Source organism: Pseudomonas sp. YA1 (assembly GCF_058680555.1).
This window is the reverse complement of record NZ_JBZWBG010000022.1, coordinates 1-57671: the sequence shown is the minus strand read 5'-3', so window position 1 is coordinate 57671 and position 57671 is coordinate 1. Positions and strand designations below refer to the sequence as shown.

Annotated in this window: 50 protein-coding genes (1 of these 50 running past the window's edge); 35 read left to right on the top strand and 15 right to left on the bottom strand. The window is 67.7% G+C overall.

Going from position 1 to position 57671, the window contains the following annotated elements; genetic code table 11:
* A protein-coding gene (locus AC4OR5_RS26105) for a helix-turn-helix transcriptional regulator (RefSeq protein WP_223218622.1) crosses the window boundary here: on the bottom strand, positions 1-516 show its 5' portion. The gene continues 276 nt to the left of window position 1, outside the view; only the first 516 of its 792 coding nucleotides appear in the window; the start codon lies at positions 514-516; its stop codon lies beyond the left edge, outside the window.
* 173 nt (positions 517-689) lie between these two features.
* Between AC4OR5_RS26105 and AC4OR5_RS26100 the strand changes: the two genes are divergently transcribed.
* Both AC4OR5_RS26100 and AC4OR5_RS26095 read left to right on the top strand, forming a co-directional pair.
* Positions 690-1655 carry a PDR/VanB family oxidoreductase gene (locus tag AC4OR5_RS26100; protein WP_003132330.1) on the top strand — a complete coding sequence of 322 codons (966 nt, stop codon included), beginning with the start codon at positions 690-692 and terminating at the stop codon, positions 1653-1655.
* A 28-nt stretch (positions 1656-1683) separates the two neighbouring features.
* Positions 1684-2796: a Rieske 2Fe-2S domain-containing protein gene (locus AC4OR5_RS26095; protein WP_003111028.1), complete on the top strand. Its 1113-nt coding sequence runs from the start codon at positions 1684-1686 to the stop codon at positions 2794-2796.
* A gap of 9 nt (positions 2797-2805) precedes the next feature.
* On the opposite strand, the gene AC4OR5_RS26090 is transcribed toward AC4OR5_RS26095, so the two are convergent.
* Positions 2806-3222: a PaaI family thioesterase gene (locus AC4OR5_RS26090; RefSeq protein WP_003104529.1), complete on the bottom strand. Its 417-nt coding sequence runs from the start codon at positions 3220-3222 to the stop codon at positions 2806-2808.
* 47 nt (positions 3223-3269) lie between these two features.
* Positions 3270-4229 (bottom strand): helix-turn-helix domain-containing protein, encoded by a 960-nt coding sequence (locus tag AC4OR5_RS26085; protein ID WP_003093398.1) that lies wholly within the window; start codon positions 4227-4229, stop codon positions 3270-3272.
* A gap of 318 nt (positions 4230-4547) precedes the next feature.
* Between AC4OR5_RS26085 and AC4OR5_RS26080 the strand changes: the two genes are divergently transcribed.
* The 6 genes from AC4OR5_RS26080 to AC4OR5_RS26055 all read left to right on the top strand — a co-directional run bounded on the left by AC4OR5_RS26080 (position 4548) and on the right by AC4OR5_RS26055 (position 11429).
* Complete coding sequence (locus AC4OR5_RS26080; protein WP_003093399.1) at positions 4548-5081, top strand: 2,4'-dihydroxyacetophenone dioxygenase family protein; 534 nt, start codon at positions 4548-4550, stop codon at positions 5079-5081.
* Between the two features lie 70 nt (positions 5082-5151).
* Positions 5152-6411, top strand: a complete 1260-nt coding sequence (locus AC4OR5_RS26075) for an MFS transporter (protein ID WP_019484724.1) — start codon at positions 5152-5154, stop codon at positions 6409-6411.
* The gene (locus AC4OR5_RS26070; RefSeq protein ID WP_058160162.1) at positions 6408-7466 is read left to right on the top strand and encodes a 2,3-butanediol dehydrogenase; all 1059 of its coding nucleotides are present in this window, start codon (positions 6408-6410) and stop codon (positions 7464-7466) included. Before AC4OR5_RS26075 ends, AC4OR5_RS26070 begins: the two co-directional genes overlap by 4 nt.
* A 14-nt stretch (positions 7467-7480) precedes the next feature.
* Complete coding sequence (locus tag AC4OR5_RS26065; protein ID WP_003093405.1) at positions 7481-8206, top strand: SDR family NAD(P)-dependent oxidoreductase; 726 nt, start codon at positions 7481-7483, stop codon at positions 8204-8206.
* An 84-nt stretch (positions 8207-8290) separates the two neighbouring features.
* On the top strand, positions 8291-9595 hold the full coding sequence (locus AC4OR5_RS26060; protein ID WP_058160163.1) for a carbohydrate porin: 1305 nt from the start codon (positions 8291-8293) through the stop codon (positions 9593-9595).
* Positions 9596-9749: 154 nt separating this feature from the next.
* On the top strand, positions 9750-11429 hold the full coding sequence (locus AC4OR5_RS26055; protein WP_003110144.1) for a GMC family oxidoreductase: 1680 nt from the start codon (positions 9750-9752) through the stop codon (positions 11427-11429).
* A gap of 16 nt (positions 11430-11445) precedes the next feature.
* On the opposite strand, the gene AC4OR5_RS26050 is transcribed toward AC4OR5_RS26055, so the two are convergent.
* Positions 11446-12198, bottom strand: a complete 753-nt coding sequence (locus AC4OR5_RS26050; protein ID WP_003093411.1) for an SDR family NAD(P)-dependent oxidoreductase — start codon at positions 12196-12198, stop codon at positions 11446-11448.
* A 158-nt stretch (positions 12199-12356) separates the two neighbouring features.
* Here AC4OR5_RS26050 and AC4OR5_RS26045 point away from each other — a divergent pair, with 158 nt between their 5' ends.
* The 3 genes from AC4OR5_RS26045 to AC4OR5_RS26035 all read left to right on the top strand — a co-directional run bounded on the left by AC4OR5_RS26045 (position 12357) and on the right by AC4OR5_RS26035 (position 15301).
* A complete protein-coding gene (locus AC4OR5_RS26045) occupies positions 12357-13232 on the top strand; it encodes a LysR family transcriptional regulator (protein WP_116271254.1) in 876 nt (291 codons plus the stop codon).
* Between the two features lie 282 nt (positions 13233-13514).
* Positions 13515-14759, top strand: coding sequence for a cyclic di-GMP phosphodiesterase (locus tag AC4OR5_RS26040; RefSeq protein WP_058160164.1), 1245 nt, complete (start codon positions 13515-13517; stop codon positions 14757-14759).
* 320 nt (positions 14760-15079) lie between these two features.
* Positions 15080-15301 carry a hypothetical protein gene (locus AC4OR5_RS26035; protein ID WP_003093418.1) on the top strand — a complete coding sequence of 74 codons (222 nt, stop codon included), beginning with the start codon at positions 15080-15082 and terminating at the stop codon, positions 15299-15301.
* A gap of 16 nt (positions 15302-15317) precedes the next feature.
* On the opposite strand, the gene ampR is transcribed toward AC4OR5_RS26035, so the two are convergent.
* Entirely contained in the window at positions 15318-16208 is an 891-nt protein-coding gene (gene ampR / locus AC4OR5_RS26030) for a LysR family transcriptional regulator AmpR (protein ID WP_058160165.1), read from the bottom strand.
* A gap of 148 nt (positions 16209-16356) precedes the next feature.
* Here ampR and AC4OR5_RS26025 point away from each other — a divergent pair, with 148 nt between their 5' ends.
* Both AC4OR5_RS26025 and AC4OR5_RS26020 read left to right on the top strand, forming a co-directional pair.
* On the top strand, positions 16357-17550 hold the full coding sequence (locus AC4OR5_RS26025; RefSeq protein ID WP_043083525.1) for a class C beta-lactamase PDC-46: 1194 nt from the start codon (positions 16357-16359) through the stop codon (positions 17548-17550).
* A 64-nt stretch (positions 17551-17614) separates the two neighbouring features.
* Entirely contained in the window at positions 17615-18013 is a 399-nt protein-coding gene (locus AC4OR5_RS26020) for a hypothetical protein (RefSeq protein WP_003093424.1), read from the top strand.
* A gap of 163 nt (positions 18014-18176) precedes the next feature.
* Here the strand turns inward: AC4OR5_RS26020 and dspS are convergent, their stop codons facing one another.
* The 3 genes from dspS to AC4OR5_RS26005 form a co-directional block, all read right to left on the bottom strand.
* Entirely contained in the window at positions 18177-22430 is a 4254-nt protein-coding gene (gene dspS, locus AC4OR5_RS26015; protein WP_031685361.1) for a two-component system sensor/response regulator DspS, read from the bottom strand.
* A 127-nt stretch (positions 22431-22557) separates the two neighbouring features.
* The gene (locus tag AC4OR5_RS26010; RefSeq protein ID WP_003093428.1) at positions 22558-23748 is read right to left on the bottom strand and encodes a sugar transporter; all 1191 of its coding nucleotides are present in this window, start codon (positions 23746-23748) and stop codon (positions 22558-22560) included.
* A gap of 153 nt (positions 23749-23901) precedes the next feature.
* Positions 23902-24411 (bottom strand): GNAT family N-acetyltransferase, encoded by a 510-nt coding sequence (locus AC4OR5_RS26005; RefSeq protein WP_058160166.1) that lies wholly within the window; start codon positions 24409-24411, stop codon positions 23902-23904.
* Positions 24412-24830: 419 nt separating this feature from the next.
* Between AC4OR5_RS26005 and ppnN the strand changes: the two genes are divergently transcribed.
* The 4 genes from ppnN (at position 24831) to AC4OR5_RS25985 (ending at position 29782) form a co-directional block, all read left to right on the top strand.
* Complete coding sequence (ppnN, locus tag AC4OR5_RS26000; protein ID WP_003093432.1) at positions 24831-26216, top strand: nucleotide 5'-monophosphate nucleosidase PpnN; 1386 nt, start codon at positions 24831-24833, stop codon at positions 26214-26216.
* A gap of 117 nt (positions 26217-26333) precedes the next feature.
* Positions 26334-26921: a biliverdin-producing heme oxygenase gene (locus AC4OR5_RS25995; protein ID WP_043104611.1), complete on the top strand. Its 588-nt coding sequence runs from the start codon at positions 26334-26336 to the stop codon at positions 26919-26921.
* 27 nt (positions 26922-26948) lie between these two features.
* Complete coding sequence (gene bphP / locus AC4OR5_RS25990) at positions 26949-29135, top strand: bacteriophytochrome BphP (protein WP_003093437.1); 2187 nt, start codon at positions 26949-26951, stop codon at positions 29133-29135.
* Positions 29136-29212: 77 nt separating this feature from the next.
* On the top strand, positions 29213-29782 hold the full coding sequence (locus AC4OR5_RS25985) for a COG3904 family protein (protein ID WP_003093439.1): 570 nt from the start codon (positions 29213-29215) through the stop codon (positions 29780-29782).
* A gap of 123 nt (positions 29783-29905) precedes the next feature.
* Here the strand turns inward: AC4OR5_RS25985 and AC4OR5_RS25980 are convergent, their stop codons facing one another.
* The gene (locus AC4OR5_RS25980) at positions 29906-30712 is read right to left on the bottom strand and encodes an APH(3')-II family aminoglycoside O-phosphotransferase (protein ID WP_023108306.1); all 807 of its coding nucleotides are present in this window, start codon (positions 30710-30712) and stop codon (positions 29906-29908) included.
* A gap of 51 nt (positions 30713-30763) precedes the next feature.
* Positions 30764-31675 carry a 4-hydroxyphenylacetate catabolism regulatory protein HpaA gene (hpaA, locus tag AC4OR5_RS25975; protein WP_023108305.1) on the bottom strand — a complete coding sequence of 304 codons (912 nt, stop codon included), beginning with the start codon at positions 31673-31675 and terminating at the stop codon, positions 30764-30766.
* A 219-nt stretch (positions 31676-31894) separates the two neighbouring features.
* On the opposite strand from hpaA, the gene AC4OR5_RS25970 reads away from it, so the two are divergent.
* The 8 genes from AC4OR5_RS25970 (at position 31895) to hpaI (ending at position 39296) form a co-directional block, all read left to right on the top strand.
* Complete coding sequence (locus tag AC4OR5_RS25970; RefSeq protein WP_003110133.1) at positions 31895-32554, top strand: fumarylacetoacetate hydrolase family protein; 660 nt, start codon at positions 31895-31897, stop codon at positions 32552-32554.
* Between the two features lie 10 nt (positions 32555-32564).
* Positions 32565-33344 (top strand): fumarylacetoacetate hydrolase family protein, encoded by a 780-nt coding sequence (locus AC4OR5_RS25965; RefSeq protein ID WP_003110132.1) that lies wholly within the window; start codon positions 32565-32567, stop codon positions 33342-33344.
* On the top strand, positions 33341-34801 hold the full coding sequence (gene hpaE, locus AC4OR5_RS25960; protein ID WP_058160167.1) for a 5-carboxymethyl-2-hydroxymuconate semialdehyde dehydrogenase: 1461 nt from the start codon (positions 33341-33343) through the stop codon (positions 34799-34801). The genes AC4OR5_RS25965 and hpaE overlap by 4 nt, the downstream gene beginning before the upstream one ends.
* 131 nt (positions 34802-34932) lie before the next feature.
* On the top strand, positions 34933-35856 hold the full coding sequence (hpaD, locus tag AC4OR5_RS25955; protein WP_003093449.1) for a 3,4-dihydroxyphenylacetate 2,3-dioxygenase: 924 nt from the start codon (positions 34933-34935) through the stop codon (positions 35854-35856).
* 10 nt (positions 35857-35866) lie between these two features.
* Entirely contained in the window at positions 35867-36259 is a 393-nt protein-coding gene (locus AC4OR5_RS25950) for a 5-carboxymethyl-2-hydroxymuconate Delta-isomerase (RefSeq protein WP_023434510.1), read from the top strand.
* Between the two features lie 92 nt (positions 36260-36351).
* The gene (locus tag AC4OR5_RS25945; protein ID WP_023108302.1) at positions 36352-37656 is read left to right on the top strand and encodes an MFS transporter; all 1305 of its coding nucleotides are present in this window, start codon (positions 36352-36354) and stop codon (positions 37654-37656) included.
* A gap of 17 nt (positions 37657-37673) precedes the next feature.
* Positions 37674-38477, top strand: a complete 804-nt coding sequence (gene hpaH / locus AC4OR5_RS25940; protein ID WP_003101261.1) for a 2-oxo-hept-4-ene-1,7-dioate hydratase — start codon at positions 37674-37676, stop codon at positions 38475-38477.
* A 12-nt stretch (positions 38478-38489) separates the two neighbouring features.
* Positions 38490-39296, top strand: a complete 807-nt coding sequence (hpaI, locus tag AC4OR5_RS25935; RefSeq protein ID WP_003093455.1) for a 4-hydroxy-2-oxoheptanedioate aldolase — start codon at positions 38490-38492, stop codon at positions 39294-39296.
* 81 nt (positions 39297-39377) lie between these two features.
* Here hpaI and AC4OR5_RS25930 read toward each other — a convergent pair whose 3' ends face one another.
* Together AC4OR5_RS25930 and AC4OR5_RS25925 are read right to left on the bottom strand one after the other, a co-directional pair.
* Positions 39378-39866, bottom strand: coding sequence for a DUF934 domain-containing protein (locus AC4OR5_RS25930; protein WP_003093457.1), 489 nt, complete (start codon positions 39864-39866; stop codon positions 39378-39380).
* A complete protein-coding gene (locus AC4OR5_RS25925; protein WP_031685355.1) occupies positions 39863-41536 on the bottom strand; it encodes a nitrite/sulfite reductase in 1674 nt (557 codons plus the stop codon). Before AC4OR5_RS25925 ends, AC4OR5_RS25930 begins: the two co-directional genes overlap by 4 nt.
* A gap of 105 nt (positions 41537-41641) precedes the next feature.
* On the opposite strand from AC4OR5_RS25925, the gene ccoG reads away from it, so the two are divergent.
* The 4 genes from ccoG to AC4OR5_RS25905 all read left to right on the top strand — a co-directional run bounded on the left by ccoG (position 41642) and on the right by AC4OR5_RS25905 (position 46893).
* Complete coding sequence (ccoG, locus tag AC4OR5_RS25920) at positions 41642-43363, top strand: cytochrome c oxidase accessory protein CcoG (protein WP_079992411.1); 1722 nt, start codon at positions 41642-41644, stop codon at positions 43361-43363.
* Between the two features lie 97 nt (positions 43364-43460).
* On the top strand, positions 43461-44876 hold the full coding sequence (gene mapR, locus AC4OR5_RS25915; protein ID WP_116271255.1) for a GntR family transcriptional regulator MpaR: 1416 nt from the start codon (positions 43461-43463) through the stop codon (positions 44874-44876).
* A 263-nt stretch (positions 44877-45139) separates the two neighbouring features.
* Positions 45140-46567, top strand: coding sequence for a cytochrome-c oxidase, cbb3-type subunit I (gene ccoN / locus AC4OR5_RS25910; RefSeq protein WP_003093467.1), 1428 nt, complete (start codon positions 45140-45142; stop codon positions 46565-46567).
* Between the two features lie 83 nt (positions 46568-46650).
* Entirely contained in the window at positions 46651-46893 is a 243-nt protein-coding gene (locus AC4OR5_RS25905; protein WP_003093468.1) for a hypothetical protein, read from the top strand.
* A gap of 15 nt (positions 46894-46908) precedes the next feature.
* Here AC4OR5_RS25905 and hpaR read toward each other — a convergent pair whose 3' ends face one another.
* Together hpaR and AC4OR5_RS25895 are read right to left on the bottom strand one after the other, a co-directional pair.
* Entirely contained in the window at positions 46909-47331 is a 423-nt protein-coding gene (hpaR, locus tag AC4OR5_RS25900; protein WP_003093470.1) for a homoprotocatechuate degradation operon regulator HpaR, read from the bottom strand.
* A gap of 85 nt (positions 47332-47416) precedes the next feature.
* Entirely contained in the window at positions 47417-48625 is a 1209-nt protein-coding gene (locus AC4OR5_RS25895) for a Bcr/CflA family multidrug efflux MFS transporter (RefSeq protein ID WP_034027874.1), read from the bottom strand.
* Positions 48626-48990: 365 nt separating this feature from the next.
* Between AC4OR5_RS25895 and AC4OR5_RS25890 the strand changes: the two genes are divergently transcribed.
* Positions 48991-50247, top strand: coding sequence for an OprD family porin (locus AC4OR5_RS25890; protein ID WP_058154671.1), 1257 nt, complete (start codon positions 48991-48993; stop codon positions 50245-50247).
* Between the two features lie 28 nt (positions 50248-50275).
* On the opposite strand, the gene tyrS is transcribed toward AC4OR5_RS25890, so the two are convergent.
* On the bottom strand, positions 50276-51514 hold the full coding sequence (gene tyrS / locus AC4OR5_RS25885) for a tyrosine--tRNA ligase (protein WP_009877078.1): 1239 nt from the start codon (positions 51512-51514) through the stop codon (positions 50276-50278).
* A 758-nt stretch (positions 51515-52272) separates the two neighbouring features.
* Between tyrS and AC4OR5_RS25880 the strand changes: the two genes are divergently transcribed.
* The 5 genes from AC4OR5_RS25880 to AC4OR5_RS25860 form a co-directional block, all read left to right on the top strand.
* Positions 52273-52572 carry a hypothetical protein gene (locus AC4OR5_RS25880; protein ID WP_003093477.1) on the top strand — a complete coding sequence of 100 codons (300 nt, stop codon included), beginning with the start codon at positions 52273-52275 and terminating at the stop codon, positions 52570-52572.
* Positions 52573-52703: 131 nt separating this feature from the next.
* Entirely contained in the window at positions 52704-54497 is a 1794-nt protein-coding gene (locus tag AC4OR5_RS25875; protein WP_003113002.1) for a cholesterol oxidase substrate-binding domain-containing protein, read from the top strand.
* 308 nt (positions 54498-54805) lie between these two features.
* The gene (gene tesG, locus AC4OR5_RS25870) at positions 54806-55105 is read left to right on the top strand and encodes a type I secretion effector TesG (RefSeq protein ID WP_003093484.1); all 300 of its coding nucleotides are present in this window, start codon (positions 54806-54808) and stop codon (positions 55103-55105) included.
* Positions 55106-55201: 96 nt separating this feature from the next.
* Positions 55202-56458, top strand: a complete 1257-nt coding sequence (locus AC4OR5_RS25865; protein WP_058160168.1) for an HlyD family secretion protein — start codon at positions 55202-55204, stop codon at positions 56456-56458.
* Positions 56459-56467: 9 nt separating this feature from the next.
* Positions 56468-57671, top strand: a 1204-nt coding sequence (locus AC4OR5_RS25860; protein ID WP_491952852.1) for a peptidase domain-containing ABC transporter, incomplete at its 3' end; no start/stop codon positions are given.

Sequence of the window (57671 nt, the reverse complement as noted above, 5' to 3'; positions counted from 1 at the left end):
CCACTGCTCGAAGGCGGCGATCTCGCGCTCGCTGAAATAGCCGTCCTCGCGGTGCCGGTAGAGATTGAACAGCAGCGGCCGGCCTTCCTCGTCCCAATGCAGGCTCGACAGCCGCTCGCTCAGGCCATTGTCCCGATAGATCGCCTCGCGGTAAGCATCGAACTCGATGTCCTCGGCCAGCAGGTGGCCCAGCAGCGGCACCGGGCCGCGGCGCTGGCGCTGCATGCGCAGGAACAGCGGGTCATGGCTGTGGTAGTACCGCGAATAGGCCTGCCAGCAGCGCCACACTAGTTGCGCGTCGCGATGGCGAGTGCCGGCCAGGAGCAGTTCGGGGCGCGGTGCACCGATGCGCAGCACGTTGAAATGACGGGCGGCAACCCAATGGCCAAGGGTTTCCAGCAGAGCGGCGGGGAAGCCTTCGCCACCCAAGGCGCAGGCCAGCTCGACGAAGGGGCGCAGGTCCGCCGACGGCGACCCCGGCGGGGCATTCCAGAAGCTGATCATGGTGGCGGGCACGCATCGTTGTTCTTGTTGTAATGGGTGAGGAAGGGCAGGTCCTGTCCAGGCCTCGACCGACACGTTAGCAACCGCGACGGACGCCGGTAAACCCGCTGTCCACCTCTGGGGGGACAGGCCGGCACTGGAGGAGCGCTAGCCTCGCTGCATGTCTGCCGAAGGAACCCCCGACAATGAGCGCATCGCCTTCCTCCCGCCTGCACCTGCAAGTCACCGATTTCCGCGCTGTTGCGCGCGACGTGGTGCTGGTCGAGCTGGCCGCCGTGGACGACACCGAGCTGCCGGCCTTCACCCCCGGCGCGCATCTGGAGCTTCACCTGGGCAACGGCCTGATCCGCCACTACTCCCTGCTCAACGACTGCCGCGAACGCCAGCGCTACCAACTGGCGATAGGCCTTGGCGACGACAGCCGTGGCGGCGCCCGCTTCATCCACCGCCAACTGCGCACGGGCGACCGCCTGCACGCGGCGGCACCGCGCAACCACTTCATGCTGCGCGAAGACGCCGCGCGCTACTGTTTCGTCGCTGGCGGCATCGGCATCACCCCGATTCTCTCGATGGTTCGCTGGTGCCAGGCGCAGGGCAAGGACTGGCGCCTACTGTATGCGGTCCGCGAACGCCAGCGCGCAGCCTTCCTCGCCGAACTGATGACGCTCGGTGGCGAACGGACGCGGCTGCATTGCAGCGACGAAGGCGACCCACTCGACAGTACCGCGCTGATCGCCGGCCTAGGTGCCGACGAAGAACTTTATTGCTGCGGACCCGACGGGTTGATGCAGGCCATCCGCGACGCCGGGAGCGGCTGCGCGGAACGCCTGCACTTCGAACGCTTCGACGCTCCAGTAGCGCCGGCGTCCTCGTCCGGCGGCACCGACGCCTTCCGCCTGGAGTTGCGCCGCAGCGCCCTGAGCCTGCGCGTCGAAAGCCACCAGAGCATCCTCGAAGTCCTCGAGGAACAGGGCCTGGAGCCTCCCTACGCCTGCCGCGCCGGGATATGCAGGACCTGCGAGACACGCGTCTGCGCCGGCGAGCCGGAGCACTTCGACCATGTGCTTTCCGACACCGAGCGGGCCAGCGGGGAAACCTTGCTGATCTGCGTATCACGCTGCCGCGGCAACTACCTGGAACTCGATCTCTGACCCCGAAGAACAACCACGGAGACGCCTCATGAGCCTGCCCAACGCCAATCTCATCGCCAGTTCACGCAAGGCCGCCGCGCAGATGGCCACGCGCGACACGTCGTTCATCTTCAACGAGTGGTACGTCGCCGCCTTCGCCGAGGATGTCGGCCGCGAACTGCTCGCGCGCACTCTGCTCGGCAAGCGCGTGGTGCTCTATCGCACCCTCGCCGGCCAGGCGGTAGCCCTGGAAGACCGCTGCGCGCATCGCTCCTTCCCGCTATCGCGCAGTCGCCTGGAGGGGGACGGGATCGTCTGCGGCTATCACGGTTTCCGCTACGACAGCCAGGGCGAGTTGATCGAGACACCGTCGCAGAAAGCCTGTCCGCGCGGCGTCGGCATCCGTCACTACCCGCTTCTGGAGCGCGGCCCGCTGGTCTGGATTTGGCTCGGCGACCCGCGACTGGCCGACCCGAAGCGACTGCCGCAGCGGCCCTGGCTGGAGGATCCGGGCTGGGCCTGCTCCAAGGGCTACTTCCTACACCCGGGCAACTACGTGAGCATGCACGAGAACCTGATGGACCTGACCCATCTCACCTACCTCCACGCCAATACCATCGGCACCCCGGATTACGCCGGGGCGCCCTATGAGCTGGACCTGAAGGAAGGCCACTACCGGCTGGTACGGCACGTGCTGCCGACCACCCTGTCGCCGGTCTGGGGCCGCACCACCGGCCTCGACGGCTGTCCCACGGCGGCGCGCATCACCACCTCGGAGTTTCTCTCGCCAGGCCTGCACCAGGTCAGCGCGACCTTCTACGACACAGCCCTGCCCGCCGAGCGGCGACCGGAATTCCACATCCGCACGGCGCACATCCTCACCCCGGAGACCCACGGCAGCATGCACTACTTCATCGTCCACGGACGCGATTTCGCCCAGGACGACGAGACCGTCGGCGCTTTCATGCACGAGCAACTGTTCGCCGCCTTCGTCGAGGACGTGGAAGGCCTCGGCGCGCTGGAAAAGGTACTCGCGGAGGCCGATGAGGATAGCTACGAGATCTCCGTCGCCAGCGACGCGCCGGCGGTGGCCACCCGCACCTACCTCAAGCGCCGCGCCGATGAGGAAGCGCGCCAGCGCGCGGCGCACCGGGTGGCCTGAGCGCCGCCCTCAGCGGCGGTGCGCCGGTGGGATCGAGTAGGTGCCAACCACATGGGCGACCGGTTCCGCGTCGCCTTCGGAGAACAGCGAGACCTCGCCCATCGCCAGGGTCTTGCCGACCTTCATCAGGCGGCACTCGGCGACCACCCGGCGGTCCGCCGCCGGACGCCGCAGGAAGTTGATGGTCAGGCTGGTGGTCACCGCCAGCGGGACGATGCCGATCTCGCCCAGTACCGCCACGTACAGCGCGACATCGGCGATGGCCATCAGGGTCGGCCCGGAGACCGTGCCGCCGGGGCGCAGATCGCTGGCGTCGACCGCCTGCCAGACCGTGGCGCTACGCTCGCCGACGGCTTCGACCACGACCCGGGTCTGGGGAAATTCGCGCTGGATGAAACGGGCGATCTGCTCTTTCTTGTCGGTCACGGAACGGGTCCTTGGCAGTAGGAGGAGGAAAGGTACGGTAGTCGGGTCTAGCGGCCACGCGCCTCGCTCGGCGTCATCCCGTAGCGCGCCTTGAAGGCCCGGGCGAAATGCGCCTGGCTGGAGAAGCCGTGGCGATAGGCGACCTCGGCTACATCCAGGCGCCGGCCCTGGGGCGAAGCGAGCAACTGGCGGGCCCGCTCCAGGCGCCGCTCCTGCAGGTAGCGCCCGGGCGAGCTGCCTTCCTGGGCGAACAGCCGCGCCAGGTGCCGGCTGGAGACGCCAGTGGCGGCGGCCACCCGCTCGCAGCTCAGGGCGGGCTCGTCGAGGTGCTGCTGGATGTACTGCTTGGCCGCCAGCAGGTAGGACGCGCCCAGGGCGCTGGCGCGGTGCTCGCCGGCATGGTCGCTGATGATGCTCGCCAGCAGGTCGTAGGCTTCCTCCTGGTAGCGCTCGGCATCCTCGCCATGGGGGCTGTCGAGGAAATCCCGGGTACGCTCGCCGAGGGTCCGCACCAGCAGGCGCTGCACCGGGCTTTCCGCGCCGATCTTCAGCGGTCCCTTGAAGTCGCGCAGGCAGCGCTCGGCGAAATCGTCCTGGGGAATGTCGAAGATGAACTGCCGCATCGGTCCGGAAAAACCGAACAGGTAGGGCTTGTCGGTCCGGTAGATAACCAGCTCGCCCGGTTGCAGGAGGTTGCAGCCGTTGTCCTGGTAGAAGAACGACTGGCTGCCCTGCACCAGGGAGACGAAGATCGACTCCTTGGGCACCGCGCGGATCATCGAGCGGTCGCGCTCCACCACGTGCTCGTTGCCGCCGATGCGGGCCAGCCGCAGGCGTTCGAGGCAGAGGTTGTCCTGGGTCGCGGCGAAGCCGGCCTGGGAATACGACGAACATTTCAGGCCAACCAGGATGGAAGCGTTGTAGTCCTCCCAGAACGCCAGCCGCTGCTCCAGGGGAATGTCCTGGGTGCTGGCCCGCCGGGTTTCGAGCAAGGCATGTGCGGGCATTTTTATTCTTCTCGTCGAACGCTGCGTGGACCTCCCGGACCTCAGGCAAGGCCTCCGGGGCCAGGCGCCGGGCCGCTCCGCCAACCTGTCGCGGTCGGTCGGCGAGGCGCCTGGCACCCCGTCATTAACATCTGAATCCTTTCCTCCGTCAATCGCCCCCCAGCCGGCTCCGACGCTGGGCAGGCCAGCTTGGCGGCGCGCCGCGGGTCACGCCAGGCCATGTCCGAAAAGCGCAAGTTTCCTGGCCGCCAGGGTCAAACCCGGAGGCCCGCCCATGGCTAGAGTCGGCCCGACGATAACAACGACAGAGGCCGCCCCATGCCCGAACTCGCCACCCGTGAATTCTGGAAAGACCTGCAACCGATTCCCGACTGCTTCAAGCCGGACGCCAAGCCCGAGGTCTACCTGCGCAACGCGCCGACCGAGGACGAGCGCCTCTACGTGCCCTTCACCGAGACCGTGAAGTCGCGTCCGCTGTGGATCTCGCCAAGCGAAAACCGCTGGTGCGACATCCTGATGGCGACGAGCGCCGGCCTGGTCAACCGCCACTACCACCCGCACGAGGTGTTCGCCTACACCATCAGCGGCAAGTGGGGCTACCTGGAGCACGACTGGACCGCCACCGCCGGCGACTTCGTCTACGAGACGCCCGGCGAGGGCCACACCCTGGTGGCCTACGAGCACGAGCAGCCGATGCGTGCGTTCTTCATCGTCAAGGGGCCGCTGGTCTGGCTCGACGAGAAGGGCAACGCGGACGGCATCTTCGACGTCCACGACTACATCGCGATGTGCCGCGCGCACTACGACAAGATCGGCGTCGGCGCCGCCTACATCGACTCCCTGTTCCGCTGACCCCGGGCGCGCGCCGCCCCGGCGGATGCGCGCCTCCCCGCCGGCCGGCCCGCCCGGCCTGGAGACCGACATGGCGCATAACAACAATTCCGCCAGTTACGAAAACGTCCTGCTCTGCGTGCTGTTCCTGACCTTCGGCTTCGTCTTCTTCGACCGCCTGGCGCTGTCCTTCCTGTTTCCCTTCATGGAACAGGAGCTGCAACTGAGCAACAGCCACCTGGGCATGCTCTCCTCGGTGCTGGCCCTGGCCTGGGCGGTATCCGGCGCGCTGGTCGGCGCCTGGTCCGACCGCCGCGGGCAGCGCAAGCCGCTGCTGATCGTGGCGGTGATCCTGTTCTCGCTGTGCTCGGCGCTGTCCGGGCTGGTCGGCGGCTTCCTCAGCCTGCTGCTGTTCCGCGGCATCATGGGCCTGGCCGAGGGGCCGATCCTGCCGCTCTCGCAATCACTGATGGTCGAGGCCTCCTCGCCGCATCGCCGCGGCCTCAACATGGGCCTGCTACAGGGCTCGGCGGCCGGCCTGCTCGGCGCGGTGGTCGGCCCGCCGCTGCTGGTGGCCCTGGCCGAAGCCCTCGGCTGGCGTCACGCCTTCATCGTCTCGTTGCTGCCGGGCCTGCTGATCGCCTGGCTGATCTGGCGCCATGTGCGTCCCGACCCGCCCCGCGCGCAGCGCCCGGCGCCGCGCGCAGAAGAAGCGAAAGGCAAGCGCCTGGCACTGCTGAAGAGCCGCAACATCCTGCTCTGCACCCTGATCAGTTGCGTATTCGTCACCTGGTTCATCGTGCTGATTTCCTTTACCCCGACCTTCCTGGTCAACGCCCGCGGCTTCAGCCCGGCGACCATGGGCAGGCTGATGAGCTGCCTGGGCGTCGCCTGGGTGGTCTGGGGCTTCGCCGTACCGGCGATATCCGATCGCATCGGCCGTCGGCCGACCCTGGTGGCGTTCTCCCTGCTCGCCGCGTGTTGCCCGCTGGCGCTGCTCTATGCGCCGAACGCGACCAGCCTCGGCCTGCTGTTGCTGCTGACCTACACCGGGCTCGGCTGCTTCACCCTGTTCATGGCGACCATCCCGGCGGAGACCGTCTCGCGCAGCGTCATCGCCACCGCCCTCGGCCTGATCATGGGCCTCGGCGAACTGGTCGGCGGTTTCCTCGCGCCGACCGTGGCCGGCTTCGCCGCCGACCGCTTCGGCCTGTCCATCGTCATGTGGATGTCCTGCGGCGGCGCCCTGCTCGCCGCGTTCCTCTCGCTGTTCCTGCGCGAAACCGCGCCCGCCGTGCTGGCGCGCCAGCGCAGCGCGCCTACCTCCGTCCTGCAAGGAAACCAACCATGAAAGCACTGCGCTGGCACGCCGCCCGCGACCTCCGCCTGAGCGAACTGGAACGCCAGGCGCCGCGGCCCGGCGAAGTCGAACTGGAAGTCGCCTACTGCGGCATCTGCGGCAGCGACCTGCACGAATACCAGAGCGGCCCGCACTCGATTCCCCAGGCCGAGGCGCACCCGCTGTCCGGTCGCCGCGCGCCGCTGACCCTCGGCCATGAGTTCTGCGGCGTGGTCGCCGCGCTCGGCCCTGGCGTGGAGGGACTGTGCATCGGCGACCGCGTCGCGGTGGAGCCGGAATACCGCTGCGGCGAATGCCGCTACTGCCGGGAAGGCCGCTACAACCTCTGCGAGTCGATGGGCTTCATCGGCCTGATGGGCGACGGCGGCTTCGCCGAGCGCGCGCGGGTGCCGGCCTACATGCTGCACCGCCTGCCGGACGCGGTGGGCTTCCGCCAGGCCGCCGTGCTCGAACCGGCCGCCGTGGCCCTGCACGCGCTGCGCCGCAGCAGCCTGGCGCCGGGCCAGCGCTGCGCGGTGTTCGGGCTCGGCCCGATCGGCCTGCTGCTGGTGATGCTCGCCCGCCTGCGCGGAATCGAGGACATCGTCGCGATCGACGTCAGTCCCGAGCGCCTCGCCCTGGCCGGCGAATTCGGCGCCAGCCGGGCGCTCGACGCCCGTGACGGCGACACGGCGGCGCGCCTGCGCGAGGGCGGCGCGCTCGACTGCGCCTTCGAGGCCGCCGGCAGCCAGGCCAGCCTCGACGCCGCCCTGGCCAGCCTGCGCAAGGGTGGCGAGCTGGTGCTGGTGAGCCTGATGGGCGAGGTCCGGCTGGACGCCTTCGACCTGGTCAACCGCGAACTGCGCCTGCTCGGCAGCGTCGGCTACCGCGACGCCTACCCGGAGCTGATCGCCCTGCTCGCCGACGGCCGCCTCGACCTGGCCCGCGCGGTGACCCGCAGCGTGCCCCTGGAGCAGGCCGTCGAGCACGGTTTCGAGGCCCTGCTGCGCGACAAGTCGCAGCTCAAGGTGCTGGTCAATCCCAACCCGGCCCTGGCCGACGCCTGAAGGAACGATCGCCGATGGTTTTCCAACACGATATCTACGCCGGCCAGCAGGTGCTGGTCACTGGCGGCAGCTCCGGCATCGGCGCGGCCATCGCCATGCAATTCGCCGAACTCGGCGCCGAAGTCGTCGCCCTCGGCCTGGACGCCGACGGCGTGCACGCACCGCGTCATCCGCGGATTCGCCGGGAAGAACTGGACATCACCGACAGCCAGCGCCTGCAACGGCTGTTCGAAGCGCTGCCGCGCCTGGATGTGCTGGTGAACAACGCCGGCATCAGCCGCGACCGCGAGGAATACGACCTGGCGACCTTCGAACGGGTGCTACGCCTCAACCTGAGCGCCGCCATGCTCGCCAGCCAACTGGCCCGGCCGCTGCTGGCGCAGCGCGGCGGCAGCATCCTCAACATCGCCTCGATGTACAGCACCTTCGGTTCCGCCGACCGCCCGGCCTACAGCGCCAGCAAGGGCGCCATCGTCCAGCTGACCCGTTCCCTGGCCTGCGAGTACGCCGCCGAGCGCATCCGGGTCAACGCCATCGCCCCCGGCTGGATCGACACGCCGCTGGGCGCCGGGCTCAAGGCCGACGTCGAGGCCACCCGCCGGATCATGCAGCGCACGCCGCTGGCGCGCTGGGGCGAGGCGCCCGAGGTGGCCAGCGCCGCGGCCTTCCTCTGCGGTCCCGGCGCCAGCTTCGTCACCGGCGCCGTGCTGGCGGTGGACGGCGGCTACCTCTGCGCCTGAGCCGCCTTCGCTCCGGATGCACCTGTCCGCTTGGGGCGGACAGCGATTCGCACGACAGAACAACAACAAGACGAGTGCCTTGCCATGAAAACCCTCCGCACCTTGCCGGCGCTGCTCTGCGCCGGTTTCCTCGGTCTCTCCGCGCAGGCCGCCGAAGACAGCCGCAGCGGCCCGCTGGCCGGGTTCGGCGAACGACTCCAGCGCCACGGCGTGAAGACCCACGCGCAGTTCTGGAGCCTGTCGCTGAAGAACCTCGACACCGGCCCGCGCCAGCACAGCTTCGGCAACAGCGGCGACCTGTTCCTCGGCGCCGACCTCGACCTCGCCACCCTCGCCGGGCTGGACGGCGCCTCGCTGCACATCGAGGAAACCCTGTTCATCCTCGACCGCGGCACCGGTCAGCCCACCGGGCCGAACTGGCAGGGCGCGGTGGGCAGCTACTTCGGCGGCGCGCCGCTGCACAACGACATCGGCGCCAACCAGCTGAGCCTGCTCACCTGGCAGCAGCAGTGGCTGGGCGGACGCCTCGACAGCCATCTCGGACGGACCAATGCGCGGCGCTATTTCCTGATCTACAACTGCGAGACCGTGGTCACCTGCAACGACCCGATCATCGACGCCTCCACCGGCATCCTGCCGCCGCCCTACGGCGCCTGGGGCGGCTACCTGAAGTACCGGGCGACCCCGACCCTGTACCTGCACGCCGGGGCCTTCGAGTCCAACCCGGTGGATTACCTGAAGAAGCGCCATGGCCTCGATTTCGGCACCGACGACGCCAGCGGCACCAGCCTGCTGCTGGGGATCGGCGACAAGCGCGAGGAAAGCCTCGATCCCTACCGCTCGCACTATGAACTCAACGCCTACCTGAACACCGCCAACCAGGTCGACCCGCTCACCGGCGCCAGCGACCACGGCAGCGCCGGCGGCTTCTTCAAGTTCCAGCAGCTGTTCTGGCGCGCCGACGGCGGCCGCCTCGATTCGCCGAGGGCGCTGGGGCTGTTCGGCTCGCTGTCGGTCTCGGCCGACGACAAGCAGCCGTTCCGTCATTTCGCCGAGCTGGGCCTGACCTACCATGCGCCCTTCGACCGCACGCGGGACAAGCTCAACCTCAAGGCCAGCTACCTGCGCCTGAACGATCACCAGCTGGAGTTCCAGCGCCAGGCGCGGATCGCCGCTGGCGGCGATGCGAAACTCGGCCAGCGCGACGTGTACGCCCTGGAAACCAATGCGCACATCGCACTGACCCCGCACATCGCGCTGGAGCCGTCGGTGCAGTACATCTTCAACCCGGACAACTACTACAACCCCGGCGCTCGCGAACTGAGCGGAGACGGTTTCGTCGTCGGCCTGCAACTGATGGTCGACATGGGCTCGCTGCTGGGGCTGTAGCGCGCCGCCTGGCAGCCTCGGTCAACCCCGCCGGCAGGCTGGGACAAGCGGCCGGGCGCGCTTCCCCGTCCAATGGAGTAGCGTCGCGCCCATGGGCGCGGGGCGAAAAAGAACGCCGGGCGAGGCCCGGCAGCACACCCAGAAAGGTGCCGACATGACTTCCACTGCCCGCCGCTCGTTCGACTACATCGTGGTCGGCGCCGGCTCCGCCGGTTGCGTCCTGGCCAACCGTCTTTCCGCCGATCCCGCCGTCTCGGTCTGCCTGGTCGAGGCCGGCCCCAGCGACCGCACGCCGCTCCCCGCCGCCTACATCCGCACACCGGCCGGGATCATCCGCCTGATCGCCAACCCGAAGTGGAACTGGATGCATCGCTTCGCCGCCCAGCCCGGCACCGCCAACCAGCCGATCGCCTGCCCGCGCGGCAAGGTCTGGGGCGGCTCCAGCGCGATCAACGGGATGATCTACATCCGCGGCGACCGCCACGACTACGACCGCTGGGCATCCCTCGGCAATCGCGGCTGGAGCTACGACGAGCTGCTGCCCTACTTTCGCCGCTCGGAACATTTCGAGCCGGGCGAATCGCCCTGGCACGGGCGCGGCGGCGAATTGAACGTCGCCGCGCAGCGCAGCCCGGGCCCGATCAACCAGGTGTTCTTCCAGGCCGCCGAGGAAATGGGCTGGCCGTACAACGCCGACTTCAACGGCGAGCGCCAGGAAGGCATCGGCCCGTTCCACGTCACCCAGGTCAACGGCGAACGCTGTAGCGCGGCGCGCGCCTTCCTGCACCCGGCCCTGGCGCGGCCCAACCTCACCGTCCTCAGCTCGGCGCTGACCCTGCGCGTGCTGCTGGAAGGTACCCGCGCCACCGGCGTGGAGATCAGCCAGGCTGGCGAGGTCGTGCAATTGCAGGCACGCCGCGAAGTGATCCTCAGCGCCGGCTCGATCAACTCGCCGCAGCTCCTGTTGCTCTCCGGCATCGGCCCGGCGGCGGAACTGGCGCGCCACGGCATCGTCCAGCGCCATGAGTTGCCTGGGGTCGGCGAGAACCTGCAGGACCACCAGGACATCGTGCTGATGTACCGCACCGAGGCCAAGCTCGGCTACGGCCTGGGCTTCTCGCCGAAGGGCTGGCTGCCGCTGCTGCGCTCGCCCTGGCAGTACCTGTTCGGCCGGCGCGGGGCGCTGACCTCGAACACCGTCGAGTCCGGTGGCTTCCTCCGCCTCGACCCGCAGGCAGAGACCCCGGAGCTGGGTCTGATCGTCGCCCCCGCGCTGAAGAACCAGCCGCAGCGCCTGGTCCCCTTCGGCCACGGGGTCAGCCTGCACGTCGCGGTGATGCACCCGCAGAGCCGCGGGCGGGTCCGCCTGAACTCGCCGGACCCGCACGACCGGCCGCTGATCGAAGCCAACTTCCTCAGCCACCCTGCCGACCTCGATACCCTGGTCCAGGGTTTCCAACTGGTCCGCAAACTGGCCGCCAGCCGCAGCTTCGCCCGTCACCTCAAGGGCGAGCTGGTACCGGGCCCGCAGGTTTCCAGCCGCGGCCAGATCGAGGCCTGGATCCGCGCCAACCTGGGCACCGTGTTCCATCCGGTCGGCACCTGCAAGATGGGCCACGACCAGCTCGCGGTGGTCGACGACCAGTTGCGCGTGCACGGCCTGCAAGGCCTGCGGGTGGCCGATGCGTCGATCATGCCGACACTGATCACCGGCAATACCAACGCCCCGGCGATCATGATCGGCGAGAAGGCCGCCGACCTGATCCTCGGCAAGCCGGCGCCCCATGCGCCGACGGAACAGCGGCGGGATGCGCCGGAGCTGGTAGAGGCCTGAGCCTCCGGCACTCTGCTCAGAACTGCACGCCCCGGGTCAACCCGCCGTCCACCAGCAGGTTGGTTCCGGTGGTGAAGCTGGCCGCCGGGCTGGCCAGGAACAGCACCGCCCGCGCCACCTCGTCGGGTCGCGCCATGCGCCCCATGGGATTGGCGGCGAGACAACGGGCGAAGGTTTCCGGGCTATCCCGTTCGATCGCGCCCCATACGCCATCTTCGAAATAGACGTTGCCCGGCGACACCGTATTGACCCGAATGCCGTCCTCCGCATGGCGGCTGGCAAGCGTCTTCCCGTAGTGGACCAGGGCCGCCTTGAGCACGCCATAGGGCTCGGCGAACATGTCCACCTCGCGGCCGGAAACACTGGAGATCAGCACCACCGAGGCAGCCTCGGAGCGTTTCAACCACGGCAGGGCGGCAGCGACCATGCCCACGCTGCCCAGCAGGTCGGTCTCGAAAGCGCGCCGCCAGGTGTCCAGGTCTCCGCCACCGGCCAGCGCGCTGACGTTGGGCACAACGATGTCGATGCCGCCCAAGTGCAGCGCCGAGCGCGTTACCCAACCGCGCACCTGCTGCGGGTCGGTGATGTCCACAGACATGCCAAAGGCACGCTCGCCGAAGCAATCCGCTGCTTCGGCCACGCCCGCCTCACCACGGGCGCAGAAGGCCACCTCGGCCCCTTCGGCGAGAAAATGTTCGACGATGGCGCGGCCGATACCGCGCGAACCGCCACTAACCAGCACCCTGCGCTGTGCGAGTTGCAGATCCATGTAATCTCTCCATGAGCGGACGCGATAGGCCCGCAAGCCGGGAAGGAACGCCGGGATCCGATCACCGGACGTAAGGACGGGCGAACGGTAGCGAACGACAAGGTATTCTGGAAATCGAAAAATATTCAGCCAACGATTCGCAAAGCGAGAATACCCAGGTGCAATTGTCTCAGCTCCGCGCCTTCTGCGCCGTGGCCCACACCGGCTCGATCAACGCCGCGGCGAAGGCGCTGAACCGTGTCCCGTCGAGTCTCTCCGTACGCATCCGCCAGCTTGAGGAAGACCTCGGCTGCCAGCTGTTCCTGCGCGAGCACCAGCGTCTGCGCCTGTCGCCGGACGGTCGGCGTCTGCTGGAGCATGCCCGGCGAATCCTCGATCTCAGCGACAGTACCCGGGCCATGATGCGCAACGAAGAGAGCGGCGGCCGCCTGGTGGTAGGTGCCCTCGACGTGGTTCTGGTCGCCTTCATGCCATGCCTGATCGGGCGGTTCCGCCATCGCCACCGCGCGATCGAACTGGACATCCGCAGCGAAGCCTCGGAAGCCTTGGTGCAGCAGGTCTCGGATGGAGTGCTAGACCTGGCCCTGAGCGATGGTCCCGTGCGCTCTCAGACCCTGGAAAGTAGCCTGGCCTTCGTCGACGAAATGGTGCTGGTTACCGAGCTGGATCATCCACCGATCACCAGTCCGCGCGACCTGCGTTGCGCCGAACTGTATGGGTTCCGTCACGACTGCTCGTTCCGCTTCCGCATGGATCGCTGGCTGGAGGAAGCCGACTGCCTGCAACAACTGCCAGTGCTGGAAATCGAGTCCTACCACACCATGCTCGCCTGCGTCAGCGCAGGCATGGGTGCCGCCTGGGTGCTGCGCTCCGTGCTTGCGACGCTACCTGGCAACCACCAGGTCCGCGCGCATCCGTTGCGCGACTATGGCACCACCGAGATCCATTTCATCTGGCACAGCGGCCATCTCACGCCCAACGCGCAACGCTTGATGGCTGTACACCAGGACGCGCTCGTCGAGCGCCGCGACTGAGATTTGGCCCGTGCTATCGCCGCCGTAGGTTTCCACCGCCGTCTCCGCCAGCGCGAGGACCTGGCTGGCGCCGGTTTGGATAGGGCCACTTCGCCAGGGCGATGTATCGGGGCTGTACCGTCGGCGGAGGGATTTGTATGCCGGGAGTACGCGGATACAGAACGATACGCAGCCAAGCGAAGGTCACGCCGACGAACTGACGGGCATCTCTCACTCCCGCCGGCCCATCTCGGCTACCGTTAGGAGACAGCCACCTGGCCCAGTCTCGAGGTCGAGCCCATCGTGCTGAAACGCATTCCGGTAACCCAGCTTCGCCTCGGTATGTTCGTCCAGAGCCTTTGCGGCTCGTGGCTGGACCACCCGTTCTGGAAAAGAGGCGGCTTCCTGCTCGACAACCAGTCCGACCTGCAGCGCCTGCGCGAAAGCGCCGTGAAGGAGGTCTGGATCGACGCCGGCAAGGGCCTCGACCTCCCGGAGGAAGCGGCGGTCTCGGCCGCTGCGGTCCTGCCGGTCACCATGCCGGCCGGCCCTTCGCCGGCGCGGGTCGCCCTGGAGGAGGAAATCCGCCACGCCGCCCTGCTCTGCAGCCGTGCCAAGGCCGCCGTGGTCAGCATGTTCCACGACGCGCGCATGGGCCAGGCCATCGACACCGCGCATGCATCGGACCTGGTGGACGAAATCTCCGCCTCGGTGCTGCGCCATCCCAACGCGCTGGTCAGCCTGGTACGGCTGAAGACCTCGGATGAATACACCTACATGCATTCGGTGGCGGTCTGCGCGCTGATGATCGCCCTCGCCCGCCAGCTCGAACTGCCCGACCCGCTGGTACACGAGGCGGGGTTGGCGGGACTGCTGCACGACATCGGCAAGATGGCGGTACCCGATCCGATCCTGAACAAGCCCGGCAAGCTCACCGAGCAGGAATTCGACCTGGTCCGCCGGCATCCGCAGAACGGCGCGCGGATGCTGCTCGATTGCCGCCAGGTCAGCGCCCTGGTGGTGGATGTCTGCCTGCACCACCACGAGCGCATCGACGGCACCGGCTACCCCTTCGGCCTGGCGCAGGAGCAGATCAGCCTGCTGGCGCGGATGGGCACGGTGTGCGACGTCTACGACGCGATCACCTCCGACCGTCCCTACAAGAAGGGCTGGAACGCCGCCGAGGCGATCCGGCGCATGGCCGAATGGAACGGGCACTTCGACCCGCAGGTGTTCCGCGCCTTCGTCAAGGCAGTGGGCATCTACCCGGTCGGCGCGCTGGTCAGGCTGGAAAGCGGGCGCCTCGGCGTGGTCCTCGAGCAACACGGCCGCTCGCTGCTGACGCCACGGGTCAAGGTATTCTTCTCGGCCCGCTCGAAGGTGCCGATCCCGCAGCAGGTGATAGACCTGGGTAGGGCCGGACAGACCGACCGGATCGTCGGCTTCGAGCCGGCGGAAGCCTGGAACTTCCGCAATCTCGACGAGATGTGGACGGGACTGCCGAGCAACGGCGGATCGTATTTCGACGCGGGAACCGGAAAGCCGTAGACGCCTTCCGCCGGCGAGCCGAGCACCGCTCCCGTAGGGCGGATAACGCGAAGCGTTATCCGCCGTTTCGCCGCAACCGGCACCTGCTCCCGGTTGCTTTAAGCGCACCATCGTCGATACTGCTGGCAATCCACCGACAGTTTTCAAGAGGCCATATGAGTCCGCTCCTGGAGACAATCGAAGAGCGCAGCAGAAATGGCTGTGCTCCATCCAAAGCGCTGCTTGCCCTGTGGTCCGCAGGCGCCGACCTGAGGGTTTCCCCGAGGATGGCTGGCCGCCTATGCGAACTTGCCGTCGTTGCCGCAGCAGGGAAAGCAGGCATGCTCGAGAGCGAGATCGTTGCGGCACGCCGGGCCTATGCCGCCAGCCTGGGAGTGACGCTTAGCGGAGCGATCAGCAACGCCGACGAGCCGGTCCATATCCACCACGCCGTCAGCAATTCCAATCACAACCCCAACGCCTCAAACCGTATCAACCTTGGGAGAGCCCGAGCGTATAAAGAAAGGCGCGAGGAAGGTGATTACTTCTTCATCGACACTTGAATCGCCTGCATAACCGTTATCTCCCCCGCGCCTCAACGGCAGCCATCTCCAGCAACCACCCCCTGAACGCCAGCATCGCGCTGGTCTCCCCCCGCGACTGCAAGCGCGTCAGCCAGTAGCTGCCGGTACTCACTTCGGTGGCGAACGGACGCCGGATGCTCTCGCTGGCCAGTTGCCGGGCGAACATCGCCGCCGGCGCCAGGGCCACGCCGACACCCTGGCGGGCCGCCTCGAGCATGGCCAGCGAGGTGTCGAAGACGATGCTCCGGGTCAGTGGCGCGTGCGCCGGCAGTCCGGCCGCCTGGAACCACAGCGGCCACTCGTCGGCGCGGTAGGAGCGCAGCAGGGTGTGCTGCAGCAGGTCGGCGGGACTGTGCACCTGGGCGGCGACCTCCGGGCAGCAGAGCACCGTCAGCGGCGCCTCGAACAACGCCAGCGCCTCGGTGCCGTGCCAGGCGCCGCCGCCGAAGCGGATCGCGTAGTCGAGCCCCTCGGCGGCGATGTCGACGCGGTTGTTGTGGGTGGACAGGCGCAGGTCGATGAAGGGATGGCGCGCCTGGAAGTCCGCCAGCCGCGGCAGCAGCCAGCCGACCGTGAAGGTTCCGACCGCGCCGACGGTGAGCACGTCCCGGTAGTGGCCGCCCTCGAAACGTTCCAGCAGGCCGGCGATGCGGTCGAAGGAGTCACACAGCACCGGCAGCAGGCTCTCGCCCTCGTGGGTCAGCATCAGGCCGCGCGGCAGACGCTTGAACAGGGCCACGCCGAGACGCTCCTCGAGGCTCTTCACCTGGTGGCTGACCGCCGCCTGGGTCACGCACAGCTCGATGGCCGCGCGGGTGAAGCTCAGGTGCCGGGCCGAAGCTTCGAAGGCGCGCAGGGCGTTCAGCGGCAAATGGGGTCGAACCAATCTCTGCTCCAAATTTTTCTAATGGCTGCCGCGAGTATTCGTCGTTTGCCGCAAATCCTGCGCAAGCCTAGATTTTCCCCGCCCGCCGATCAAGGAGCGCTCCCGGGGCGGTTTCTCATGCAGCCAACGACAAAGGACGCCAATCCTCATGCGCGATACCAGATTCTCCTGCCTGTGCGGCATCGCCGCTTCCACACTGCTGTTCGCCACCACCCCGGCCATTGCCGATGAGGCCCCGGCGGATCGCCTGAAGGCACTGGTCGACGCCGCCGTACAACCGGTGATGAAGGCCAATGACATTCCGGGCCTGGCCGTGGCCATCAGCCTGAAAGGAGAACCGCATTACTTCAGCTATGGGCTGGCCTCGAAAGAGGACGGCCGCCGGGTGACGCCGGAGACCCTGTTCGAGATCGGCTCGGTGAGCAAGACCTTCACCGCCACCCTCGCCGGCTATGCCCTGGCCCAGGACAAGATGCGCCTCGACGACCGCGCCAGCCAGCACTGGCCGGCGCTGCAGGGCAGCCGCTTCGACGGCATCAGCCTGCTCGACCTCGCGACCTATACCGCCGGCGGCTTGCCGCTGCAGTTCCCCGACTCGGTGCAGAAGGACCAGGCACAGATCCGCGACTACTACCGCCAGTGGCAGCCGACCTACGCGCCGGGCAGTCAGCGCCTCTATTCCAACCCGAGCATCGGCCTGTTCGGCTATCTCGCCGCGCGCAGCCTGGGCCAGCCGTTCGAACGGCTCATGGAGCAGCAACTGTTCCCGGCACTGGGCCTCGAACAGACCCACCTCGACGTGCCCGAGGCGGCGCTGGCGCAGTACGCCCAGGGCTACGGCAAGGACGACCGCCCGCTACGGGTCGGTCCCGGCCCGCTGGATGCCGAAGGCTACGGGGTGAAGACCAGCGCGGCCGACCTGCTGCGCTTCGTCGATGCCAACCTGCATCCGGAGCGCCTGGACAGGCCCTGGGCGCAGGCGCTCGATGCCACCCATCGCGGTTACTACAAGGTCGGCGACATGACCCAAGGCCTGGGCTGGGAAGCCTACGACTGGCCGATCTCCCTGAAGCGCCTGCAGGCCGGCAACTCGACGCCGATGGCGCTGCAACCACACAGGATCGCCAGGCTGCCCGCGCCACAGGCGCTGGAGGGCCAGCGCCTGCTGAACAAGACCGGCTCCACCAACGGCTTCGGCGCCTACGTGGCGTTCGTCCCGGGCCGCGACCTGGGCCTGGTGATCCTGGCCAACCGCAACTATCCCAATGCCGAGCGGGTGAAGATCGCCTACGCCATCCTCAGCGGCCTGGAGCAGCAGGCCAAGGTGCCGCTGAAGCGCTGAAGCGCGCTCGCGAGGGCGACGGAGCGTAGCGGCGCGGGACGCCGGTCCTGGCTATGATGGTGCCATGAGCGCTTCCCCGCCCCTCCGCCAGCCCTGCCCGCCCGGCGCCTGCGTCTGCGAACGCGAGCGCCTGGAGGCGCCCGGCGCGGACCGTCGCATCCTCCTCCTGACCCGCCAGGAAGAGCAGCGCCTGGCCGCTCGCCTGGAAGCCCTGCGCAGCCTGGAAGACCTGGAACACCTGCTGCGGCGCATGGAGGAACAACTGGGCATCCGCCTGCGGATCGCCCCGGCCTTCGGCGAGGTGCGCAGCATGCGCGGCATCCGCATGCGCTTCGAGGAGCAGCCGGGGCTCTGCCGCAAGACCCGCCAGGCGATTCCCGCCGCCATCCGCCGCGGCCTGGAGAAGCGCCCGGAAGTCGCCTACGCCCTGCTCAACGCCCACGACCTGCTGCGCGACGCCTGAAGGCACTGAACGACAGGAAGAGGATGTCGCTCAAGACCTGGGCGGGCTTCAGGAGTATCGGCGGATAACGCCCATGGCGTTATTCGCCCTACAGGCCGCAGCGGATGCAGGCGAGCCCCGGGTCCGCCTGAATTCTTGGCGGGACAGGCCACCGCGCCGGGGTTCAGCTCGCCGACTCCGCCTGCACGTCGCCGAACATCGCCTGCAGGCGGAGCAGGCAGGCATCGCACAGGGTGCGCAGTTCGTCGAGGCGGATGCCGGCGAGGATTTCCATGCCGCGCCGCGGATCGGCGCGGCGCAGGGCCTGCTCCAGCTCGCTGGCACGGCCGGCCAGGGCGCTGGCGCCAACGGTGGACGCGCTGCCCTTGATGGTATGCAGGGTCGCGGCGCTGCCCTGGACATCGCCCTCGCCGAGCTGGCGTTCGAGCTGGGCGAAGAGGTCCTGCATATCCGGAACGAAGCGCCGCAGCACCTGGACGATCAGCTCCAGGCTGCCGCCGAAACGCCCGACGATATCGCCCCGCGCCTCGACCAGTTCGCCCGCGTCCGCTGTCGTTGCCGGCGCCCCCCTGTCGCCGCTCCTGCCGAGATGACCGAGCAGACAAAGCACCAGGCGCTCCTTGTCGATCGGCTTCGCCACATGGTCGTTCATGCCCGCCGCCAGGCAGGCTTCGCGGTCGGCCAGCGAGGCGTTGGCGGTCATGGCCAGGATCGGCAGCCCGGCGAAGCGCCCGTCGGCGCGGATTCGCCGGGTCGCCTCGAGACCATCGATATCCGGCATCTGCATGTCCATCAGCACCGCGTCGAACGGCACGCTCGCCTCCAGCACCTGCTGAACGCCCGCCAGCCCGCCGTCGGCGAGGGCCACCCGGGCGCCCTCGCTGCTCAACAGCTCGGCGGCGACCTGGCGGTTCAGCGCGTTGTCCTCCACTACCAGCAGACGCACGCCCCGCAACCGCTGGGTGCGCTCCACCGGGCGCGGCGGCGGGTTGGCCGGGGCGCCCTGTTCACCGTGCAGGGCATGCAGCACCGAGTCGGCCAGTTGCTTGGGCGTGACCGGCTTGGTGAGAAAATCGACGAAGGGCGGCGCGCTGTGGTCGCGCGCATCGGCCAGCACCTCGCGGCCATAGGCGGTGATCATGATCACCATGGGCGGCGGCAGGTCGCCCTGCAACTGGCGGATCAGTTGCGCCGCGCTGAGGCCGTCGAGATCGGGCATGCGCCAATCCATCAGCACCACGTCGTAGCGACGGCCCTCGGCCATCGCCGCCTGGACCCGCGCCACCGCCTCGCTGCCGCTGCCGACGCAGTCGGCGCGCCAGCCGAGGGCGCCGACCGTGCGTTCGAGCAGCTCGCCGGCCACCAGGTTGTCGTCCGCCACCAGCAGCCGCAGCGGTTCTCCGGCCCCGGGGCAGGCCGCACGCAGCGGTTGGTCGTGGGCGACGTCGAGGTCCAGGTCGAACCAGAACCGGCTACCGCTGCCCGGCGCGCTCTCGACCCGCAATTCACCGCCCATCAGGTCGACCAGGCGTTTGCATATGAACAGGCCGAGGCCGGTGCCGCCGAAGCGTCGCGAGGTGGACGCCTCGGCCTGGGTGAAACCTTCGAAGATGCGCTGCTGCTGTTCCGCGCTGATGCCGATGCCGGTGTCCGCCACCAGCACCCGCAGGCGCACCAGGTGGGCGTCGTGCGCCAGACGCCGCAAGCTCACCAGGACGTGCCCGCGGGCGGTGAACTTCAGTGCGTTGCCGGCCAGGTTGATGAGGATCTGCTGCAGGCGCAGGCGGTCGCCGACCACCGCGCTGGGCAGCTCGGGATCGATGTCGAAGATCACCTCGACGTCCTTGTCGCCCTGGTTGCCGGAGAGCACCACGGCCAGGTCCTGCATCAGCGGCTCCAGCTCAAAGGGGAGCATTTCCAGGACCAGTTTGCCGGCCTCGATCTTCGAGTAGTCGAGGATGTCGTTGAGCAGGCCGAGCAACGAGGTTGCCGCCGAGCTGGCCTTGTCCAGGTAGTCGCGCTGGCGTTCGTTGAGATCGGTCTGCCGGGCCAGTTGCAGCATGCCCAGCACGGCATTCATCGGCGTGCGGATCTCGTGGCTCATGTTCGCCAGGAACGACGACTTCGCCGCGCTGGCGGCGTCCGCCTGCTCCTTGGCCTCGCGCAGGCGCGCCTGCAGTTGCTGGTCGCTGGTGATATCGATATTGATCCCGGTGACCTGCAGCGGGTTGCCGTCGGCGTCGCGCTCGACCTGCGCGCCGGCCTGGATGAAGCGGATGCCGCCGTCGGGCAGCACCACGCGGAAGATCACATCGTAGTTGCCGCGCCCCTCCACCGCCGCGCGCAGGCTGGCCTCGGTGCGCTCGAGGTCTTCCGGATGCAGGCGGCTGCGCCAATGCTCGTAGACCAGGCCGCCGTCGCGCAACGCCAGCGGCTGGCCATACAGCTCGCACATGCGCTCGTTCCACTGCAGGCTGTCGTCGGCCAGGTTCCAGCGCCAGATGCCCAGGCGCGCCACGTCGGCGGCCATTTGCAACTGGTCGCGCGCCGCGGCCATCTCGCGCTCGGCGTTGCGCCATTCGGTGACATCGACGGCGATGCCCAGGTAGCCGTTGATCGCCCCAGCCTCGTCGCGCAGGACGGTAACCGAAAGCGTCACGCTGAGCGGCGAGCCGTCCTTGCGTAGATAGGTCCATTCGCGGGTCTCGGCGCCCTCCTGTTCGGCCCGCGCCACCAGCACGCGGAAACCCTCCTCGCCCAGCTCCTGGCCGCGGGCGAGCAACTCCCGCTCGCTGTGCAGCAGGGTCGGCGAGGCCTTGCCGACCACCTCGTCGGCGCGGTAGCCGAGCATCCGCTCGGCACCGAGATTGAAGCCGCTGATGATGCCGTCGCGGTCGAGGGTGATGATCGACACCTCGGACGCCGCCTGCAGCACGCTGCCGAGCAGTACGTTCAACCGACGCAGTTCGGCGGTACGCTCGGCGATCTGGTGCTCCAGGCCGGTATTGAGTTCGCGGATGCGGGCCTCGGCGGCCTTCTTCGCGGAGATGTCGCGTACGGTCTTCGAGGCGCCGACCACGCCGCCGTCCGGACCGAGGATCGGCGAGACGGTCACCGCCACATCGAGCAGGTGGCCGTCCTGGTGCCGGCGCACGGTATCGAAGCTGACCACCTGTTCTTTACGGGCGATGCGGGCGAGGATGTCGAGTTCCTCGTTCTCCTTGGATGGCGGCACCAGCAGGTCCACCACCCGCCGCCCGACCGCCTGCTCCTCGCGGTAGCCGAACAACGCCTCGGCCCCGCGATTCCAGTCGCTGATGACGCCGTCGAGGCCGACGCCGATGATGCCGTCCGCCGAATTGCCGACGATCGCCGCCAGCCGCGCCTGGGTCGCCGCCTCCCGACGCCGGCGCAGGCGGCCGAGGGCGCTGGCGTTGACCAGCGCCGCCAGCAACAGGCTGACCAGGCTGCCGGCCAGGAACAGGATGCGCGGCGAAGGCTGGTGCAGGCGCTGGACGAACAGCGGCAGTGCGCTGAACGCCATCTGCCAGTGCCGACCGTAGATCTCCCGCCGCAGTATGTGGCCGAACAGGCGTTGAGCCGGCGCCGCGGCGCCGTTGACGAAGAAGGGCACGGCAGCGCCGTCGCCGGTGACGTCGCTGAGTTCGAGGTGGATCGCCGCGTTGTCGATGGGCAACCCGGCCAGCACCTCGCCGGTCAGCAGCGGCGCATAGCTCCAGCCGAAGCCTTCGAGTTCGCGCTGGGGCCCCGGCGGTGGAGTGATGCCGCTGCGGTAGATCGGCATCAGGATGAGGAACGATTGCTGGCGCAAGCCGCTGGCCTGGACCAGGGTGATCGGCCCCGTCAGGCGCACCTGCCCGGTCTCCAGGGCGGCGCGGGCGGCCTCCCGGCGATTGGCTTCCGAGGCGATGTCCAGGCCCAACGCCTGGCCGTTGCGCGCCACCGGCTCGATGTACTGGATGACATAGCGCTCGCCATCGTGCGGAGTCAGTTGCTGGATGCGAAACTCCGGCTGGCCGTCGGCCCGCGCCTGGCGCAGGAACCCGGCCTCGTCGGCGGCCGCCACCCGGCGGATGAAGCCGAAGCCGCGGGCGCCGGGAAACTCGCGGTCGATGTCACGGGTCAGGCTGTAGCGGCGGAACAGTTCGCGGTCGATGTGCGCCTCGCCCGCCGTCAGCAAGGCACCGCGCACCCCACGCAAGCCATACTGGTAGAGTTCCACGCGGCGGGTCACCGCCTCGGCCAGCAGTTCCGCCTCGCGTTCCAGCGCCATCCGCGCCTGTTGCTCGTTGACCAGCGCCAGCCCCCAGGCGCCCAGCCCGGACAGCAGCAGTCCGAGCGCCAGTGTCGCGCCCGCCCAGCGGCTCAGCCTGAACTTGCTCTGTTGTACGTTCACCCGATATTCCGTCCCTGCGCCGGCCCGGCGCGGGGCAATCCCGCACTCCCTGCGCCTTTTCGTCCCAGAAGACTAGATCAAGCGGGCGGATTCCTCCGCCGAATCATCCGACCCCAGGTATGACCGCTCACAACGACGTGCTTTTCAGCGCCTCCGCGTAGCGCAGTGCGGCGAACAGGGCGAGCAGCAGGCCGGCCAGCGCCAGCGCGGCGCCGACGTTGCCGATCGAGGCCAGGCCCATGCGTTCGCTGACCACGCTGCCGAGCAGCGCGCCGGCGCCGATGCCGACGTTGTACAGGCCGGAGAACAGCGCCATGGCCACGTCGGTGGCGTCCGAGGCGAGGCGCAGGACGCGGGACTGCTGGGCCAGGCCGAAGCACATGATCGACATGCCCCAGAGCAGGCTGAGCGCCATCAGCCAGGTCGGCTGCGCGGACAGCGGCAACAGCAGCGCCAGGCTGCTGCCCAAGGCGAGGATCGCGGCCAGCAGGAAGCCTCGCGGGAAAGCCTCGCTGTAGCGGCTGAAGAGGATCGAACCGAAGATCCCGGCGCCGCCGAACAACAGCAACAGCAGGGTGGTCGCCTCGCCGCTCATCTGCGCCACCTGCTTGGCGAAGGGCTCGATGTAGCTGTAGGCGGTGAACTGGGCGCTGATCACCACCACGGTCAGCACGTACAGGCAAACCAGCGCCGGGCGTCGGAACAGCATCGGCAGGCTGCGCAGGGAACCGGAGTTCTGGCTTGGCAGCAGCGGCAGGGAGCGCGCCAGGTAGAGCAAGGTCAGCACCGAGAGTCCGGCGATGGCCATGAAGGTGGTACGCCAGCCCAGGGCCTCGCCGACCACCCGCCCCAGCGGGATGCCCAGGACCATCGCCAGGGTGGTGCCGGTGGCCAGCAGCCCTAGCGCCTTGGCCTGCTGTCCCGGCGGCGCCACGCGCACCGCCAGCGAAGCGGTGATGGCCCAGAACACCGCGTGGGCGAAGGCAATGCCGATCCGGCTGAGCATCAGCACCTGGAAGCTCCAGGCCAGCCCGGACAGCACGTGGCTGGCGATGAACAGCAGGAATACCCCGACCAGCAGCTTGCGCCGCTCGATATTGCGGGTCAGCAGCATCATCGGCAACGAGGCCAGCGACACCACCCAGGCATAGATGGTCAACATCAGGCCGACCTGCGAGGTGGGCATCTCGAAGCTGTGGCCGATGTCGCTGAGCAGGCCGACCGGGACGAACTCCGTGGTGTTGAAGATGAAGGCGGCCAGGGCCAGGGCGATCACGCTCAGCCAGCTGCCGCTGCGGGTTTCGGAGGTGCTGTCCATGGGGCGTTCGGTTCCGGAGCAGGGGGCGGACGGGCAGGTCCCGCGACCCTCGCCACGCACGACGGAAAACGCCCCGGACGCAAGGGTCCGGGGCGGCGATGTGCGTTGGATGGTCGTTATAGGTATTGGAGGGAACTGCCGAATCCCGCGATTCTACGCCGGGACGCCGTGCGCTGCACGCCCGCCCGGCGCTCCGGCGACCTTCCCGGAGCGATGGGACGGCTCCGGCAGCATCAGGCAGGCCATCGTCTCGCCCCAAGGCGCGAGGCCCTGTTCGACGAAGCCGGCGTCCCGATAAAGCTGGCGGGCCACGTCGTTGTCGACGGCGTAGGCGACCATCAGGCGATCGCTGCGCCGCCTCGTCCGGCGCACGCTGGCGATGATCCGTTGCAGGGCGGCGCGGCCATGCCCCTTGCCCTGGTAGCGGCGGTCGATCATCAGGCGGTAGAGCCAGTAGTGGCCGTCGTCGGCGTCGGGGCCGTAGAGGGCGAAGCCGACCATGCGCCCGCCGTGGTGGATGCCGACCGCGCGGAACCCCGGCAGGAAGCAGCTCTGGGCCAGCGAATAGAGGTTGGAAGCGACGAAGTGCGCCTGGTGGCGGGCGACCTTCAGGTCAATGCAGGTTTCCCAGTCGTCGCGGGTGATGGTTCTGAGTTCGATCATGGATGACAGGCTCTTGGAAAAAGGAGGAAAGAAAGTCGCTAGGTACGCTGCTGGACTGTTCATACGACATGCTTCGTTCCTCCCTTCGACTGGCCGAGCATCCGGCGGAAACGCAACGATATCAGGAGAAGAGTCGATTATCCCAGCCGATGCCGGATTTTTTCGCCCATGGCTAGTGGCAGGATTTCCCCGGTGCCAGGCCGGCGACAGATAAATTCGAGATTTTCCTTGTCAGATCAGTCAGGTTCTCGCTATTACATTTAACCAAGACCCTGGAGCCAAGCCCCAGCGCACGGTTGCCTCGTCGCCCCACTCCGACGGCTGATCGCCCTCTCCCCCGGCACGCAACCTGCCCGGCGCTCCCTTATCCGGATGCGGCGGTTCTTCTACGCCGCCGCGTCCCCTGCATGGAATCGCACATGTCTCATCGCCCTGTGATCAACGCCTCGGTCAGTCCGAAAGGCACGCTGGAAACCCTCTCCCAACGCGAAGTGCAACAACTGAGCGAAACCGCCAACGGCAAGACCTACCAACTGTTCCGCCAGTGCGCCCTGGCGATCCTCAATACCGGCGCCCACAGCGACAACGCCAAGACCATCCTCGACGCCTACAAGGACTTCGAGGTGCGTATCCACCAGCAGGACCGAGGCGTGCGCCTGGAGCTGATCAACGCGCCGGCCGACGCCTTCGTCGATGGCGAGATGATCGCCAGCACCCGCGAGATGCTGTTCAGCGCCCTGCGCGACATCGTCTACACCCAGAGCGGGCTGGACAGCCAGCACGTCGACCTGGACAGCTCCCAGGGCCTCACCGACTACGTCTTCCAGCTGCTGCGCAACGCCCGTACGCTGCGCCCCGGCGTCGAGCCGAAGATCGTCGTGTGCTGGGGCGGCCACTCGATCAGCAGCGAGGAATACAAGTACACCAAGAGGGTCGGCCACGAACTCGGCCTGCGCAGCCTGGATGTCTGCACCGGCTGCGGACCGGGGGTGATGAAGGGGCCGATGAAGGGCGCCACCATCAGCCACGCCAAGCAGCGCATCGTCGGCGGCCGCTACCTGGGCCTGACCGAGCCGGGGATCATCGCCGCCGAGGCGCCGAACCCGATCGTCAACGAACTGGTGATCCTGCCGGACATCGAGAAGCGCCTGGAAGCCTTCGTCCGCGTCGGCCACGGGGTCATCATCTTCCCCGGCGGCGCCGGGACCGCGGAGGAGTTCCTCTACCTGCTGGGCATCCTCATGCACCCGGACAACCAGGACCTGCCCTTCCCGGTCATCCTCACCGGTCCCCGCAGCGCCGAAGCCTACCTGCAGCAGCTCCATGAATTCGTCGGGGCGACCCTCGGCCATGCGGCGCAGCGCCACTACCGGATCGTCATCGACGACCCGGCCGAGGTGGCCAAGCAGATGGCCCAGGGCCTGAAGGAAGTGAAGCAGTTCCGCCGCGAGCGCAACGACGCCTTCCACTTCAACTGGATGCTGAAGATCGATGAAAGCTTCCAGCGCCCGTTCGAGCCGACCCACGAGAACATGGCCAGCCTCCAGCTCAGCCGCAGCCTGCCGCCCCACGAACTGGCGGCCAACCTGCGCCGCGCGTTTTCCGGGATCGTCGCCGGCAACGTCAAGGACAACGGCATCCGCATGATCGAGCAATACGGGCCCTACGAGATCCACGGCGACCCGGCGGTGATGCTGCCGCTGGACCGCCTGCTGCAGGCCTTCGTCAAGCAGCACCGGATGAAGCTGCCCGGCGGCGCGGCCTACGTCCCCTGCTACCGGGTGGTGCAGACCGAGGCGGCCTGAGCGCGCCCGCTCCGGCATCCCTGCGCCGCGCGCGGGGATGCCCATTTATTCCGAGCCGGGCGTACGGCTTCCTGCTACTCTTTTCCGTTCATGCCTCGAATCGCTGGCCCTGACCTCATGTCCCCATCTCCATCGCCAGCCCTCGCCGCACTCCGCGACGCCACCCGTGACCTGCACGCAGAACTGGACCGCCGTTCGCCGTTGGGCGACGACGATCTCGACGACCGCGCCTACCTCGACCATGCCGGACGCATCCTTGGCTGGCTGGAGCCTCTGGAGCGCGCGCTGCGCGACAACCGCAGCGGCTGGCCGGCGGCGCTGCGGGCCGACGCGCGGCTGGTCAAGAGCGCCTGGCTGGAAAGCGACCTGCTGGCCGGCGGCATGAGCCGCGCGCAGGTGGAGGCGCTACCGCGCTGCGCCGACCTGCCGAATGCGACACGGGCCGCGGAGGTCTTCGGGGTGGCCTACGTGGTGGAAGGCGCGACGCTGGGCGGCGCGTATCTCTACAAACGACTAGCTCCACGCCTGCCCGGTCTGCCGCTACAGTGGTTGCGGGGCTACGGCCAGGCAACCGGGGTGCGCTGGCAGGAGTTTCTCGAACAGCTCGCCCGGCAGATCGACAGCCCCGAAGCCATCGGCCTTGCGCAGGATGCGGCACAGGCTACATTCCTTTCGTTTCGTCGATGGGTTCTCGACGAAGCCTGACTGCCTGGAGACCAGGCTGGACGATAGATGACGAGCATCACCCCGGTTACCCTGGCGAACTGCGAGGACGAACCCATCCACGTGCCTGGCGCGATCCAGCCGCACGGGGCGCTGATCGCCCTGCGCGCGGACGGCATGGTCCTCGCGGCAAGCGAGAACATCCAGGCGCTACTGGGTTTCGTCGCCTCGCCGGGTTCCTACCTGACGCAGGAGCAGGTGGGGCCGGAGGTCCTGCGCATGCTCGAAGAGGGACTGACCGGCAACGGCCCATGGTCGAACAGCGTCGAGACGCGGATCGGCGAACACCTGTTCGACGTGATCGGCCACAGCTACAAGGAAGTGTTCTACCTGGAGTTCGAGATCCGCACCGCGGACACGCTGTCGATCACCTCCTTCACCCTCAACGCCCAGCGCATCATCGCCCAGGTCCAGTTGCACAACGACACCGCCAGCCTGCTCAGCAACGTCACCGACGAACTGCGCCGGATGACCGGCTACGACCGGGTGATGGCCTACCGTTTCCGTCATGACGACTCCGGCGAGGTGGTCGCCGAGAGCCGTCGCGAAGACCTCGAAAGCTACCTGGGGCAACGCTACCCGGCCTCGGACATCCCGGCCCAGGCGCGTCGCCTGTACATCCAGAACCCGATCAGGCTGATCGCCGACGTGGCCTATACGCCGATGCGCGTGTTTCCCGCGCTGAACCCGGAGACCAACGAATCGTTCGATCTCAGCTACAGCGTGCTGCGCAGCGTTTCGCCGATCCACTGCGAATACCTGACCAACATGGGCGTGCGCGCCTCGATGAGCATCTCCATCGTGGTCGGCGGCAAGCTCTGGGGACTGTTCTCCTGCCATCACATGTCGCCCAAACTGATTCCCTACCCGGTGCGCATGTCGTTCCAGATCTTCTCCCAGGTCTGCAGCGCCATCGTCGAGCGCCTGGAGCAGGGGCGTATCGCCGAACTGCTGCGCGTGTCCACCGAGCGCAGGCTGGCCCTGGCTCGCCGCGCGCGGGACGCCGACGACCTGTTCGGCGCACTGGCCCACCCGGACGATGGCATCGCCGCACTGATTCCCTGCGACGGCGCCCTGGTCATGCTCGGCGGCCGCACCCTGAGCATCCGCGGCGACTTCGAGCGCCAGGCCGGGAATGTCCTGCAACGCCTGCAGCGCGACCCGGAACGGGACATCTACCACACCGACAACTGGCCGCAGCCCAGCGAGGACTCTCCGGACGGCGGCGACTGCTGCGGTGTGCTGGCGATCCGTTTCCACCGCCAGGAATCGGGCTGGATCTTCTGGTTCCGCCACGAGGAAGTGCACCGCATCCGCTGGGGCGGCAAGCCGGAAAAGCTGTTGACCATCGGCCCCTCCGGCCCGCGGCTGACCCCGCGCGGCTCGTTCGAGGCCTGGGAGGAAGTGGTCCGCGGCCACTCCACGCCCTGGAGCGAAACCGACCTGGCGATCGCCGAAAAGCTGCGCCTGGACCTGATGGAACTGTGCCTCAACCATGCGGCCGAGGTCGACCGCATGCGCCAGCGCCTGATCGCGGTGCTCGGCCACGACCTGCGCAACCCGTTGCAGTCGATCTCCATGGCGGCGGCCCTGCTGTCCTCCAGCGACACCCGCACCACCGAACTGCGCCAACACATTTCCGCGTCCAGCAGCCGCATGGAACGGCTGGTCAGCCAGATCCTCGACATGAGCCGCCTGCAATCGGGCATCGGCCTCACCGTGAACCCGGTCGACACCGACGTCTCGCAACTGGTGCAGCAGATCGTCTGCGAAACCGACGTCGCCTATCCCGGCCTGGTGATCGAGATCGCCATCGACCCGCAGGTTCGTGCCGTGGTCGACCCGGACCGCTACGCCCAGGTCGCCGCCAACCTGCTGAGCAACGCCCGTCATCACGGCCTGCCCGGCCGGCCGGTGCTGGTCACCCTGACCCGCCAGGGCGACGAGGTGTGCCTGAGCGTGCTCAACGAAACCAGCGGCCTCTCCGAAGCGCAGCTGGCCAACCTGTTCGAACCGTTCAAGCGCGAGTCGGCGGACAACCAGCGCAACCGCAACGGCCTCGGTATCGGCCTGTACATCTCCCAGGCCATCGCCCAGGCCCACCAGGGGCGTATCGACGTGGACTGCCGCGACGACGTCATCACCTTCTGCCTGCGCCTGCCGGTGCGCCAGGCGGAGACCGGCTCCTCGTCCTGACGACGAGGACCGTGCACAATGCAACGCTTGCAGGTATCTTCGGCAGCCATCGCCGTCTGACAGGATCGCCCCGTTCCATGCCCCGCCTCCGCCTCCGGACCGTCCTCGCCTGCCTCGCCGTGTTCTGCGCGACTCCCGCACTGGCCAGGGTCGAAGTGCATTCGCTGCAACACAAGAGCATGGGGCGGGTGCTGACGGTCCGCGTCTCGGAGGAGATCGCGCCGGGCGACTACGAAACGCTGCTCAAGGGTTTGCGCAACAATCCGGGAACCTACTCGCGCAAGCTGCTCCTGCTGAACAGCATCGGCGGCAGCGTGCCGGAGGCGATCCGCATGGGCCGCCTGCTGCGCGAATCCGGCTTCGACGCGCTGGTGCCGTCGAGCAGCGTCTGCCAGGGCACCTGCGTCTACCTGCTGGCGGCCGGCAAGCGCAAGACCGTACGCGGCTACGTCGGCCTGCACCGTCCCTACTACGCCCACGGCGACTCGCTGCACTCGCGCTCGGCCAACGGCATGCGCTACGACTCCGCCGCCTACTTCCGCGAAATGGATATCCCCAGCACCTTGGTACAGGCCATGCAAAGCACCGATCCCAAACGGATGCGCGTGCTTTCGGCGAAGGAACTGGCGCAGTACCGGCTGAACTGAACCGGCGACTCCGCGGAACGAGCGAGGGCGCGCGGTGGCGTTGGCGATAGTGGCCGATGCCGTTGTACCTCGTTTTCGTGCAACGGCAGGCCGAATCCAGTCCGGATCCGAACCGGCCCTACTCTAGAAGAACTCGTCCAATAGCCTGAAGTACGCCAGCCGTTCGCCGTCGATATCGCCGCCGTATTCGACGAGGAAGGCCTCGGCCCAGGCCGCGCCGAGTTCGGCCTCGATGTCCCGCGCGGCCAGGGCCAGGTCCTGGTGCCGGTCGGCGACGCCGAGCCGCCCGCAATCGATGAAGCCGCTGAAGCGCCGCCCCTCCGCCAGCAGATTTGGCAGGCAGGCGTCGCCATGGGCGACCACCAGGTCTTCGACCGCCGGACGCCGGTCGAGCAGCAGGCGGTACAGCTCCGTGGCGCTGCGACCTCGATGGTCGTCGTCGAAGTCCGCCTCGTCCACCAGCCCGGCCTCGGCCCGCTGGCGCACGGTGTCCAGGCGCCGTTCCAGGCGATGGTCGAAGGGACAGGCGGCCGGATCGAGATCGTGCAGCCGGCGCAGGGCGGCGGCCACCAGGCGCACCAGGCGCTCGGGCTCCAGCTCGCCGCGCTGCGCCAGCGCGGACAGCGTGTCCCCCGGCACGGCGCTCATCAGCAGCCATTGCCGGCCGTCGCTCTGGGTTTCGTTCAGCACCTGCGGGCAGTCGATGCCGGCACCGTGCAGCCAGCGCAGGCGGGCGATTTCGGCGGGCAGCTCGGCATGTGCGGACAGCACTTCCTGCTTGACGAACAGGGTCGGCCGCCGCGCAGCCTCCAGGCGGTGGACAGTGGCCGCGGAACATCCTTCGCCCTGCCCTCGCCAGCGGTAGCCGGCAAGGTAGTCGGCCCAGGTTGAGGGAGCCTGCGGCGGCATGGAGGTGGCTGCATCATGCATGGAGAAACGCTTCCTGTTCGAGTGGGAGCGCGAGTATACCCGCCCACCCGCTCAGCGACGGGACTCCCCGTCGGCCTGTCGCTGGCGGTAAGCGCTGGGGGTGAGCCCCGCGTAACGCACGAAGAAACGACTGAAGTAGGCCGGGTCCTTGAAGCCGAGCTGGTAGCAGATCTCGTTCACCGAGCCGCCGGTGAACAGCAGCAGGCGCTTGGACTCCTGCATAAGCCGTTCGTACACCAGGCGCTTCGACGGCAGGTCGGCGATGCGCCGGCAGACGTCGTTGAGGCGCGCCTCGGTGACGCCGATCCGGCTGGCGTAGAGCGATAGCGGCCAGTGCTCGGCATAGCGCTCCTCGATCAGCGCGTTGAAGCGCTGGAAGATCTGCAGGTCTTCGTGGCGCATCGGCCGCGCAGCCACCGAATTGGCCGAGAGACGCAGCAGGCTGATCATGACCAGCCGGGTCAGCGCCAGCAGCGTCTGCTGGCGGCCGGGACGGCTGGCCATCGACTCGCTGCGCAACTGCTCGAAGAGCAGCTCCAGGCGCGCCGCCTCCTCGGCCGCGCCGCCCTCCAGGTTGCCCAGCGCCACGCAGGCCGGCGCCACCTGCGGGCCGGGCGCCAGGCCCGGCTCGGCCTCGGTGAGGCTCCACACCAGTTGCTGGCGCACGGTCAGCACATGGCCATCGGCGTCCGCCTCGGTGACGAAGGCGTGCGGTACGGTCGGCGGGGTGAGGAAGAACATCGGCCCCGACTCCAGGTACTGGCGCTCGTCGAGATAGACCCGCACCGCGCCGTTCTTCACGTAGTGCACCTGGAAGAAACGGTCGTGCCGGTGCGCCGGCATGTTACGACCGAAGAATCCGGCCAGGTTGCCCAGCGCATCGTAGTGCACCTCGGCGTCGGCATAGCGCTGGTCGTAGACCTGCCCGATGTTGATGTTGGGGATCGGCTGGCGCTCTGGCATGGCGATCTTCTCTTTGTTGTTCTTCCCGGCTGCGCACGCAAGCCGTCGCGGGCATCCGTATACCGCAGACGGCGCCTCTTGCCACCTCCCCGGGACGAATGGCGCAGCAACCGGGGTTGACGATCATTAACATGTTAAATATAACGTTAACACATTAACGAGTTTTCGCCAGGACGGCCCCCTCGCCGTTCGCTTATCGCGCCAGGAGACACCACCACAATGAGCCGCGCACTGAATGACGTCGCCGCCGGCACCCTGTTCGGCGTCGCGCTGAACTACAAGGGCCTGCTCGACAGCCGCCTGCCGGAGTTCCAGCAGCCGCCCTACCAGAAGCCGCCGGTGAAGCCGGTGTTGTTCATCAAGACACCGAATACCCGCAACGAGCACGACGCCCCGGTGCTCTTCCCGCGCGGCGTCGAGCGCCTGCAACCGGGTCCGGCGCTGGGCGTGGTGATCGCTCGCGACGCCAGCCGGGTGAAGGAGGAAGAGGCCATGGCGCATGTCGCCGGCTACGTGATCGTCAACGAGTTCAGCCTGCCGGAAGACAGCTACTACCGCCCGGCGGTGAAAGCCAAGTGCCGCGACGGCTTCTGCCCGTTCGGTCCGCAACTGGTGCCGACGCAGGAGATCGCCGATCCCCATGCGCTGGAGCTGAAGCTGTACGTCAACGGCGAACTGCGCCAGCGCAACAACACCGCCAACCTGGTGCGCGACATCCCGCGGCTGATCGCCGAGATCAGCGAGTTCATGACCCTGCACGCCGGCGACGTGCTGATCACCGGCACCCCGGAAGGGCGCGTCGACGTGCATCCCGGCGACCGCGTCGAGGTCGAGATCGACGGCCTCGGCCGCCTCGCCAACAGCATCGTCGCGGAATGAGGAACCGACCATGAAACACGCACGCATCCGCTACCAGGGCCGGGTTCACCAGGTCACCGTGGAAGACGCCAACGCCGTCCGCCTGGCCGACGGCACCCTGCTCGCCGAGGACCGGGTGGAGTGGCTGCCGCCGGCCACCGGGAGCATGTTCGCCCTCGGCCTGAACTACGCCGACCATGCCGCCGAACTGTCGTTCAAGGCGCCCAGCGAACCACTGGCGTTCATCAAGTCGCCGGGCACCTACACCGGCCACCGCCAGGTCAGCTGGCGTCCGGACAACGTCGACTACATGCACTACGAGTGCGAACTGGTGGCAGTGATCGGCAAGCCGGCGCGCAACGTCCGCCGCGAGGACGCCCTCGGCTACCTGGCCGGCTACACGGTGTGCAACGACTACGCGATCCGCGACTACCTGGAGAACTACTACCGGCCCAACCTGCGGGTGAAGAACCGCGACGCCACCACCCCGGTGGGGCCGTGGATCGTCGACGCGGCCGAGGTTCCCGAGCCGAACCGGCTGACCCTGCGCACCTGGGTCAACGGCGAGCTGCGCCAGGAAGGCAGCACCGCGGACATGATCTTCGACATTCCCTACCTGATCGAATACTTCTCCAGCTTCATGACCCTGCAGCCGGGCGACATGATCGCCACCGGCACCCCGGAAGGCCTGTCCGACGTGGTCCCCGGCGACGAAGTGGTGGTGGAGGTGGAAGGCGTCGGTCGCCTGGTCAACCGAATCGTCAGCGAGGCCGAATTCTTCCGCGCCCGCGCACAGGAGCACGCAGAATGATCAAACACTGGATCAATGGCCGCGAGGTCGAAAGCAAGGACGTCTTCGAGAACTACAACCCGGCCACCGGCGAGCTGATCGGCGAGGTCGCCAGCGGCGGCGCGGAGGAAATCGACGCGGCGGTGGCGGCGGCCCGGGAAGCCTTCCCGAAATGGGCCAATACCCCGGCCAAGGAGCGCGCGCGCCTGATGCGCCGGCTCGGCGAGCTGATCGACCGGAACGTGCCGCACCTGGCGGAACTGGAGACCCTCGACACCGGCCTGCCGATCCACCAGACGAAGAACGTGCTGATCCCGCGCGCCTCGCACAACTTCGAGTTCTTCGCCGAAGTCTGCACACGGATGAACGGGCACAGCTATCCGGTCGACGACCAGATGCTCAACTACACCCTGTACCAGCCGGTCGGCGTCTGCGGGCTGGTCTCGCCGTGGAACGTACCGTTCATGACCGCCACCTGGAAGACCGCGCCGTGCCTGGCGCTGGGCAACACGGCGGTGCTGAAGATGTCCGAGCTGTCGCCGCTGACCGCCAACGAGCTGGGCCGCTTGGTGCACGAGGCGGGCATTCCGCCGGGGGTGTTCAACGTGGTCCAGGGCTACGGCGCCAGCGCCGGCGACGCGCTGGTCCGCCACCGCGACGTGCGCGCGGTGTCCTTCACCGGCGGCACCGCCACCGGGCGACGAATCATGGAGGCGGCCGGGATCAAGAAGTACTCGATGGAGCTGGGCGGCAAGTCGCCGGTGCTGGTCTTCGAAGACGCCGACCTCGAGCGGGCGCTGGACGCCGCGCTGTTCACCATCTTCTCGCTGAACGGCGAGCGCTGCACCGCCGGCAGTCGCATCTTCGTCCAGGAAAGCGTCTACCCACAGTTCGTCGCCGAGTTCGCCGCGCGCGCCAGGCGCCTGATCGTCGGCGATCCGCAGGACCCGAAGACCCAGGTCGGCTCGATGATCACCCAGGCCCACTACGACAAGGTCACCGGCTACATCCGCATCGGCCTCGAGGAAGGCGCCACCCTGGTGGCCGGCGGCCTGGAGCGTCCGGCCGGCCTGCCGGCGCACCTGAGCAAGGGGCAGTTCATCCAGCCCACGGTGTTCGCCGACGTGGACAACCGCATGCGCATCGCCCAGGAGGAGATCTTCGGCCCGGTGGTCTGCCTGATCCCGTTCAAGGACGAAGCCGAGGCGCTGCGCCTGGCCAACGACGTGGAATACGGCCTGGCCTCCTACATCTGGACCCAGGACATCGGCAAGGCCCATCGCCTGGCACGCGGCATCGAGGCCGGGATGGTCTTCATCAACAGCCAGAACGTGCGCGACCTGCGCCAGCCGTTCGGCGGGGTGAAGGCCTCGGGCACCGGACGCGAAGGCGGGGAATACAGCTTCGAGGTATTCGCCGAGATCAAGAACGTGTGTATATCCATGGGCAGCCATCACATCCCCCGCTGGGGCGTGTAGGGCGCGCTCTTGCAGAGCGGCCGCCCGAGGCCGCCAGCAGCGCCGGCGTGCAGACACAATCAGAAGAATCCGGGCCAGCCGCCAACGGCCGCGCCCGCTGCCAGGCCCAACGGGCCACCAGGAGAATCGTCATGGGCAAAGTCGCTCTGGCTGCCAAGATCACCCACGTACCCTCGCTGTACCTGTCCGAGCTGCCCGGCCCGCGCCACGGCTGCCGCCAGCCGGCGATCGACGGGCACCGCGAGATCGGCCGGCGCTGCCGCGAACTGGGGGTCGACACCATCGTGGTGTTCGACACCCACTGGCTGGTCAACGCCGGCTACCACATCAACTGCGCGCCGCACTTCGAGGGGCTCTACACCAGCAACGAGCTGCCGCACTTCATCGCCAACATGGAGTACGGCTTCCCCGGCAACCCGGAGCTGGGCCGCATCCTCGCCGAAGGCTGCAACGCGCTCGGCGTGGAGACCCTGGCCCACGACGCCACCACCCTCGGCCCGGAGTACGGCACCCTGGTACCGATGCGCTACATGAACCAGGACCGCCACTTCAAGGTGGTCTCGGTCTCCGCCCTGTGCACCGTGCATTACCTGAACGACAGCGCGCGCCTGGGCTGGGCCATGCGCAAGGCGGTGGAAGAGCACTACGACGGCACGGTGGCGTTCCTCGCCAGCGGCTCGCTGTCCCACCGCTTCGCCCAGAACGGCCAGGCGCCGGACTTCTCCGACCGCATCTGGAGCCCGTTCCTCGAGGTCCTCGACCATGAAGTCGTGCAGATGTGGCAGGAAGGCCGCTGGGCGGAATTCTGCGGGATGCTCCCGGAGTACGCCTCCAAGGGCCATGGCGAAGGCTTCATGCACGACACCGCGATGCTCCTCGGCGCCCTCGGCTGGTCGGCCTACGACGGCAAGGCGGAGGTGGTGACGCCCTACTTCGGCTCCTCCGGCACCGGGCAGATCAACGCGGTATTCCCGGTCACCGCCCAGGACGGCTCGGCGATCCCCGCCGCCCAGGCCGGCAACCCGGCCGGCGCCAGTTGCGCCAGCCGCCTCTGAGGACGCCGCCATGCCGCACTTCATCGCCGAATACACCGACAACATCGAAGCCGAAGCCGACCTGCCCGGCCTGTTCGAGAAGGTCCACGCCTGCCTTGGCGCCAGCGGCGTTTTCCCGCTCGGCGGCATCCGCAGCCGCGGCGTGCGCCTGGACACCTGGCGCATGGCCGACGGCAAGCACGACTACGCCTTCGTCCACATGACCCTGAAGGTCGGCGCCGGTCGCGACCTGGATACTCGCCGGCAGGTCGCCGAGGCACTTTTCGAGGTGATCACCGCGCACTTCGCCGACCTCCAGGCGCGACGCCTGCTGGCGCTGTCCTTCGAACTCACCGAACTGCACGCGGAGCTGAACTACAAGCGCAACAACGTGCATGAATTCCTGAACCACCCGGCGGGCTGACCGGCCCGCCGCAACGCTGCACTCACCCAGCTCGCCTCCCGGCCACCGACAGGTCGCCGGGACGTCCGGGCGCTCACAAAAAGTACAAGACCATGAGCACAGCCAGCACCCTGAACAGCACCACCCTGCCCCTCAGCGACAGCACCCACGGCCGCGTCACCTGGCGGCTGATGCCGTTGCTGCTGGTGTGTTACGCCTTCGCCCACCTGGACCGCATCAACATCGGCTTCGCCAAGTTGCAGATGAGCGCCGACCTGCACTTCAGCGACACCGTCTACGGCCTCGGCGCCGGCCTGTTCTTCATCGCCTACGCGCTGTTCGGCATGCCCAGCAACCTGATGCTGGAACGGGTCGGTCCACGGCGCTGGATCGCCTGCCTCATGGTGGTCTGGGGTCTCCTCTCCAGCGCCATGCTGATGGTGGAAAGCGCACGCGGCTTCTACCTGCTGCGCTTTCTCCTCGGGATCGCCGAGGCCGGCTTCTTCCCCGGCATCCTGGTCTACCTGAATCGCTGGTTCCCGGCGCGCCGGCGTGGGCAGATCACCGCCCTGTTCGCCATCGCCGTGCCCATGGCCGGAGTGATCGGCGGGCCGCTGTCGGGCTGGATCCTCGAAGGTTTCCATGACGCCCTGGGACTGCGCGGCTGGCAATGGATGTTCCTGCTCGAGGGCCTGCCGGTGGTGCTGCTCGGCGTGGTGGTCTGGTGCTCGCTGCCGGAAAGCTTCGAACGGGTGGCGTGGCTCAGCGACGAACAGAAGCACCTGCTGCGCGAGGAACTGGCCGGCGAGGAGCAGCGCAAGACCATCACCTCCTTCTCCGGCATCTTCAGCAATCCGCAGGTGTGGCTGCTGGTGGCGATCTACTTCGCGGTGATGCTGGCGGTGAACACCATCGCGTTCTGGATGCCGAGCCTGATCCACGGCGCCGGCATCGCCCAGGACAGCCGCATCGGCATGCTCAGCGCGGTGCCCTACCTCGCCGGCTGCGCCTTCATGATCTTCATCGGCCGCTCTTCCGACCGCTTGCGCGAGCGCCGCTGGCACCTCGGCATTCCGTTGCTGATGGCCGCCGCCGGGCTCAGCCTGGCGGCCCTGGCGCCGACCAGCGCCTGGCTGGTGATGGGCGGCCTGGTGATCGCCGGGATGGGCGCCAGCGCCGCCCTGCCGATGTTCTGGCAACTGCCGCCAGCCTTCCTTTCCAGCGCCACCCTGGCCGCCGGAATCGCCCTGATCAGTTCCTTCGGCAGCATCGCCGCCTTTCTCGCGCCCTACCTGATCGGCTGGATGCGCGACACCACCCAGAGCGCCAGCCTGGCCCTGTACCTGCTGGCCATCCTCATCGCCCTCGGCGCCGGCCTGGTCCTGCGGACCCCCGCCGCCGTGGTCAACCCACGCTGAACCGAGAGACCCCGACCATGCTCGATCCCCGTCTGATCCAGGAAGCCGCCAACCGCCTCGACGCCGCCGAACGCTCGCGCCAGCAGGTAAGGCAGTTCTCCCTCGACTACCCGGACATCGCCATCGAGGACGCCTACGCCATCCAGCGCGCCTGGGTCGAGCGCAAGATCGCCGACGGGCGCGTGCTCAAGGGCCACAAGATCGGCCTGACCTCGCGCGCCATGCAGGTCTCGTCGAACATCAGCGAGCCGGACTACGGCGCCTTGCTCGACGACATGTTCTTCGAGGAAGGCAGCGACATCCCCTTCCAGCGCTTCATCGTGCCGCGGGTCGAGGTGGAGCTGGCGTTCATCCTCGGCAAGCCGCTGAAGGGACCAGGCTGCACCCTGTTCGACGTGCTCGAGGCCACCGAGTGGGTGATCCCGGCGCTGGAGATCATCGATGCGCGCATCCAGCAGGTCGACCCGCAAACGAAAGTCACGCGCAAGGTCTTCGACACCATCTCCGACAACGCCGCCAACGCCGGCGTGGTGATGGGCGGCCGGGCCGTGCGGCCAGGCGATATCGACCTGCGACGGGTACCGGCGATCCTCTACCGCAATGGCGTGATCGAGGAGTCTGGCGTCTCCGCCGCGGTGCTCAACCACCCGGCCAAGGGCGTCGCCTGGCTGGCCAACAAGCTGGCGCCCTACGGCGTCTGCCTGGAGGCCGGCCAGGTGATCCTCGGCGGCTCCTTCACCCGCCCGGTGGCGGCCGCGCCGGGGGACACCTTCCACGTCGACTACGATCTGCTCGGCAGCATCTCCTGCCGTTTCGTCTGAGGAGGCATTTCCATGGACCTGCCCGTCAATCGCTTCAAGCAACGCCTGCGCAGCGGCGAGGCGCAGATCGGCCTGTGGCTCGGCCTCGCCGATCCCTACTGCGCGGAGCTGGCCGCCAACGCCGGCTTCGACTGGCTGCTGCTGGACGGCGAGCACGCGCCCAACGACCTGCGCAGCCTGCTCGGCCAGTTACAGGCGCTGGCGCCCTACCCCGGCCAGCCGGTGATCCGCCCGGTGCAGGGCGACACCGCGCTGATCAAGCAATTGCTCGACATCGGCGCACAGACCCTGCTGGTACCGATGGTCGACAGCGCCGCCCAGGCCGAAGGCCTGGTGCGCGCCGTGCGCTATCCGCCGGCGGGCGTGCGCGGGGTCGGCAGCGCGCTGGCCCGGGCTTCGCGCTGGAACAGCGTGGCGGAATACCTGGACCACGCCGACGAGCAGATGTGCCTGCTGGTCCAGGTGGAAAACCTGGAGGGCCTGGCCAACCTCGACGCGATCGCCGCCGTCGAGGGCGTCGACGGCGTGTTCATCGGTCCGGCCGATCTCAGCGCAGCCATGGGCCATCGCGGCAATCCCGGCCATCCCGAGGTGCAGGCGGCCATCGAGGACGCCATCCGCCGCATCCGCGCGGCCGGCAAGGCCGCCGGCATCCTCTCCGCCGACGAGGCGCTGGCGCGGCGCTACCTGGAGCTGGGCTGCGCGTTCGTCGCGGTGGGCGTGGACACCAGCCTGCTGATGCGTTCGCTGCGCGAGCTGGCGGGGCGCTTCAAGGGCGGCGCGCCGGCGCCGTCCGCCAGTTCCTCGGTCTACGGCTGAGGGGCGCGCCCCGCTCCCGCAGCGGGAGAGGGGCCAGGTCGGCGTTGCGGCAGGTAGCGGCGTCGGTCCGGGGGCGTATGCCTAGCGTCGGCGGAACAACGGTCGCGGCTCGATCGCCGAGCGGCCGTAGAGCACGCTCAAGCCCGCCAGCCCCTTGAGCGCGTCCTCGACGTTCTTGTCCTCGCGCACCGCGAAGGCATCGAAGCCGCACTGGCGCATATGGCTGAGCTGGTCGCGCAACACGTCGCCCACTGCGCGCAACTCGCCGCTCCAGCCCAGGCGCACGCGCAGCAGGTAGGCCAGGCTGTAGCCACGACCGTCGCGGAAGCTGGGGAAGTCGACGGCGATCAGCGGCAGCTCGGCGAAGTGCGGCAGCAAGGCCTCCACCTCATCGTCCGGCGCCAGCCAGGGCGCGGCGGCTCCGGCCTCGCCGCGGCGCTCCAGCCAGGCCGCCAGAGGCAGCAGCAACGGCCCCGGCGGCAACGCGTCGGGCAACTCGCGCAGGAGTTGCCAGGGATCGTCGCGGCAGACCTCGGCGACGCCATCGCGCAAACGGATCAGGTTGTTCATGCCGGTTCCTCCATCCTGGCGTAGACCCGGGCCTTGAACGGCTCCAGGCCGACCCGGTTGAAGGTGTCGATGAAACGTTCCGGGCCGACCCGCAGGTCGGTGAAGGTTTCGACGATCCGTTCGATCACCGCCGGCACCTCGGCGGCGCTGAACGATGGCCCGATCACCTTGCCCAGCGCGCTGTCCTTGCCCTGGGCGCCGCCGAGGGTGACCTGGTACCACTCGCTGCCGTTCTTGTCGACGCCGAGGATGCCGATGTTGCCGATGTGGTGGTGGCCGCAGGCGTTCATGCAGCCGGAGATGTTCAGGCTCAGCTCGCCGATGTCGTGCAGGTGGTCGAGGTCCTCGAAGCGCTGCTGGATGCCCTGGGCGATGGGGATCGACTTGGCGTTGGCCAGCGCGCAGTAGTCGCCGCCGGGACAGGCGATGATGTCGCTGAGCAGGCCCTGGTTAGGCGTGCCGAGGCCGGCTGCGCAGGCCTCGTGCCACAGCGCGTGGAGGTTCTCCAGGCGCACGTCGGGGAGCACCAGGTTCTGTTCGTGGGCCACGCGGATCTCGCCGAAACCGTAGCGCTCGGCCCAGTCGGCGACGCGTTCCATCTGCTCCGCGGTGACGTCGCCCGGCGGCGCGCTGGCGCCGGGCTTGGTCGACAGCACCACCGAGGCGTAGCCCGGCACCTTGTGCGCCTGGACGTTGCGCGAGGCCCAGCGGGCGAAGGCCGGATCGGCTGCACGGGCGCTGCCGTAGGCCAGCTCGCCACCGGCCGGCGGCAGGTAGCGCGGCAATACGAAGCGCTCGGCGACCCGCTGGCACTCCTCGGCAGTCAGTTGCGCCGGGCCGTCGCGCAGGTGCTGCCACTCTTCCTCCACCTCGCGGGCGAAAGCCTCGATGCCCAGCGCCTTGACCAGGATCTTGATCCGCGCCTTGTACTTGTTGTCGCGCCGGCCGTGGCGGTTGTAGACCCGCAGGATCGCCTCGACGTAGGACAGCAGGTGCTGCCAGGGCAGGTCGTCGCGGATCACCTGGCCGAGCATCGGCGTGCGTCCCAGGCCACCGCCGACCAGGACCCGCAGGCGCAACCCGCCGGCGTCGGGGTGGCGGTAAAGGTACAGGCCGATGTCGTGCATCTGCACCGCGGCGCGGTCTTCCACCGCCGAACTGAGGGCGATCTTGAACTTGCGCGGGAGGAACAGGAACTCCGGGTTCACCGTCGACCACTGGCGCAGGATCTCGGCCAGCGGCCGGGGGTCGGTCCACTCGTCCGCGGCGACCCCGGCGAAGGCTTCGGTGGTGATGTTGCGCACGCAGTTGCCGGAGGTCTGGATCGCATGCATCTGCGCGCCGGCGAGGTGTTCGAGGATGTCGCCGACCTGCTCCAGTTCGATCCAGTTGAACTGGATGTTCTGCCGCGTGGTGAAGTGCCCGTAGCCGCGGTCGTAGTGCCGGGCGACGTGCGCCAAGGCGCGCAGTTGCGGCGCCGACAGGGTGCCGTAGGGAATCGCCACGCGCAGCATGTAGGCGTGCTTCTGCAGGTACAGGCCGTTCTGCAGGCGCAGCGGGAGGAACTCCTCCTCGCTCAGTTCGCCGTCGAGGCGGCGGGCGATCTGGTCGCGGAACTGCGCCACCCGCTCGCTCACCAGCGCCTGGTCGTATTCATCGTACTGGTACATCGCAAAGCCCTCATCGACAGGGTTTCTCCACCGATGACGGGCAGGGTGGGTGGCGAAGAAACCGGGGACCGGCTGCGCCCCTGTTTCTGGCGACAGGATGGGCCGGTGTTCACTGGCACCCACTATCGCCCGCGTACAGACAGCGAAACAGCGGCAGATTCCGCCGAAAAAAACACATCAGATGGCCGACGGCGGCGAATTCGCGCCGCCTGCGACCGGTTGCCACGGGGTGCATATCTGTACTGCCGGAGGTCGACCGGTAACCCGCGGCAATGCTGGGCCGCTGCTTTCCGGAGGCATCTGATACGGTTTTTCCCGCTCGATCTGCCGCTGTTTCGCCCATCAGCCGGTTCCTATAGTCGCAACCGCCTCTCCAGCCTGATGGGCCTACGAAAAATGAGCGAAAGAATTCCCGCGATCCAGGTCGAGCCCGCCGTACCGGCCGCTCCGTCGAAACAGCCGCCCGCGCCCGGCAAGCTGCCGTCGGCGGTGAACGGCCCGATCTACACCCGCAGCTTCACCGGTCTGTTCCGCAACTTCCGCCGCCTCGGCGGCGGCCTGCTGTTCCTGCTGTTCTTCGGCACCCTGTGGCTGAACTGGAACGGCCGCCAGGCGGTGCTCTGGGACCTGCCCGAGCGCAAGTTCTACATTTTCGGCGCGACCTTCTGGCCGCAGGACTTCATCCTGCTCTCGGCGCTGCTTATCATCGCCGCCTTCGGCCTGTTCTTCATCACCGTGTTCGCCGGCCGCGTCTGGTGCGGCTATACCTGCCCGCAGAGCGTATGGACCTGGGTGTTCATGTGGTGCGAGAAGGTCACCGAGGGCGACCGCAACGCGCGGATCAAGCTCGACCAGGGTCCGGCGAGCGCCGCCAAGCTCTTGCGCAAGACGGCCAAGCACGCGCTGTGGCTGGGTGTGAGCCTGGTCACGGCGGTCACCTTCATCGGCTACTTCACTCCGGTGCGACCGCTGGTGGCCGACCTGTTCAGCTTCCAGCTGGACCTGGAAAGCCTGTTCTGGGTGCTGTTCTTCACCGCCGCCACCTATGTCAACGCCGGCTGGCTGCGCGAGCAGGTGTGCATCCACATGTGCCCCTACTCGCGCTTCCAGAGCGTGATGTTCGACAAGGACACCCTGATCGTGTCCTACGACGCCGCCCGCGGCGAATCCCGCGGCGCCCGCAAGAAAGGCAGCGATCCGCGCGCCCAGGGGCTCGGCGACTGCATCGATTGCCAGCAGTGCGTGCAGGTCTGCCCCACCGGCATCGACATCCGCGACGGCCTGCAGATCGCCTGCATCGGCTGCGCCGCCTGCGTCGACGCCTGCGACTCGATCATGGACAAGATGGGCTATGAACGCGGCCTGGTGCGCTACACCTCGGAACGCGCCCTGGAAGGTGGCCAGACCCGTTTCCTGCGTCCACGCCTGGTCGGCTACGCGGCGGTGATGCTGGCGATGATCGGCGCCTTCGTCGTCGCCCTGGATGCCCGCCCGCTGGCCTCGCTGGACGTGACCCGCGACCGTGGGCTGTTCCGCGAGAACGCCGCCGGGCAGATCGAGAACATCTACACCCTCAAGGTCATCAACAAGACCCAGCAGCCGCAGCGCTATCGCCTGCAACTCGACGACGCACCGGAGTTCCGCCTGCAGGGCGAGCACACCCTGAGCCTGAAGCCCGGCGAGATCCTCGACTTCCCGGTGTCGGTGGCCTCTATCGCCGAACGCGCCAGGGCCGGCTCGCAACCGCTGGCGTTCAGCCTGCGCGGCATCGACGACCCGAGCCTGGCGGTCGGCAGCACCAGCACCTTCGTTTCGCCGGCGCGCTGAGGAGGCCGCGATGAGGCATGACAACACGGTCCCGGCGCGCATAGAGTGGGCGCCAGCGGCCGTGCCCACGGCCAGCCAGGACAGCGGCCAGGACAAGATGAAGCGCTACGAGAAATTCGCCGACGAGATTGCCGAGCTGATCCGCACCGGCGTCCTCGCCCCCGGGCAGAAGGTGCCCTCGGTACGGCACGCCAGCCGTACCTACGGGGTCAGCGCTTCCACCGTGTTCCAGGCCTACTACCTGCTGGAAAGCCGTGGGCTGATCATGGCCCGCGCACGCTCCGGCTACTTCGTCTGCCAGCACGTGCAGCGGCCGCTGCCGGAACCGGAGATCAGCCCGCGCCAGGCCGACGCCACCGAGGTCGACGTCAGCGAGCTGGTGTTCTCCGTACTCAGTTCGATCAAGGACCCGGACACCGTGCCCTTCGGCTCGGCGTTCCCCAGCCCGCAACTGTTTCCCCTGCCGCGCCTGGCGCGCTCGATGGCCCATGCGGTGCGCGACATGGATCCGCAGTCGGTGGTCGCCGACATGACGCCGGGCAACCATGGCCTGCGCCGGCAGATCGCCCTGCGCTACATGGTCGGCGGCCTGCTGCTGCCGGTGGAAGAACTGGTCATCAGCAACGGCGCGCTGGAGGCACTCAACCTCTGCCTGCAGGTGGTCACCCGTCCCGGCGACCTGGTGGCCATCGAGGCGCCGGCGTTCTACGCCACCCTGCAGGTGCTGGAACGGTTGAAGCTGAAGGCGGTGGAAATCCCCGTGCATCCGCGCGAAGGCATCGACCTGGAAGTGCTCGCCGACAGCCTGGAGCGCCTGCAGATCAAGGCCTGCTGGTTCATGAGCAACTTCCAGAACCCGATGGGCGCGAGCATGGACGACGAGAAGAAACGCGCCCTCGCCGAGCTGCTGGCGCGCCACCAGGTGCCGATGATCGAGGACGACGTGTACGCCGAACTGTACTTCGGCCAGCAGGCGCCGAAACCGGTCAAGGCCTACGACCAGGAAGGCCTGGTGATGCACTGCAGTTCCTTCTCCAAGAGCCTGGCGCCGGGCTACCGGGTCGGCTGGGTGGCCGGCGGACGCTACGCCGAGCAGATCGAGCGACTGAAGCTGATGACCAGCCTGTCGGCGTCGATCCCGGCCCAGGCGGCCATCGCCGACTATCTCCAGCACGGCGGCTACGACCGCCACTTGCGCAAGCTGCGCTACGCCCTGGAGACCCAGCAGAACGCCATGCTCGCGGCGGTGGCGCGTTACTTCCCCGAGCAGACCCGGGTCAGCCGTCCCAGCGGCGGCTACTTCCTCTGGCTGGAGTTGCCCGAGGCGGTCGACTCGCTGCGCCTGTTCCAACTGGCCCTGGCCCAGGGCATCAGCCTCGCCCCGGGGCCGATCTTCTCCGCCACCCGCCGCTTCGCCCATTGCGCCCGGCTCAACTACGGGCACCCGTGGAGCGCGCGGCAGGAGAAGGCGATGGAGACCCTCGGGCGGATCGCCCAGTCGCTGGCGGGATGACGCCCCGCACACGGAAAGCCACTCCGGAGTAGGGCGGATAACCGCGCGCGGTCATCCGCCATGATCGGCTCGCGTCCCCCATCCCGGTATGCGCCGCCGCCCTGCACGAACGCCTTCCCCTGCCCCATCTGATACCCAAATTCCATATCGACCTGAAGCTGTTTTACCCCCGCCCCAGCCCTTAGATTGCAGGCTCCGGCTGGCGCCCCGTCTCCCCCCTCGACGGCGGTCGCCGGCTGTTCATTTCTTTCGGGACTGTACAGATGAACAAAGCAACGACGGAACCTGCCTACAACTACAAGGTGGTTCGCCAGTTCGCCATCATGACCGTGGTATGGGGCGTGATCGGCATGGGGTTGGGCGTACTGATCGCCTCGCAACTGGTCTGGCCCCAGATGAACTTCGACCTGCCCTGGACCAGCTTCGGCCGCCTGCGGCCGCTGCATACCAACCTGGTGATCTTCGCCTTCGGCGGCTGCGCGCTGTTCGCCACCAGCTACTACACGGTGCAGCGCACCTGCCAGGTACGCCTGTTCTCCGACACCCTGGCCGCCTTCACCTTCTGGGGCTGGCAGGCGGTGGCGGTGATCCTGCTGGTCAGCCTGCCGCTGGGCAACACCACCACCAAGGAATACGCCGAGATCGAGTTCACCGGCGCGATCTGGCTGGCGATCGTCTGGGTCGCCTACGCGGTGGTGTTCTTCGGCACCCTGATCAAGCGCAAGGTCAAGCACATCTATGTCGGCAACTGGTTCTTCGGCTCGTTCATCCTGACCACCGCGATGCTGCACATCGTCAACCACATGTCGCTGCCGGTGAGCTGGTTCAAGTCCTACTCGATGTACTCCGGCGCCACCGATGCCATGGTCCAGTGGTGGTACGGGCACAACGCCGTGGGCTTCTTCCTGACCACCGGCTTCCTCGGCATGATGTACTACTTCGTGCCCAAGCAGGCCGGGCGCCCGGTCTACTCCTACCGGCTGTCCATCGTCCACTTCTGGGCGCTGATCACCCTGTACATCTGGGCCGGCCCGCACCACCTGCACTACACCGCGCTGCCGGACTGGGCGCAGTCGCTGGGCATGGTGATGTCGCTGATCCTCCTGGCGCCGAGCTGGGGCGGCATGATCAACGGCATGATGACCCTCTCCGGGGCCTGGCATAAGCTGCGCGACGACCCGATCCTGCGCTTCCTGGTGGTGTCCCTGGCGTTCTACGGCATGTCCACCTTCGAAGGCCCGATGATGGCGATCAAGACCGTCAACGCCCTTTCCCACTACACCGACTGGACCATCGGCCATGTCCACGCCGGCGCCCTCGGCTGGGTCGCGATGATCACCATCGGCTCGCTCTACCACCTGATTCCCAAGGTCTACGGGGTCGAGAAGATGCACAGCGTCGGCCTGATCAACGCGCACTTCTGGCTGGCCACCATCGGCACCGTGCTGTACATCGCCTCGCTGTGGGTCAACGGCATCACCCAGGGCCTGATGTGGCGCGCGGTCAACGAGGACGGCACGCTGACCTACTCCTTCGTCGAGTCGCTGGTGGCCAGCCATCCGGGCTTCATCGTGCGCCTGGTCGGTGGCGGGTTCTTCCTCACCGGCATGCTGCTGATGAGCTACAACACCTGGCGCACGGTACGCCAGGCGCGCCCGGAAGGAATCCTCGCGGCGGCCCGCATGGCCTGAGCCGCGACAGCGCGTCCCTTCCCTTCCCGAGCCTCGCCCGCCACGCTGCGGGCAAGGCTCGACAGCCGACGAGGAGAATCATCATGGAATTCAGCTGGAGCGAGATCCTGCTGGAGCTGCTGGCGGTCGCCGTGCTGTTCTTCGGCGTGCATTGGAGCCTGCGCCACGCCAAGACCCTGGACCAGGCGAGCATGCTGCCGTTCGCCGACGACGAGGAGGTGGCCCGCCGGGTCGAGCGGGAAACCGGCAGGAGCCGCACCGGCTGCGGCTGTCCCGGTCGCTGCCAGGGCGACTGCCGGCACTGGGACAAGAATTGGCCGGCATGACGCCGGCCAGTCGCTTCAGGGCTTTATCTTCTTCAGCTCGTTGAGCAGTTCCAGCAACTGCGCGAGCTTTTCCTCGCCGAACCGCTCCTGGATGCGCTGGTAGTTCTTCTCCATGTCGCCGCTCATGGAGACGAAGCACTGCTGGCCCTTCTCCGTCAGGTTCACGTAGACCCGCCGCTGGTCCTTGGGCGCCTTCCAGCGCCGGACGATGCCGTCGCGCTCCAGGCGCGCCAGCACGCCGGTCATGCTCGGACGCAGGATGCAGGCCTGGTTGGCCAACTGGTAGCTCTCCATCTCGCCCTGCTGGCGCAGGATGCGGATCACCCGCCACTGCTGCTCGGTGAGGCCGTGCTGGTTGAGGGAGGGACGGAAGAAACTCATCGCGGCTTCGCGAGCCTGCAACAGGGTCAGGGTCAGGGAGGGTCTTGGCGTTGACATAGGGTCCGAGCTTGGATGACTGGTTTCGAAAGTGCAGAAGAGTAGCGGAAAAAACACAGGCTGCATGCGGGTATGCAGAAGGAAATCAACGGTTTCCGCCGTGCAGGGCCAAGCCCAGTGCGAGCAGGCTGCCGACGCCGCAGACGGCCATCACCAGCGCCATCGGCAGCACGCCGGGCAGCGCCAGCCAGCCGACCGCCAGGCTGGCCAGGCAGCCGAGGCCGAACTGCCCGGACACCGCCACCGCCGAAGCCGCCCCGGCCTGTCCGGGATACAACGCCAGCAGGCTGGCGATGCAGTTGGCGCCGAGCAGGCCGGTGACGCTGACGAAGCACAGCAGCCCGGGCACCAGCGCCCACAACCCGCCCCGCTCGCCGAGCGCCGCATAGCCGAGGAGGAACAGCCCGGACACGCAGGCCAGCAGGCTGCCGGCCCGCAGCAGCGGCCGCGGACCGTGGCGGCGCACCAGGCGCGCGCTGCACCAGGTGGCGAGCATCACGCCGAGGATGTTCAGGCCGAAGAACCAGCCGAAGCGCTCCGCGCGCACGCCGAAATGCTCGATGAACACGAAGGGCGCGGCGCTGATGTAGGCGAACATCCCGGCGAACGCCAGCCCCATGCACAGCACGTAGCCCAGCGCGCGACGGTCGCCGAGCAGCCGCCCATAGGCGAGAAAGGCCTGGGCCAGGCTGCCGCCGCGGCGCTCCGGCGGGTGGCTTTCGGCGACCCGCCAGACCGCCAGCAGGCAGAGCCCGGCGAACAGCGCCAGGACCACGAACAACGCGCGCCAGCCGGCCCAGAGCATCAGGTAGCCGCCGAGCAGCGGCGCGGCCAGCGGTGCCAGCATGGTCACCATGTGCATCAATGCCAGCATCCGGGCGGCCTCGCCCAACGGATAGAGGTCGCGCACCATGGCCCGCGCCAGCACCGACGCGGCGCCGCCGCCGAGGGCCTGGAGCACCCTCAGCAGGACCAGTTGCCCCGCGCTGTCGGCCAGCGCGCAGGCCAGGCTGCTGAACAGGTACAAGGCGATACCGGCCAGCAGCACCGGGCGCCGGCCGAAACGGTCGGACAAGGGGCCGTAGAACAGCATGCCGACGCAGAAGCCGACCAGGAAGCCGCTGATGCTCCGCTGCACCTGGGCATCGCTGGCGCCGAGATCGGCGGCGATCGCCGGCAGGCTCGGCAGATACATGTCGATCGACAGCGGGCCGAACGCCACCAGCGCCGACAACAGCAGCAACAGGCGTCGTTCGCCGCTTCCGAGCTGAATCTTCGATGCACTCGCAGGCACGCTCGCCCTCCTCTTCTTCGCCTTTCGGTCCAGACGACACCGCCGTGCACGCGGATGCAAGTTCGCCGTCCGGGAAATCCCCACGACGCGACCTCGTTCACCCTGGCAGCGCGCGGGGCCTGGCTCCTTTCGCGGGCCGACAACGTTAACAGATTAACCAAATGCGCAGAAGGCGAAAGATTCCAGGTCGGTTTCGCTCTCCAGCGCCGTACCCTCCATGATCGGCAAGCATGGAAAGGGACAGAAGCTAGCGAAGCTTCCGGGAGGATCGCCAATACTTCATTAACAAGTTAACAATATGCTAAAACTCACCGTGCAATCGGCGTCACCCATACCTACAAGAACAACAACCAAGGGAAGAATCGATGATCACGGCATGCCCCCGCCCGTGCGCCTGGCGCAGCTATGCGCTTGGCCTCGGCCTCCTGCCCCTCGCCGCGCAAGCGGAATTCCTCGCGGACAGCAGCGCCCACCTCGACCTCCGCAACTTCTACCAGTTGCGCGACTACCGCCAACACGATGCGCCCCAATCGCAGGCCGGCAACTGGTCGCAGGGCTTCGTCCTGCGCCTGCAATCCGGTTTCACCGACGGTCCGCTCGGCTTCGGCCTGGACGCTACCGGGCTGCTCGGCGTCAAGCTCGACTCGGGACGCGGGCGTAGCAACGATGGCACGCTGCCGTTCGGAGCGAATTCGAAGGAGCCGGTGGACGACTACAGTCACCTCGGCCTGACCGCCAAGCTGCGCTATTCGCAGACCCATCTACAGGTCGGCATCCTCATGCCGCAACTGCCGGTGGCGTTTCGCGACGACGTGCGCCTGTTGCCGCAGACCTTCGACGGCGCGCTGCTGACCTCCAGCGAGATCGAGGGTCTCACCCTCACCGCGGGGCAATTGTGGAAGTCGCGCACCCGCGAGTCGGCCGGCAGCGACGACATGTACATCATGGGCCGCGACAAGGCCCACGCCAGCGACGAGTTCAATCTCGCCGGCGCGACCTACGCCTTCACCCCTCGGCTCAGCGCCAGCTATTACTACGGCCAGCTCAAGGACATCTACCAGCAGCACTATCTCGGCCTGCTGCACACCCTGCCGCTGGGCGAAGGGCTGTCGCTGCGCAGCGACCTACGCTACTTCGACAGCGGCGAAGACGGCGCGGCGATCTCCGGGCCGGTGGACAATCGCAACCTCAACGCCATGCTCACCCTGCGCGCCGGCGCCCACGCCTTCGGCATCGGTGTCCAGAAGATGATCGGCAACGACGCCTTTCCGGTGCTCAACGGCTACACCACGCCCTACGTGGCCAACCTGATGGCCTACCAGACCTTCACCCGACCGCAGGAGAAATCCTGGCAACTGCGCTACGACTACGACTTCGCCGGCCTCGGCCTGCCCGGCCTGAACCTCATGACCCGCTATGTACAGGGCCGCGACATCGACCGCGGCGCCGGCCGCGCCGACGACAGCGAATGGGAGCGCAACACCGACCTGTCCTACGTGATCCAGAGCGGACCGCTGAAGAGCGTCGCCTTGAAATGGCGCAACATCACCTACCGCAGCCGCTACGGTGCGGACCTGGACGAGAACCGCTTCATCGTCAATTACACGCTGAAGCTCTGGTGAAGCGCGGCCCCTTGGGGCCGCAGGCACCTCAATCCTCGAGTCGCAGTTGCAAATGCTGCTTCTTGCCCAGGCTCAGGCGCAGCCCGTCGACCTCGCCCGCCAGCGGCGCGTCCGGATCGCTGACCGGCGTGCCGTCCAGGCGCAGGCCGCCGCCGGCGGCGAGGCGGCGGACCGCGCTGCGGGAGGGCTGGATCGCGTGTTCCAGCAGCAGGTCGGTCAGCGACAGTCCCTGCGCCAGGCGCGCGCGGGATAGCTTCATCACCGGCAAGCCGCTGTCCCGCGTACCGTCGGCGAACACCCCGCGCGCGGCATCGGCGGCGGATCGCGCGGCGTGCTCGCCGTGCGCCAGGGCGGTGGCGGCATTGGCCAGGACCACCTTCGCTTCGTTCAGCTCGGCGCCCTGCAAGGCGCCCAGGCGGCGCACCTCATCCATCGGCAGTTCGCTGAACAGGGCGAGGAAGCGACCGACGTCGCGATCGTCGCAGTTGCGCCAGAACTGCCAGAAGTCGAACGGCGCCAGGCGCTCGGCGTTGAGCCATACCGCACCCTGCGCCGACTTGCCCATCTTGCGCCCGTCGCTGGTGGCCAGCAGCGGCATGGTCAGGCCGAACAGTTGGGCGCCGCCCTGGCGTCGCGACAGCTCCACGCCGTTGATGATGTTCGCCCACTGGTCGGCGCCGCCGAGTTGCAGGGTGCAGCCGCGCCGGCGCGACAGTTCGACGAAGTCGTAGGCCTGCAGCAGGGTGTAGCCGAACTCGAGGAACGACAGCGAATGCTCGCGGTCCAGGCGCTGCCTGATGGCGTCGAAGGTCAGCAGGCGGTTGATCGAGAAGTGCCGGCCGACCCGGTCGAGGAACTCCAGGTAGCCGACGCCGTCCAGCCATTCGGCGTTGTTCACCAGGCTGTCGTCGTGCAGTTCGACGTAGCGCGAGAAAACCCGAGCGATGCCGTCGATGTTGGCCTGGATCTGCGCCTCGGTAAGGATCGGCCGGCTCGAATCGCGGAAGCTCGGATCGCCGATCCGGGTGGTCGCGCCACCGATCAGCAGCAACGGGCGGTGCCCGGCCTTCTGTAGCCAGCGCATCAGCATCAGGCCCTGCAAGTGGCCGACGTGCAGGCTGTCGGCGGTGGCGTCAAAGCCCAGGTAGGCGGTTGCCGGACCGGCGGCCAGGTGCGCGGCGAGGCCGTCGCGGTCGGTGCACTGGTGGACGAAGCCACGCTCTTCGAGCAGGGCGATCAGGTCTTGCTGATGGGTCGGGACGGACACGGGTATCTCCTTTGGCACGGTGGATGCCCGAGGAGACAGGTTGGGAGGGAGTTCACCGGACCGCCGCCTCGGGCGGTTCGGGAATGCAGCGACGCATCTACCGCCTCAATGAGGGAGCAGATAGGCGTAATAGCGCTTGAAGGTCAGGGCTGCACGATTCATGCGCGGCACTCTACGCGCCTGTGCCGGGCTGTCAAGGCTGGAAAGCGCCTCGACACGAACCGAGGCACTTCCTCGCAACAGAAGCGCAGCCTGGGAAAGTTTACCCGCCAGTTATCCGCACAAATTTATGACGCCGGTTTCTCTACTTTGAAAAACAACGCCCGACCGGACGTGTACTTCAATAACTCGACCGGAAGAAACCTATCAGCAAGGCAGTTGAATTTTTTCCGAAAGCAATAATTCGATACTTTTCTGGATTGGCGCATCATCTCGTAAAAATAGCGAACCGCTTCCCAGCACCCACGAATATCAATGGATCAGCAATATCCAGATGCTTATCGCGGCATTCGAAAAAACATCGACCAGTTCCACTGACAAAATATCGGCGTCATTTGCCTAACATGGATATTCCAAGTTCACCCTATCAACTTCCCAGATTGACACTCTCGCCGGCAGATCAGTAATTTTCAGCGACCAGCCGGCAAAGTACTTTTCCAGAGCGGCTGGCAACCGATAGTCACTCTATCTTCGCAAACCGATGTTTATGCGAGAGGGCCGGCTATCGCTCAAAACTTGATTGATGAAGGAATAGCGCCATGCAACTCGCCACACTTCAGGAACTGAGCTTCGATGAAATCGACCAGGTATCGGGCGCCGGACTCTTCAGCTTCGTCGGCGATGCCATCGTCGATGTGGTCAAGGTGTCCAACGACCTGCTCAACACGTCGGTCATCTCTTCGGTCGGCAAGGTGTTCAACGCCGTCGGCCTGACCCCCATCCATCAACTGGCCGACACCCTCGGCTACGGCGTGTTCAAGGGCGTCGCCGCGGTCGGCGGCCTGCTCGGCGGCGACACCAGCCGTATCGATTACCACTACGACACCGAGTGGACCTGATCCCAGGACCTCGGCCCGCTCCCGTCGCGGAGCGGGCCTCCCCCGTCGCCGGAGACCCGGACGCCCCCGGCGGCGACCTAGGACCCGGCAACCGGGAAGGGGCGACCAGCGCCCCGATCAGGAGAACCGCCATGCACGACCTCATCCAGCACGCCGACGCCTTCGTCGGCGATCCCGACCAGGAATCCGGCGGCCTGTCGCGCCGCAGCTTCCTCGGCAAGAGTGCCACGCTCGGCGCGGTCGGCCTGGTGGCCGGCTGGACCCCGGCCTTCGTCATCCAGCCCGCCGAAGCCGCCGCCAGCAGTTGTCCGGCGCCGGCAGGCTTTCCGGCCGGCCTCGAACTTTATCGGCGGGCGTTCCGCAACTGGTCGGGGGAAATCGCCGCCGACGACCTCTGGAGCTGCGCCCCGCGCACCAACGAAGAGGTTCTCGCGGTGGTCAACTGGGCCTGGCAGAACGGCTTCAAGGTGCGCCCGCGCGGCATGGGTCACAACTGGTCCCCGCTGCTGCTGAAAGGCGGCGAGAACTGCGAGAGCCGCATCGTGCTGGTGGAAACCAGCCGTTACCTGACCCGCGTACGGATCGACGCCCAGGGCGAGTTCGGCCTGTTCAGCGCGCAGACCGGCGTCACCATGGAAGCCCTGCTGAAACAACTGGAGCGGGTCAAGCTCGGCTTCGTCGCCACGCCGGCGCCGGGCGACCTGACCCTCGGCGGGGTGCTCGCCATCGACGGCCACGGCACCGGCATCCCGGCGCAGGGCGAAAGCCGCCTGCCGGGGCAGAGCTACGGCTCCCTGAGCAACAGCATCGTGGCGCTGACCGCGGTGGTCTGGGACGGCGCCGCCGGACAATACGTGCTGAAGACCTTCCGCCGCGACGATCCGGCCTGCGCGCCGTTCCTCGTCCACCTCGGACGCGCCTTCATCGTCGAGGCGACCCTCCAGGCCGGGGTCAACAAGCGCATGCGCTGCCAGAGCTACGTGAACATCCCGGCGAGCGAGATGTTCGCCGCGGCCGGCAGCGGCGGAAGGACCTTCGACAGCTTCCTGCAGAAAAGCGGACGCGCCGAGGCCATCTGGTTCCCCTTCACCGACAAGCCCTGGCTGAAGGTCTGGACGCCGACCCCGCGCTGCCCGTTCGGCGCCCGCGCGGTCAACGGCCCGTTCAACTACCCCTTCTCCGACAACATTCCCAAGGCGCTGTCCGACCTGCTGGCGGCGATCAACACCGGCCACCCGGAACTCACCCCGCTGCTCGGCAAGCTGCAGTACGACCTGGTAGTGGGCGGCATGGCGCTGACCCTGGGCTACGACCTGTGGGGCTGGAGCAAGGACCTGCTGCTGTACATCAAGCCCAGCACGCTGCGCGTCACCGCCAACGGCTACGCGGTGCTGACCCGGCGTCGCGACGTGCAGCGGGTGATCAACGAGTTCTACCTGCAGTACCAGACGATGGTCGCCGCCTACCGCGCCAACGGCCACTACCCCATGAACGGCCCGGTGGAGATTCGCGTCAGCGGGCTCGACCAGCCCGGCGAGTCGATCGTTCCCGGCGCCCAGGTGCCCAGCCTGTCGGCGATCCGTCCGCGCCCCGACCAACCGGAGTGGGACACGGCGATCTGGCTGGACATCCTCAGCCTGCCCGGTACCCCGCAGGCCAATGCCTTCTACCACGAGTTCGAGGCCTGGCTGTTCGACCACTTCAGCGGCGACTACGCCTCGCTGCGGGTGGAGTGGAGCAAGGGCTGGGGCTACAGCCCCGCCGCCGCCTGGGACGAGCCGACGGTGGTCGACCAGTTGGTGGCGCAGTCGCTACGCCAGGGCCTGGTCGCAGACAACGATTGGGACAGCGCGGTGCGCCAGTTGAACGAAGCCGATCCGCATCGGCTGTTCAGCTCGCCGCTGCTCGACCGGCTGATGCCATGAAATGCCGCTATGCGAGGCCGTACTGACTCGGACGAAGAGCGGTTGGCCGGAGCCGATATGAATGAGCCCTCGATACGGCGTTGACTTGTTCAACAGGTCTTATCGAGGTGTCGCACGAACCGGCCTTAATCATTCGCAAAGTTTACCCGGAGTGGCAAACCCTCATCCGCCGAATATTGAAACTCATTGTCAAACGAATTATCGAGCCCATGAAAAACCGCTAATCCTGGCAGTTCATCCCACTCTTTCGGATTAGTACCATCGAATGGCTTTCCAGACTCACGGGAAGCCTAAAGGAGATATATGAAATGAAAGAACTCAATGACATTGAAGTCACCTGCGTTTCGGGTGGAACTCTTTCCGGCATGATCGTAGGCGCCGTCGACGGCGCCGCGACGGGCATGGCAATCGGCGGGAAATGGGGCGGTGCCGGCGGCTTCGGCTTCGGCGCTCTTTCCCAGTTGGTCGGCCTGATCGTGCCAACCGCAATGGGCGCTATTGCCGGGGGCACGGTCGGTCTCTTCACCAACGCAGAGACGGCTGTCGGTTACTTGGGCCAATACCGGGAAAACTTCGGTCCCGGTGATGTAGGCCGCACCACCATCTAATTAGAAAAGTCGCACTCCGGCACTTCATGCGTTTGAACTTTCGCAAGGGTGTCGGAGTGTCATGCAAGTATTATTCGAATCCAGGATCCAGCCACCATGTTTCGCCAGGAAGCCCTCGACGCCCAGCATGCCGGCGGCCTGGGCGAGATCGTGCTGATCCGCCCGGTCTCCTTCACTTTTCTCACCCTGCTGGCCGCGGCGATGGCGCTGCTGGTGGTGGGCTTCTTCCTGTTCGGCAGCTACACCAAGCGCAGCACCGTCAGCGGCCAATTGGTGCCCGCCAGCGGCCAGGTCAAGGTGCACGCGCCGCAGGCCGGCATCGTGCTGCGCAAGTTCGTCCAGGAAGGCCAGGCGGTACGACGCGGCGAGCGCCTGATGGTGCTTTCCAGCGAACGCTACGGCAGCGATGCCGGCCCGGTGCAGGCCGGTATCAGCAGGCGCCTGGAACAACGCCGCGACTCCCTGCGCGACGAACTGGAAAAGCTTCGCCGCCTGCAAGACGACGAGCGCGACAGCCTGACCAGCAAGGTCGCCAGCCTGCAGCGCGAACTCACCACCCTCGCCGCCCAGACCGACAGCCAGCAACGCCTGCTGGCGCTGGCCAGCGACGCCGCCGCGCGCTACCAGGGGCTGATGGACAAGGGCTACATCTCCATGGACCAGTTGCAGCAGCGCCAGGCCGAGCTGCTCGGCCAGCGCCAGACCCTGCAAGGCCTGGAGCGCGAACGCACGTCGCTGCGGCAGCAGTTGACCGAGCGCCGCAACGAACTCGCCGGGCTTTCCGCGCGCCAGGCCAACCAGCTCGCGGAAACCCGCCGCCAGCTCAGCGCGGTGGAGCAGGACCTGGCCGAAAGCGAAGCCAAGCGCACCTTGCTGGTCACCGCGCCGGAGAGCGGCATCGCCACCGCCGTGCTCGCCGAAGCCGGGCAGACCGTCGACAGCTCGCGTCCGCTGCTGAGCATCGTTCCCGCCGACACCCCGTTGCAGGCCGAACTCTACGCACCGAGCAAGTCCATCGGTTTCATCCGACCGGGCGACGCGGTGCTGATCCGCTACCAGGCCTATCCGTACCAGAAGTTCGGCCAGTACCACGGCAAGGTGCAGTCGATCTCCCGCGCCAGCGTCTCCTACGCCGAGCTTTCCAGCATGGTCGGCGGCGTACCGGGGCTCGGCCAGGATGGCGAACAGCTGTACCGGCTGCGGGTAAGCCTCGACGACCAGGCGGTGACCGCCTACGGCCAGCCGCGTCCGCTGCAGAGCGGCATGCTGCTGGACGCCGACATCCTCCAGGACACCCGGCGCCTCTACGAATGGGTGCTGGAACCGCTCTACAGCCTGACCGGCAAACTCTAGGAACGACCCATGGCCTTTCTCGACGCTCTCGCCCTGCGCCTGGGCCGCCGCCTGCCGCTGGTGCTGCAGACCGAAGCCACCGAATGCGGCCTGGCCTGCCTGGCGATGATCGCCGGCTACCACGGCCACCACACCGGCCTGATGGAACTGCGCCGGCGCTTCTCCGTATCGCTCAAGGGCATCTCCCTCAAGCAACTGATCCAGACCGCCCACCGCCTCGGCCTGGGCACCCGCGCGGTGAAGCTCGACCTCGGCGACCTCGGCAAGCTCAAGCTGCCCTGCGTGCTGCACTGGAACTTCAACCACTTCGTCGTGCTCAAGGCGGTCGACGGGCGCGGCGCGGTGCTCCACGACCCCGCCCACGGCCAGCGCCGGCTGGGCCTGGAGGAAGTCTCGCGGAGCTTCACCGGGGTAGCCCTGGAACTCTGGCCGGAGAGCGGCTTCGAGAAACAGGAGGCGCCGTCGCGGATCAAGCTGCTGGGCATGCTCGGCAAGGTCACCGGGCTGTACCGCTCGCTGGCCCAGGTGCTGCTGCTCGCCGGCGCGCTGGAAGTGTTCTCGCTGATCAGTCCGTTCTTCCTGCAATGGACCATCGACAACGTCATCGTCAGCGAAGACCGTGACCTGCTCAGCACCCTGGCCATCGGCTTCGGCCTGTTGCTGCTGATGCAGCAGGCGGTCAGCGGGGTGCGCGCCTGGGTGATGATGCACATGAGCACCCTGCTCGGCGTGCAGTGGCAGGCCAACGTCTTCAGCCACCTGCTGCGGCTGCCCGCGCAGTATTTCGAGAAGCGCCACCTGGGCGACGTGGTGTCGCGCTTCGGCGCGGTGAACAGCATCCAGCAGACCCTCACCGCGGCCTTCCTCTCGGCGGTGCTGGACGGCCTGATGACCGTCGCCACCCTCGGCATGATGCTGCTCTACAGTCCGCCGCTGGCGGCCATCGCCATCGCCGCCATGAGCCTCTACGCCCTCGGCCGCTGGATCTGGTACCGGCCGTTGCGCAACGCCACCGAGGAGCAGATCGTCCACGCCGCGCGCCAGCAGAGCCACTTCCTCGAGACGGTGCGCGGCATCCGCCCGCTGAAGCTGTTCCAGCGCCAGGACGAGCGCCGCTCGGTATGGCTCGGCCTGCTGGTGGAACAGATCAACGCCGGCCTGCGTACGCAGAAGCTGCAACTGTTCTACCAGCAGCTCAACGGCCTGCTGTTCG

Bases quoted from the DNA above. Each gene is read 5' to 3' on its own strand.
- AC4OR5_RS26100 (WP_003132330.1), top strand. From the start codon at position 690: ATGAGCGCATCGCCTTCCTCCCGCCTGCACCTGCAAGTCACCGATTTC.
- AC4OR5_RS26095 (WP_003111028.1), top strand. From the start codon at position 1,684: ATGAGCCTGCCCAACGCCAATCTCATCGCCAGTTCACGCAAGGCCGCC.
- AC4OR5_RS26085 (WP_003093398.1), bottom strand. From the start codon at position 4,229: ATGCCCGCACATGCCTTGCTCGAAACCCGGCGGGCCAGCACCCAGGAC.
- AC4OR5_RS26080 (WP_003093399.1), top strand. From the start codon at position 4,548: ATGCCCGAACTCGCCACCCGTGAATTCTGGAAAGACCTGCAACCGATT.
- AC4OR5_RS26075 (WP_019484724.1), top strand. From the start codon at position 5,152: ATGGCGCATAACAACAATTCCGCCAGTTACGAAAACGTCCTGCTCTGC.
- AC4OR5_RS26070 (WP_058160162.1), top strand. From the start codon at position 6,408: ATGAAAGCACTGCGCTGGCACGCCGCCCGCGACCTCCGCCTGAGCGAA.
- AC4OR5_RS26065 (WP_003093405.1), top strand. From the start codon at position 7,481: ATGGTTTTCCAACACGATATCTACGCCGGCCAGCAGGTGCTGGTCACT.
- AC4OR5_RS26060 (WP_058160163.1), top strand. From the start codon at position 8,291: ATGAAAACCCTCCGCACCTTGCCGGCGCTGCTCTGCGCCGGTTTCCTC.
- AC4OR5_RS26055 (WP_003110144.1), top strand. From the start codon at position 9,750: ATGACTTCCACTGCCCGCCGCTCGTTCGACTACATCGTGGTCGGCGCC.
- AC4OR5_RS26050 (WP_003093411.1), bottom strand. From the start codon at position 12,198: ATGGATCTGCAACTCGCACAGCGCAGGGTGCTGGTTAGTGGCGGTTCG.
- AC4OR5_RS26035 (WP_003093418.1), top strand. From the start codon at position 15,080: ATGCTCGAGAGCGAGATCGTTGCGGCACGCCGGGCCTATGCCGCCAGC.
- AC4OR5_RS26025 (WP_043083525.1), top strand. From the start codon at position 16,357: ATGCGCGATACCAGATTCTCCTGCCTGTGCGGCATCGCCGCTTCCACA.
- AC4OR5_RS26020 (WP_003093424.1), top strand. From the start codon at position 17,615: ATGAGCGCTTCCCCGCCCCTCCGCCAGCCCTGCCCGCCCGGCGCCTGC.
- AC4OR5_RS26010 (WP_003093428.1), bottom strand. From the start codon at position 23,748: ATGGACAGCACCTCCGAAACCCGCAGCGGCAGCTGGCTGAGCGTGATC.
- AC4OR5_RS26005 (WP_058160166.1), bottom strand. From the start codon at position 24,411: ATGATCGAACTCAGAACCATCACCCGCGACGACTGGGAAACCTGCATT.
- ppnN (WP_003093432.1), top strand. From the start codon at position 24,831: ATGTCTCATCGCCCTGTGATCAACGCCTCGGTCAGTCCGAAAGGCACG.
- AC4OR5_RS25995 (WP_043104611.1), top strand. From the start codon at position 26,334: ATGTCCCCATCTCCATCGCCAGCCCTCGCCGCACTCCGCGACGCCACC.
- bphP (WP_003093437.1), top strand. From the start codon at position 26,949: ATGACGAGCATCACCCCGGTTACCCTGGCGAACTGCGAGGACGAACCC.
- AC4OR5_RS25985 (WP_003093439.1), top strand. From the start codon at position 29,213: ATGCCCCGCCTCCGCCTCCGGACCGTCCTCGCCTGCCTCGCCGTGTTC.
- AC4OR5_RS25980 (WP_023108306.1), bottom strand. From the start codon at position 30,712: ATGCATGATGCAGCCACCTCCATGCCGCCGCAGGCTCCCTCAACCTGG.
- hpaA (WP_023108305.1), bottom strand. From the start codon at position 31,675: ATGCCAGAGCGCCAGCCGATCCCCAACATCAACATCGGGCAGGTCTAC.
- AC4OR5_RS25970 (WP_003110133.1), top strand. From the start codon at position 31,895: ATGAGCCGCGCACTGAATGACGTCGCCGCCGGCACCCTGTTCGGCGTC.
- AC4OR5_RS25965 (WP_003110132.1), top strand. From the start codon at position 32,565: ATGAAACACGCACGCATCCGCTACCAGGGCCGGGTTCACCAGGTCACC.
- hpaE (WP_058160167.1), top strand. From the start codon at position 33,341: ATGATCAAACACTGGATCAATGGCCGCGAGGTCGAAAGCAAGGACGTC.
- hpaD (WP_003093449.1), top strand. From the start codon at position 34,933: ATGGGCAAAGTCGCTCTGGCTGCCAAGATCACCCACGTACCCTCGCTG.
- AC4OR5_RS25950 (WP_023434510.1), top strand. From the start codon at position 35,867: ATGCCGCACTTCATCGCCGAATACACCGACAACATCGAAGCCGAAGCC.
- AC4OR5_RS25945 (WP_023108302.1), top strand. From the start codon at position 36,352: ATGAGCACAGCCAGCACCCTGAACAGCACCACCCTGCCCCTCAGCGAC.
- hpaH (WP_003101261.1), top strand. From the start codon at position 37,674: ATGCTCGATCCCCGTCTGATCCAGGAAGCCGCCAACCGCCTCGACGCC.
- hpaI (WP_003093455.1), top strand. From the start codon at position 38,490: ATGGACCTGCCCGTCAATCGCTTCAAGCAACGCCTGCGCAGCGGCGAG.
- AC4OR5_RS25930 (WP_003093457.1), bottom strand. From the start codon at position 39,866: ATGAACAACCTGATCCGTTTGCGCGATGGCGTCGCCGAGGTCTGCCGC.
- AC4OR5_RS25925 (WP_031685355.1), bottom strand. From the start codon at position 41,536: ATGTACCAGTACGATGAATACGACCAGGCGCTGGTGAGCGAGCGGGTG.
- mapR (WP_116271255.1), top strand. From the start codon at position 43,461: ATGAAGCGCTACGAGAAATTCGCCGACGAGATTGCCGAGCTGATCCGC.
- ccoN (WP_003093467.1), top strand. From the start codon at position 45,140: ATGAACAAAGCAACGACGGAACCTGCCTACAACTACAAGGTGGTTCGC.
- AC4OR5_RS25905 (WP_003093468.1), top strand. From the start codon at position 46,651: ATGGAATTCAGCTGGAGCGAGATCCTGCTGGAGCTGCTGGCGGTCGCC.
- hpaR (WP_003093470.1), bottom strand. From the start codon at position 47,331: ATGTCAACGCCAAGACCCTCCCTGACCCTGACCCTGTTGCAGGCTCGC.
- AC4OR5_RS25890 (WP_058154671.1), top strand. From the start codon at position 48,991: ATGATCACGGCATGCCCCCGCCCGTGCGCCTGGCGCAGCTATGCGCTT.
- AC4OR5_RS25880 (WP_003093477.1), top strand. From the start codon at position 52,273: ATGCAACTCGCCACACTTCAGGAACTGAGCTTCGATGAAATCGACCAG.
- AC4OR5_RS25875 (WP_003113002.1), top strand. From the start codon at position 52,704: ATGCACGACCTCATCCAGCACGCCGACGCCTTCGTCGGCGATCCCGAC.
- tesG (WP_003093484.1), top strand. From the start codon at position 54,806: ATGAAAGAACTCAATGACATTGAAGTCACCTGCGTTTCGGGTGGAACT.
- AC4OR5_RS25865 (WP_058160168.1), top strand. From the start codon at position 55,202: ATGTTTCGCCAGGAAGCCCTCGACGCCCAGCATGCCGGCGGCCTGGGC.